Source organism: Lysobacter soli (assembly GCF_003382285.1).
GTDB lineage: Bacteria > Pseudomonadota > Gammaproteobacteria > Xanthomonadales > Xanthomonadaceae > Lysobacter_J > Lysobacter_J soli.
The window spans coordinates 113283-170173 of record NZ_QTJR01000006.1; the positions used below are offsets into that span (position 1 = coordinate 113283).

At 67.2% G+C, this 56891-nt stretch carries 54 protein-coding genes and 1 pseudogene (2 of these 55 cut by a window edge); 15 read left to right on the forward strand and 40 right to left on the reverse strand.

Translation table 11 applies throughout. The features are described from left to right. A protein-coding gene (gene nadC, locus DX912_RS10435; protein ID WP_115842453.1) for a carboxylating nicotinate-nucleotide diphosphorylase crosses the window boundary here: on the forward strand, positions 1-196 show its 3' portion. 671 nt of this gene lie to the left of the window's left edge; only the last 196 of its 867 coding nucleotides appear in the window; its start codon lies off the left edge, out of view; its stop codon occupies positions 194-196. Between the two features lie 20 nt (positions 197-216). On the opposite strand, the gene DX912_RS10440 is transcribed toward nadC, so the two are convergent. Beyond that, complete coding sequence (locus tag DX912_RS10440; RefSeq protein ID WP_181902794.1) at positions 217-1017, reverse strand: FHA domain-containing protein; 801 nt, start codon at positions 1015-1017, stop codon at positions 217-219. A 108-nt stretch (positions 1018-1125) separates the two neighbouring features. Here DX912_RS10440 and DX912_RS10445 point away from each other — a divergent pair, with 108 nt between their 5' ends. Beyond that, complete coding sequence (locus DX912_RS10445) at positions 1126-1446, forward strand: DUF3301 domain-containing protein (protein WP_115842455.1); 321 nt, start codon at positions 1126-1128, stop codon at positions 1444-1446. Between the two features lie 145 nt (positions 1447-1591). Here the strand turns inward: DX912_RS10445 and DX912_RS10450 are convergent, their stop codons facing one another. From DX912_RS10450 to DX912_RS10480, 7 genes are all read right to left on the reverse strand, one after another. After that, positions 1592-2062 carry a ClpXP protease specificity-enhancing factor gene (locus DX912_RS10450; RefSeq protein ID WP_115842456.1) on the reverse strand — a complete coding sequence of 157 codons (471 nt, stop codon included), beginning with the start codon at positions 2060-2062 and terminating at the stop codon, positions 1592-1594. A 148-nt stretch (positions 2063-2210) separates the two neighbouring features. Further along, complete coding sequence (locus tag DX912_RS10455; protein ID WP_115842457.1) at positions 2211-2846, reverse strand: glutathione S-transferase N-terminal domain-containing protein; 636 nt, start codon at positions 2844-2846, stop codon at positions 2211-2213. 149 nt (positions 2847-2995) lie between these two features. Further along, positions 2996-3757: a cytochrome c1 gene (locus tag DX912_RS10460; protein ID WP_115842458.1), complete on the reverse strand. Its 762-nt coding sequence runs from the start codon at positions 3755-3757 to the stop codon at positions 2996-2998. 37 nt (positions 3758-3794) lie between these two features. Continuing rightward, a complete protein-coding gene (locus tag DX912_RS10465; protein WP_115842459.1) occupies positions 3795-5054 on the reverse strand; it encodes a cytochrome b in 1260 nt (419 codons plus the stop codon). A 3-nt stretch (positions 5055-5057) separates the two neighbouring features. Continuing rightward, on the reverse strand, positions 5058-5681 hold the full coding sequence (gene petA / locus DX912_RS10470; RefSeq protein ID WP_115842460.1) for a ubiquinol-cytochrome c reductase iron-sulfur subunit: 624 nt from the start codon (positions 5679-5681) through the stop codon (positions 5058-5060). A gap of 193 nt (positions 5682-5874) precedes the next feature. Next, entirely contained in the window at positions 5875-6828 is a 954-nt protein-coding gene (locus DX912_RS10475; RefSeq protein ID WP_115842461.1) for a lytic transglycosylase domain-containing protein, read from the reverse strand. A 114-nt stretch (positions 6829-6942) separates the two neighbouring features. Next, a complete protein-coding gene (locus DX912_RS10480) occupies positions 6943-7731 on the reverse strand; it encodes a lytic transglycosylase domain-containing protein (protein WP_425477933.1) in 789 nt (262 codons plus the stop codon). A gap of 261 nt (positions 7732-7992) precedes the next feature. Here DX912_RS10480 and miaB point away from each other — a divergent pair, with 261 nt between their 5' ends. After that, on the forward strand, positions 7993-9300 hold the full coding sequence (gene miaB / locus DX912_RS10485) for a tRNA (N6-isopentenyl adenosine(37)-C2)-methylthiotransferase MiaB (RefSeq protein ID WP_233433566.1): 1308 nt from the start codon (positions 7993-7995) through the stop codon (positions 9298-9300). 45 nt (positions 9301-9345) lie between these two features. Here the strand turns inward: miaB and DX912_RS10490 are convergent, their stop codons facing one another. The 7 genes from DX912_RS10490 to DX912_RS10520 all read right to left on the reverse strand — a co-directional run bounded on the left by DX912_RS10490 (position 9346) and on the right by DX912_RS10520 (position 17851). Next, complete coding sequence (locus DX912_RS10490; protein WP_115842463.1) at positions 9346-10398, reverse strand: DUF5694 domain-containing protein; 1053 nt, start codon at positions 10396-10398, stop codon at positions 9346-9348. An 83-nt stretch (positions 10399-10481) separates the two neighbouring features. Beyond that, a complete protein-coding gene (locus tag DX912_RS10495; RefSeq protein WP_115842464.1) occupies positions 10482-12113 on the reverse strand; it encodes an ABC-F family ATP-binding cassette domain-containing protein in 1632 nt (543 codons plus the stop codon). Between the two features lie 234 nt (positions 12114-12347). Beyond that, positions 12348-14012, reverse strand: coding sequence for an amidohydrolase (locus DX912_RS10500; protein WP_115842465.1), 1665 nt, complete (start codon positions 14010-14012; stop codon positions 12348-12350). Positions 14013-14084: 72 nt separating this feature from the next. Continuing rightward, entirely contained in the window at positions 14085-15200 is a 1116-nt protein-coding gene (locus DX912_RS10505; RefSeq protein ID WP_115842466.1) for an ABC transporter permease, read from the reverse strand. Further along, the gene (locus DX912_RS10510; protein WP_115842600.1) at positions 15197-16141 is read right to left on the reverse strand and encodes an ABC transporter ATP-binding protein; all 945 of its coding nucleotides are present in this window, start codon (positions 16139-16141) and stop codon (positions 15197-15199) included. Before DX912_RS10510 ends, DX912_RS10505 begins: the two co-directional genes overlap by 4 nt. Positions 16142-16179: 38 nt before the next feature. Further along, positions 16180-17127: an HlyD family secretion protein gene (locus DX912_RS10515; protein WP_115842467.1), complete on the reverse strand. Its 948-nt coding sequence runs from the start codon at positions 17125-17127 to the stop codon at positions 16180-16182. 4 nt (positions 17128-17131) lie between these two features. Then, a complete protein-coding gene (locus tag DX912_RS10520) occupies positions 17132-17851 on the reverse strand; it encodes a TetR/AcrR family transcriptional regulator (RefSeq protein WP_115842468.1) in 720 nt (239 codons plus the stop codon). Between the two features lie 160 nt (positions 17852-18011). Here DX912_RS10520 and DX912_RS10525 point away from each other — a divergent pair, with 160 nt between their 5' ends. The 8 genes from DX912_RS10525 (at position 18012) to DX912_RS10560 (ending at position 25439) form a co-directional block, all read left to right on the forward strand. Next, a complete protein-coding gene (locus tag DX912_RS10525) occupies positions 18012-18242 on the forward strand; it encodes a hypothetical protein (RefSeq protein WP_115842469.1) in 231 nt (76 codons plus the stop codon). Between the two features lie 88 nt (positions 18243-18330). Next, positions 18331-19314 carry a PhoH family protein gene (locus tag DX912_RS10530; protein ID WP_115842601.1) on the forward strand — a complete coding sequence of 328 codons (984 nt, stop codon included), beginning with the start codon at positions 18331-18333 and terminating at the stop codon, positions 19312-19314. An 8-nt stretch (positions 19315-19322) separates the two neighbouring features. Beyond that, positions 19323-19802, forward strand: coding sequence for an rRNA maturation RNase YbeY (ybeY, locus tag DX912_RS10535; protein WP_115842470.1), 480 nt, complete (start codon positions 19323-19325; stop codon positions 19800-19802). 95 nt (positions 19803-19897) lie between these two features. Beyond that, entirely contained in the window at positions 19898-20794 is an 897-nt protein-coding gene (locus DX912_RS10540) for a CorC family transporter (protein WP_115842471.1), read from the forward strand. Positions 20795-20804: 10 nt separating this feature from the next. Next, complete coding sequence (locus DX912_RS10545) at positions 20805-21971, forward strand: lipoprotein N-acyltransferase Lnb domain-containing protein (protein ID WP_115842602.1); 1167 nt, start codon at positions 20805-20807, stop codon at positions 21969-21971. A gap of 39 nt (positions 21972-22010) precedes the next feature. Then, positions 22011-23030: a magnesium/cobalt transporter CorA gene (gene corA / locus DX912_RS10550; RefSeq protein WP_115842472.1), complete on the forward strand. Its 1020-nt coding sequence runs from the start codon at positions 22011-22013 to the stop codon at positions 23028-23030. Between the two features lie 113 nt (positions 23031-23143). Then, positions 23144-25204 (forward strand): carbon starvation CstA family protein, encoded by a 2061-nt coding sequence (locus tag DX912_RS10555; protein WP_115842473.1) that lies wholly within the window; start codon positions 23144-23146, stop codon positions 25202-25204. A 7-nt stretch (positions 25205-25211) separates the two neighbouring features. Then, positions 25212-25439 carry a YbdD/YjiX family protein gene (locus tag DX912_RS10560; protein WP_425477934.1) on the forward strand — a complete coding sequence of 76 codons (228 nt, stop codon included), beginning with the start codon at positions 25212-25214 and terminating at the stop codon, positions 25437-25439. 66 nt (positions 25440-25505) lie between these two features. On the opposite strand, the gene DX912_RS10565 is transcribed toward DX912_RS10560, so the two are convergent. The 10 genes from DX912_RS10565 to DX912_RS10610 all read right to left on the reverse strand — a co-directional run bounded on the left by DX912_RS10565 (position 25506) and on the right by DX912_RS10610 (position 38256). After that, the gene (locus tag DX912_RS10565) at positions 25506-25730 is read right to left on the reverse strand and encodes a hypothetical protein (protein ID WP_147298627.1); all 225 of its coding nucleotides are present in this window, start codon (positions 25728-25730) and stop codon (positions 25506-25508) included. A 28-nt stretch (positions 25731-25758) separates the two neighbouring features. After that, complete coding sequence (locus DX912_RS10570) at positions 25759-27000, reverse strand: DUF819 family protein (RefSeq protein ID WP_115842475.1); 1242 nt, start codon at positions 26998-27000, stop codon at positions 25759-25761. Positions 27001-27109: 109 nt separating this feature from the next. Next, on the reverse strand, positions 27110-29014 hold the full coding sequence (locus DX912_RS10575; RefSeq protein WP_115842476.1) for a T6SS phospholipase effector Tle1-like catalytic domain-containing protein: 1905 nt from the start codon (positions 29012-29014) through the stop codon (positions 27110-27112). After that, positions 29011-29709: a DUF3304 domain-containing protein gene (locus DX912_RS10580; protein ID WP_115842477.1), complete on the reverse strand. Its 699-nt coding sequence runs from the start codon at positions 29707-29709 to the stop codon at positions 29011-29013. The genes DX912_RS10575 and DX912_RS10580 overlap by 4 nt, the downstream gene beginning before the upstream one ends. Next, on the reverse strand, positions 29706-30134 hold the full coding sequence (locus DX912_RS10585) for a DUF3304 domain-containing protein (protein WP_115842478.1): 429 nt from the start codon (positions 30132-30134) through the stop codon (positions 29706-29708). The genes DX912_RS10580 and DX912_RS10585 overlap by 4 nt, the downstream gene beginning before the upstream one ends. 152 nt (positions 30135-30286) lie before the next feature. Next, a complete protein-coding gene (locus tag DX912_RS10590) occupies positions 30287-30748 on the reverse strand; it encodes a hypothetical protein (RefSeq protein ID WP_147298628.1) in 462 nt (153 codons plus the stop codon). Between the two features lie 295 nt (positions 30749-31043). Beyond that, entirely contained in the window at positions 31044-31868 is an 825-nt protein-coding gene (locus DX912_RS10595) for a DUF4123 domain-containing protein (RefSeq protein ID WP_181902796.1), read from the reverse strand. After that, entirely contained in the window at positions 31865-33955 is a 2091-nt protein-coding gene (locus tag DX912_RS10600; protein WP_181902797.1) for a type VI secretion system Vgr family protein, read from the reverse strand. Before DX912_RS10600 ends, DX912_RS10595 begins: the two co-directional genes overlap by 4 nt. A 145-nt stretch (positions 33956-34100) precedes the next feature. Further along, positions 34101-36167 carry a S9 family peptidase gene (locus DX912_RS10605; RefSeq protein WP_181902798.1) on the reverse strand — a complete coding sequence of 689 codons (2067 nt, stop codon included), beginning with the start codon at positions 36165-36167 and terminating at the stop codon, positions 34101-34103. A 139-nt stretch (positions 36168-36306) separates the two neighbouring features. Beyond that, positions 36307-38256 (reverse strand): OPT family oligopeptide transporter, encoded by a 1950-nt coding sequence (locus DX912_RS10610; RefSeq protein ID WP_115842483.1) that lies wholly within the window; start codon positions 38254-38256, stop codon positions 36307-36309. A gap of 636 nt (positions 38257-38892) precedes the next feature. Here DX912_RS10610 and DX912_RS10615 point away from each other — a divergent pair. After that, complete coding sequence (locus tag DX912_RS10615; protein WP_233433568.1) at positions 38893-40665, forward strand: peptide MFS transporter; 1773 nt, start codon at positions 38893-38895, stop codon at positions 40663-40665. Positions 40666-40716: 51 nt separating this feature from the next. Here DX912_RS10615 and DX912_RS10620 read toward each other — a convergent pair. From DX912_RS10620 to DX912_RS10660, 9 genes and pseudogenes are all read right to left on the reverse strand, one after another. Further along, a pseudogene (locus tag DX912_RS10620) lies at positions 40717-41601 on the reverse strand (alpha/beta hydrolase family protein); the annotation flags it as partial. A gap of 4 nt (positions 41602-41605) precedes the next feature. After that, positions 41606-42199 carry a hypothetical protein gene (locus DX912_RS10625; RefSeq protein WP_115842486.1) on the reverse strand — a complete coding sequence of 198 codons (594 nt, stop codon included), beginning with the start codon at positions 42197-42199 and terminating at the stop codon, positions 41606-41608. A gap of 93 nt (positions 42200-42292) precedes the next feature. Next, the gene (gene rfbD / locus DX912_RS10630) at positions 42293-43177 is read right to left on the reverse strand and encodes a dTDP-4-dehydrorhamnose reductase (RefSeq protein WP_115842487.1); all 885 of its coding nucleotides are present in this window, start codon (positions 43175-43177) and stop codon (positions 42293-42295) included. Positions 43178-43187: 10 nt separating this feature from the next. Then, positions 43188-43745, reverse strand: coding sequence for a dTDP-4-dehydrorhamnose 3,5-epimerase (gene rfbC, locus DX912_RS10635; RefSeq protein ID WP_115842488.1), 558 nt, complete (start codon positions 43743-43745; stop codon positions 43188-43190). Further along, positions 43742-44626: a glucose-1-phosphate thymidylyltransferase RfbA gene (gene rfbA, locus DX912_RS10640; protein WP_115842489.1), complete on the reverse strand. Its 885-nt coding sequence runs from the start codon at positions 44624-44626 to the stop codon at positions 43742-43744. The genes rfbC and rfbA overlap by 4 nt, the downstream gene beginning before the upstream one ends. Before the next feature lie 9 nt (positions 44627-44635). Continuing rightward, the gene (gene rfbB, locus DX912_RS10645; protein ID WP_115842490.1) at positions 44636-45688 is read right to left on the reverse strand and encodes a dTDP-glucose 4,6-dehydratase; all 1053 of its coding nucleotides are present in this window, start codon (positions 45686-45688) and stop codon (positions 44636-44638) included. A 44-nt stretch (positions 45689-45732) separates the two neighbouring features. Next, positions 45733-46236: a single-stranded DNA-binding protein gene (gene ssb, locus DX912_RS10650; protein WP_115842491.1), complete on the reverse strand. Its 504-nt coding sequence runs from the start codon at positions 46234-46236 to the stop codon at positions 45733-45735. Positions 46237-46376: 140 nt separating this feature from the next. Next, the gene (locus DX912_RS10655) at positions 46377-46691 is read right to left on the reverse strand and encodes a DUF5076 domain-containing protein (protein WP_115842492.1); all 315 of its coding nucleotides are present in this window, start codon (positions 46689-46691) and stop codon (positions 46377-46379) included. Next, positions 46691-46975, reverse strand: coding sequence for a hypothetical protein (locus DX912_RS10660; protein ID WP_147298629.1), 285 nt, complete (start codon positions 46973-46975; stop codon positions 46691-46693). Before DX912_RS10660 ends, DX912_RS10655 begins: the two co-directional genes overlap by 1 nt. Before the next feature lie 142 nt (positions 46976-47117). On the opposite strand from DX912_RS10660, the gene DX912_RS10665 reads away from it, so the two are divergent. Then, the gene (locus tag DX912_RS10665; protein WP_115842494.1) at positions 47118-48134 is read left to right on the forward strand and encodes a polyprenyl synthetase family protein; all 1017 of its coding nucleotides are present in this window, start codon (positions 47118-47120) and stop codon (positions 48132-48134) included. Between the two features lie 45 nt (positions 48135-48179). Here the strand turns inward: DX912_RS10665 and murD are convergent, their stop codons facing one another. From murD to DX912_RS10680, 3 genes are read right to left on the reverse strand one after another with little or no spacing between them, the layout of a single operon-like run. Continuing rightward, positions 48180-49583: a UDP-N-acetylmuramoyl-L-alanine--D-glutamate ligase gene (gene murD / locus DX912_RS10670; RefSeq protein ID WP_115842604.1), complete on the reverse strand. Its 1404-nt coding sequence runs from the start codon at positions 49581-49583 to the stop codon at positions 48180-48182. 1 nt (position 49584) lies between these two features. Then, on the reverse strand, positions 49585-50946 hold the full coding sequence (gene murL / locus DX912_RS10675; protein WP_115842495.1) for a UDP-N-acetyl-alpha-D-muramoyl-L-alanyl-L-glutamate epimerase: 1362 nt from the start codon (positions 50944-50946) through the stop codon (positions 49585-49587). Further along, complete coding sequence (locus DX912_RS10680; protein WP_233433562.1) at positions 50943-53516, reverse strand: bifunctional aspartate kinase/diaminopimelate decarboxylase; 2574 nt, start codon at positions 53514-53516, stop codon at positions 50943-50945. Before DX912_RS10680 ends, murL begins: the two co-directional genes overlap by 4 nt. A 184-nt stretch (positions 53517-53700) precedes the next feature. Between DX912_RS10680 and DX912_RS10685 the strand changes: the two genes are divergently transcribed. Beyond that, positions 53701-54582: a PhzF family phenazine biosynthesis protein gene (locus tag DX912_RS10685; RefSeq protein WP_115842497.1), complete on the forward strand. Its 882-nt coding sequence runs from the start codon at positions 53701-53703 to the stop codon at positions 54580-54582. 97 nt (positions 54583-54679) lie between these two features. Here the strand turns inward: DX912_RS10685 and DX912_RS10690 are convergent, their stop codons facing one another. The 3 genes from DX912_RS10690 to DX912_RS10700 form a co-directional block, all read right to left on the reverse strand. Beyond that, positions 54680-55315 carry a glycine zipper 2TM domain-containing protein gene (locus tag DX912_RS10690; protein ID WP_115842498.1) on the reverse strand — a complete coding sequence of 212 codons (636 nt, stop codon included), beginning with the start codon at positions 55313-55315 and terminating at the stop codon, positions 54680-54682. 102 nt (positions 55316-55417) lie between these two features. Then, positions 55418-56119, reverse strand: coding sequence for an alpha/beta fold hydrolase (locus DX912_RS10695; RefSeq protein ID WP_115842499.1), 702 nt, complete (start codon positions 56117-56119; stop codon positions 55418-55420). Between the two features lie 9 nt (positions 56120-56128). Then, positions 56129-56566 (reverse strand): OsmC family protein, encoded by a 438-nt coding sequence (locus DX912_RS10700; RefSeq protein ID WP_115842500.1) that lies wholly within the window; start codon positions 56564-56566, stop codon positions 56129-56131. A 277-nt stretch (positions 56567-56843) separates the two neighbouring features. On the opposite strand from DX912_RS10700, the gene fusA reads away from it, so the two are divergent. Continuing rightward, on the forward strand, positions 56844-56891 hold the start of the coding sequence (fusA, locus tag DX912_RS10705) for an elongation factor G (RefSeq protein ID WP_115842501.1). 1995 nt of this gene lie beyond the right edge of the window; 48 of the gene's 2043 nt are visible here — the first part of the coding sequence; its start codon is at positions 56844-56846; the stop codon falls past the right edge of the window.

Here is a 56891-nt window from a genome sequence, read left to right on the forward strand (position 1 = left end):
GCGCCGCGACGCGGTCCGCATCGCGCACGAACTGCCGGCCGATGAACGCATTCCGCTGGAAGTGTCCGGCGGCGTCGACATGCAGACGCTGCGCGGCATCGCCGAGGACGGCGTGGATTGCATCTCGATCGGCGGACTGACCAAGCACGTCCGCGCGATCGACCTGTCGCTCAAGCTCGGACCGCCGCCCGCCTGAGGCGGCGGCGGTCGGGTCCCTTACAGCGGCATCAACACGACCGCAGCGGCACCGGCGGCCACCAGCACGAGCGCCAGCGCGACCCACGGCCACGCCGAACGCTTCGGGGTTTCCTTCGCCTTGCGCATCGACGTCGGCACGACCTGCACCGGCTCCTGCACGGACGTCCCGGCGACCCGGAAACGCAGCACGTCGAACGCGAGTTCGTCGCCGACCTTCGCCTCGCCACGCAGGATGCGCTTGCCGTTGAGGAATGTGCCGTTGCTGGAGCCCAGGTCCTCGACCTGCACGCCGGTGTCGGTCGGGATCAGCCGCGCATGCGAGCGCGACAGGCCCGGCGTATCGAAGCGCAGGTTGCAGTCCGGTCCGCGGCCGATCGTCAGCACGCCGACCAGCGCATCGCTGCGGCTGCCCAGTTCGGCCGACACGCTGCGCAGGAAGAAGCGCGGCAACACCGGACGCACGGCGGTGACGCCGGGGTCGTCATTGGCCGACATGAGGTCGGGACCCGCGACCGGCTGGCGCGAGACCACCGGCGGCGGACCAAGCGCGGCGAGCTTCGCCTGCACCTGGTCGAAGCCGACGCTGTCGCCCGGGCGCAGGGCGATAAGCCCCTGCACCTGTCGGCCGTTGACGCTGACCGCGGTTCCGGCCGGGACGTCGAGCATCACGCCCTGCGCGGTGACATGCAGCTGGCAGTGCTGCGGCAGCACGCCGGGGTGGTCGATGACGATGGTGGATTGGGGGTCGGAACCGACCCGGTTGACGCCATGGCCCAGCAGGACCTGCGGGTGTTCTCCACCCGGAAAGACGAGTTTCAAGCGGGATCTGCCCCCTGCAGCGGTTCCCATCATTGTGTGGTGCGCGACGTGTGGGGCGCGTCGCGGTCGGACCTTGCGAGCAGCTCGGCACGTCGCCACAGTAACGGCATGACTCTACTGATCTTGATGATCGTCGCTGCGATGGCGTTCGCATTCTGGAGCGCCAGCCGGGCGGCCGCCGAACGCGCCGAGGCCGTCGGCCGCGATGCCTGCCGCGCCGCGGGCGTGCAGTGGCTGGACCAGAGCGTGCACGCGATCGGCCTGCGCTTCTATCGCCAGGACAGCGGATGGCTCGGTTTCGAACGGACGTTCCGCTTCGACTATTCGATCAACGGCGAGGACCGCCACATCGGCAAGCTGGTGCTGCGCGGCGAACGGCTGGTGGCGTTCACCGGACCGGTGACGCGGGAGCCGTCGGCATTGCATTGATCGGCGTGCGTGGTGGCGTCGCGACCGGACCTGGCACCCTGTCGCTTGCACATTGCCGCTGATGGCGTGCCGGCCTGGATCCCGGCCTTCACCGGGAAGGCGTAATGGCAAAGGCGCACGCGCATGGCGCGTGCGCGCCGATACGTCACTTCACGATGCGCAGGTGCGCGCCGCGCTTTGGCGTCGGCGTCTGAGGCCCGTCGTCGTCGCCCTCGGGCGCAGGTTCGCTCGGTACCGCGCTGAGCGGACTGATGGGCGTCTCGTCGGCAAGTTCGACTTCCACTTCGCCTTCGTCCGCCGCGGCGTGGATGTCTTCCGGCAGCGCCATGCCCTGCCCCGTTTCGCGCGCGTAGATCGCCAGCACGGCCTGCACGGGAACGGTTACCGGATAGCTCACGCCGCCGAAGCGCGCGCTGAAGCGGATCGCGTCGTTCGCCATTTCCAGGCGAGAGACGGCGCGCTCGGCGATGTTCAACACGATCTTGCCGTCCTTCACCGCGTGGGTGGGAACCTGCACGCCATGGCGCGTGGCATCGACCAGCAGATGCGGCGTCATGCCGTTGTCGGCGATCCACTCGTACAGCGCCCGCAACAGGTACGGGCGGTGGCTGGTCATCGACGAATTGCTTTCCTGACTCATGCCGGGAGTGTAGCGCCGCGCGGTCGCCGACGGTTATACGCGGCGCCCGCTCCAGGCGGCCATCGGCCGCAGATACGAAGACGGGCCCGAAGGCCCGTCCGTGCGTGCAACCGGGTGGCTGCCGTCAGGCCGGCATCTCGCGCAGCTTGCGCTCCTGGTCGGTCAGGCTCCGGGTGAAACCCGGGTTGCGGAAGATGCGGTTGCCGTAGTCCTCGATGGCCTTGCCGTCCTTGGGAAGCGGGACGCCAAGCGCGTCCAGGCGCCAGATGATCGGCGCCATCGCGCAGTCGGCGAGGCTCATTTCGGGGTTCAGGAAGAACTTGCTCGCCTTGAACAGCGGGACCGACGCGGTCAGCAGTTCCTTCAGGCGCTTCCGGCCGGCTTCGGCCTGGGCCTTGTTGCCGAGCTGGATCGCCTGCACCTGCGGCACCCAGTCGTGCTCCAGACGCAGCATCGCCAGGCGCAGACGCGCGCGGGAAAGCGGATCCACCGGCATCAGCGGCGGGTGCGGGTAACGTTCGTCGAGGTATTCGCTGACCACGCTGGCCGCGTACAGGACCAGATCGCGCTCGACCAGCGTCGGCACCGAGTGGTACGGGTTGAGGTCGACGAGGTCTTCCGGCGGGTTCTGCGGATCGACCGGCACCAGGTCGTAGGTCACGCCTTTCGCGGCCAGCACCAGGCGCACGCGATGGCACAGCACGCAGTCGGTGGAAGAAAACAGCGTCAGGGCATTGCGCATACGTGGACTCGCCGCCATTCGACCTCTCCGGCCACCGGAATCCGCCGGTGGTTAGACGCCGCCCACCCCGTGTGGACAGTCGTCACGGCCTCGATCAGCTACACCCTCACTGCAAACCAAGGAGCCCGCACATTCCTGTACGGGCTCCAAAGGGATACAGCATGCGATCAGTGCTTGTCCACGTCCCGCCAGTACTCGGTCTTGAGCAGGTAGGCCAGCAGGGTGAACATCGCCAGGAACAGGATCACCCAGACGCCCAGGCTCTGGCGCTTGAGGGCGGCCGGCTCGGCGGCGTACTCGAGGAAAGCGGTGATGTCGCGCACCGAACGGTTGAACTCCTCGGCGTTCTGGTGGCCCGGCTGGGTCACCTTCAGGCCGAGGACCGGACGCTCGCCGGTCGCCTTGTCCGCGTCGCCGAACTCCGCGTGCTGCAGACCCTGCAGCTCCCACAGCGGGTTGGGCATCGACGCGTTCGGGAACAGCTGGTTGTTCCAGCCCAGCGGACGCGATTCGTCCAGGTAGAACGACTTGAGGTAGGTGTAGATCCAGTCGCTGCCACGGACGCGGGCGATCAGGCTCAGGTCCGGCGGCATCTTGCCGAACCACTGGTTCGCGTGTTCGGGCGTCATGCTGACGTGGATCTGCTCGCCGAACTTGGCACCGGTGAAGTTGAGGTTGTTCATCACCTCGTCTTCGGTCAGGCCCAGGTCCTCGGCCATGCGCGAGTAGCGCAGGTACTTCAGCGAGTGACAGCCGGAGCAGTAGTTCATGAACAGCTTGGCGCCGTTCTGCAGCGAGGTCCGGTCGTCCAGGTCGGTGCCCGACTGCATCAGGTGGCCGCCCTCGGCCGCCGACACGTTGGTCGACAGCGCGACGAAGGACACCAGCAGGCCGGCGGCAAAGGTGGCGAACTTTTTCACGATGCGCATCTTTTGGACGGGGCGGTGGATGGCGCGAGCGGTCATCTCAGTCATGCATCGTCACCCGTTGCGGTACCGGCTTGGTTTTATCGAGCTTGGTCCAGAGCGGCATGGTGATGAAGAAGGCGAAGTACAGGAACGTCAGCACGCGGCCGATGATCGTCTCCACCGGGTCGGTACCCGGGCCGGCGCCGATCTTGCCCAGCCACAGGAAGCAGATGGCCAGCACGCCCAGCATCACCTTGGTGATCCAGCCGCGGTAGCGGTGCGACTTGACCGGCGACTTGTCCAGCCACGGCACGAAGAACAGCACCGCGATCGCCGAGAACATCACCAGCACGCCGCTGAGCTTGTGCGGGATGACGCGCAGCATCGCGTAGTACGGCGTGTAGTACCACACCGGCTTGATGTGCTCCGGCGTCACCAGGCGGTTGGCCTCGGTGAAGTTGTCGTGCTCCAGGAACCAGCCACCGAAGGCCGGCGCGAAGAAGATCACGAACGCGCAGATGATCAGGAAGAAGCCGACGCCGAACAGGTCCTTGACCGTGTAGTACGGATGGAACGGGATGCCGTCGGCCGGCTTGTTCGGATCCCAGCGGTTGCCCTTCGGACCCTTCTTGATCTCGACGCCGTCGGGGTTGTTCGAACCCACTTCGTGCAGCGCGCCCAGGTGCAGCACGACCAGCAGCAGCAGGACGAGCGGCAGCGCGATGACGTGCAGCGCGAAGAAGCGGTTCAGCGTGGCGTCGCCCGGCAGGAAGTCGCCCATGATCCATTCGGTCAGGCCGTTGCCGATGACGGGGATCGCGCCGAACAGCGAGATGATCACCTTGGCGCCCCAGAACGACATCTGGCCCCACGGCAGCACGTAGCCCATGAAGGCCTCGGCCATCAGGACCAGGTAGATCAGCATGCCCAGGATCCACACCAGCTCGCGCGGCTTCTGGTAGGAGCCGTACATCAGGCCGCGGAACATGTGCAGGTACACGACGATGAAGAACATCGACGCGCCGGTGGAGTGCATGTAGCGGATCAGCCAGCCCCACTCCACGTCGCGCATGATGTATTCGACCGACGAGAACGCTTCGGCCGCGGACGGCTTGAAGTGCATCGTCAGGAAGATGCCGGTGACGATCTGGTTGACCAGCACCAGCAGCGCGAGCGAACCGAAGTAGTACCAGAGGTTGAAGTTCTTCGGCGCGTAGTACTCGGTCATGTGCTTGCGGTACGCCGGCATCATCGCCGGGGCCCGCTCGTTGACCCAGTCCATCACGCCGCCAGCGGCCTTCGTGAGAATGTTCGCCATGGCTTACGCCGCTCCCTTGCTGCTGGACGAGGGATCGACACCGATGACGATCGTGGTGTCGTTCTCGTAATGATGCGGCGGCACGAGCAGGTTGATCGGCGCCGGGACACCCTGGAACACGCGACCGGCCATGTCGAAGCGCGATTTGTGGCAGGGGCAGAAGTAACCGCCCTTCCACTCCGGATCGAACGGCTCGGGGCGGATCTCGGCCTTCATTTCCGGCGAGCAGCCCAGGTGGGTGCACAGGCCGACGAGGACCGAAATCTCCGGCTTGATCGAACGCAGCTCACCGGTGATGTACGCCGGCTGCTGGTCCTTGTTCTCGGACTTGGGATCGCGCAGGTGCGCGTCCAGCGTCGGCAGCGCGTCGAGGATCGCCTTGGAGCGCTTGACGATCCAGATCGGCTGGCCGCGCCATTCCATGATCAGTCGCTGGCCTTCTTCCAGCGCCGAGATGTCGGCGGTCACCGGTGCACCAGCGAGCTTCGCCCGCGTGCTCGGATTCCACGACTTGATGAAGGGCACCGCCACGAAACCGGCACCGACCGCGCCGACCACTGCAGTGGTCGCGGTCAGGAACCGACGGCGGCCCTGGTTGACAGGATCGTTGACCCCTTGGTTGGCCATCCGGCACTCCGCAAAGCTGGAACGAAGTTACGCCGCACTGCCAACGCCACTGGCGACAGCTCGCGGCACAAAAGACGGGGAAGTGTAACGGAACGATGAATGAACCGACAATCCGCTACACGTTGCGCGAGTCGTCCGCTGGACGGACGCGCACGCACCCCACGCCCCGCCGGGCGCGGGATGGGAAAAAACGTCAGCGCATCATGGCGGTGGCGCCCCGATAACGATCGGCCAGCTGGCCCACGCGCTGGACATAACGCTGGGTTTCGCTGTAAGGCGGCACGCCGTTGTACTTGTCGACGGCGCCCTCGCCCGCGTTGTAGCCGGCGGCGGCGAGGGTCAGGTTGTTGTTGAAGCGCTTGAGCAACCACGCCAGGTACTGCACGCCGCCCTGGATGTTCTGGCGGGCGTCGAACGCATTGCTCACGCCGAATCGCCGCGCCGTGGCGGGCATCAACTGCATCAGCCCCTGCGCGCCGGCGCGCGAGAGCGCGTTCGGGTTGTAGGCCGATTCGGCATGGATGATCGCCCGCACGATCGACTCATCGACGCCGTGCTGGCGCGCCGCGGCGGCGATCTCGTCGCGGTAGGCATCGGTGTTGAGGCGCACCGTGCCGAAGTTCACGCCCGGCCGCATGGAGCAGGCGTAGCAGGTCTCGATGTAGCTGTAGCGGATCGTGCGCACCGCCGAGGCGCTGGCCACGTTCTGCGGCTTGCGGCTGGTGTAGTGACGCACGCCATCCTTGATGTAGGAGTACACCTGTCCCTGCACGACGCGCGGCGCGTTGTACGAAGGCGTGGGTACGGGCGTCGGTGCGATCGGCGCGGACGTAGCGACGGTCGCCATCATCGAAGGCGTCGTCGATGCGGGCGCGGATGCCGACACCGAAGCGGTGACGGAAGAAGCCGGAGACGTCACCGCGCCGACGGCGGCGACGGGCGTGGAAACCATCGGCTTCGATGCGGCGGACTTGCGCGCGGGGCCATCAGGCGTGTGGCTGACGACCGTGCACTTCGCACCGGCCGGGCGCTTGCTCACGTAACTGCGTGAACCATCGGGACCGTCGCAACGGTACAGCGTGCCGGCAACGGACGGCGCCGCGGCCAACAGGCAGACGATCCCCAGCAGCAGTGAGCCCCCCCTCATGGCCGCGAGTGTGTCCTGTCTGCTTCCCCTTCACAAGTCCTTGATTGCGCTGGCCTCGTGAAACGTGACCGCGCCCGCATCCCTGCCCCGCCCGCCGGTCGAACCCCTGGCGGCTCAGCGCCGCATCGCGGTCGCCGACCGGTATCGCTCGGCCAGTACCGCCACCCGCTGCACGTAGCGCTGGGTCTCGTCGAAGGGCGGCACGCCGCGATAGCGGTCGACCGCGCCCTCGCCGGCGTTGTAACCCGCGGCGGCCAGGACCAGGTTCCCGTCGAACCGCTGCAGCAACCACGCCAGGTACTGCACGCCGCCGCGGATGTTCTGGCGGATATCGAAGACGTTGACCACGCCGAAGCGCCGGGCGGTGGCGGGCATCAACTGCATCAGCCCCTGCGCGCCGACGCGCGAGATGGCATTCGGGTTGTAGGCCGACTCGGCGTGGATGATCGCCCGCACCACCGCCTCGTCGACGCCGAAATCGCGCGAGGCCGATGCGATTTCCGCGCTGAAGGCCCGGGTGTCCAGCCGGATCGTCGCGAAGTCCACGCCGGGCTGGAGCGCACAGGCGTAGCAGGACTCCATATAGGTGTAGGTGACCCGGCTCACCGGCCCGAGCCCGGCGCGCGGGGTCGGACGCTGGCTGGCGTAGTGGACGACGCCGGCCTCGGTGTAGGTGTAGACCTGGCCCCGGGCCACGCGCATCGGCGGCAGGGCGCCGGCCGCGTCCGCGGCTTCGACCGCCGCCGGCGCATCGTCCGCCGCACCGGACGGGAAGCCGAACGACTGCGCCGGCGCGGACGGCCGGCTTGGCTGCCCCAGCCCGGACTGTGCCCACGCCGCGGGCGCCGCCACGAGCAGCCCGGCCAACCCCAGCGATGCAAAGCCTGCCTTCAGGGACTTCACGAACGTCAGGGTCGTCGGCGCGGCCCGCGCGCCCTCCGTCTGCCCTCTGATTCTCAGAACGCGATTGCGGGCCGAACCCGGACCGCGGCCTGTAGAATGCGCCCCCTCCGGCGCGGAATAACCGCCGCCCCTCCCGGATCGAGCCAGATGAGCCAGACCAACACGACTTCCCTGCCCTTCGAGGCAGCCGCCGAGCGCGGCACCGATGCTGCCGTCGCCACCGCGCCGCGCAAGCTCTACATCCAGACCCACGGTTGCCAGATGAACGAGTACGACTCGGCCAAGATGGCCGACGTGCTCGCCGCCAGCGACGGCCTGGAGCTGACCGACAACGCCGAAGAGGCCGACGTTATCCTGATCAACACCTGCTCGATCCGCGAGAAGGCGCAGGAGAAGGTCTTCAGCCAGCTCGGCCGCTGGAAGTCGCTGAAGAACGGCGGCAAGCCGGTCGTGATCGGCGTCGGCGGCTGCGTGGCGTCGCAGGAAGGCGAGGCGATCGTGAAGCGCGCGCCCTTCGTGGACCTGGTGTTCGGCCCGCAGACGCTGCACCGGCTGCCCGAACTCATCCAGGCCCGTCGCGACACCGGCCTACCGCAGGTCGACATCTCCTTCCCCGAGATCGAGAAGTTCGACCGCCTGCCCGAGCCGCGCGCCGAAGGCCCGTCGGCGTTCGTGTCGATCATGGAAGGCTGCAGCAAGTACTGCTCGTTCTGCGTGGTGCCCTACACGCGCGGCGAGGAAATCAGCCGTCCGTTCGAGGACGTGCTGGTCGAAGTGGCCGACCTCGCCTCGCAGGGCGTGCGCGAGATCAACCTGCTCGGCCAGAACGTCAACGCGTATCGCGGCCCGTACGGAGAAGACGGCGAAGTCGCCGACCTCGGCCTGCTGATCCGCGCCATCGCCGAGATCGAAGGCGTCGGCCGCATCCGTTTCACTACCTCGCATCCGCTGGAGTTCTCCGACTCGCTGATCGAGGCCTACCGCGACGTGCCCAAGCTCGCCAACTACCTGCACCTTCCGGTGCAGGCCGGCAGCGACCGCATCCTGAGCGCGATGAAGCGCGGCTACACCGCCATCGAGTTCAAGCAGAAGATCCGCAAGCTGCGCGCGGTGCGCCCGGACATTTCGGTCAGCTCCGACTTCATCGTGGGTTTCCCCGGCGAGACCGACGCCGATTTCGAGAAGACGATGAAGCTGATCGAGGACGTCGGCTTCGACCAGTCGTTCTCCTTCATCTACTCGCGCCGCCCCGGTACGCCGGCGGCCGACCTGGAAGACAACGTTTCCAGCGAGGAAAAGCATGCGCGCCTGTCGCGCCTGCAGGCGCACATCAACGCGCATGCGCGGTCGATCTCCGACGCGATGGTCGGTACCACGCAGAGCGTGCTGGTCGAAGGCCCGTCGAAGAAGAACCCGAACGAGCTCACCGGCAAGACCGAGAACATGCGTTCGGTGAACTTCCCCGGCCACGCGCGCCTGATCGGCCAGTTCGTCGATGTCGTCATCACCGAGGCGATGAGCAACTCGCTGCGTGGCCGCGTGGCGGTGGCCGAAGCGAACGGCGCCTGATCCCGGCGCCGTTCGCGGCATCGTTCCGGCGCGCGCCGGGACGGCTTACTTCAGCACCGTCCCGACGTCGACGATCTCGACGCCCTGCAGCTGGCCCAGCCAGGTGTCGAACCAGGGCTTGTGCGCGGCCCCCACGATGGACAGCACGCGCGCGCCCGGCTTCTCGCGAAACGTCTCGCGGATGTTGGCGACCATACGCAGGTTGCGCGTTTCCCAGCCGGCGACCCACACCTGCGGATAACGCTCGGGCGAAGTCGACCGCATCGCCGGCACGATGTTGTTCTTCGCGCGTGCATCCAGCGACGCGGGCTGGTTGAGCACGCGATACAACGCCAGCATGTCGCCCGAATCGGTCGATACCTTCTCGCGCGTGAGCGCCGCGTCGAGCTCGGCGCGGTCCGAATCCCAGGCCGCCTGCAGTGCCTTGCCGAACGCCTGCACGTCGGCAATGCGTGCGTTGTCGCCGGTGTGGTTGTCCACCGCGTGCAGGCGCGGCAAGCCCAGCTGGACGGCAAGCCGCGCGCCGATCACGTAACTCTCGTCGTTGCGCGTTTCGAGTTTGCGCAGCATCGCGACGAGCGCCTCGTCCAAGCCATCGCCCGCGCGTCGTTCACCCGCGGGCAACTGCAGCCATTGCACATACGCCGACGCGCGATCGTTCGCGGCAAGAAAGCGCGAGGCCAGATGGCGGCGCTGCGCGGGCGTGGGTTGGGCAGGCCATTGCGCGAGGGTCTTCTCGACTTCGGCGATGGCCGCGGGAACGTCGAGCCCCGTCGCCTGCTTCGCCGCGTCCGTGCTGGCGCAGTAATCGGCGCCATAGATCGCCGCGTTGCGCGCGGCCATGTCGCATTCCTCGCCTGGCAATGCCTCGATCGTGATGATCTCCGGCTTGAATGCGGCGAGCCGGTCGATCACCGGCGCCAGGGACGCGGGCTTGAACGATGCCGGCAGCCCGCTCAGATGCACCGAACCGAGCACCAGCACCTGCGCGCGTGGACCGGCCATGTCGCGATCAAGCGTTGCCAGATCGACCTGCGCGCTCGCCACCGCCGGCGCCATCAGGATCGCACCTGCCCATCGAATCCATCGTCCGCTCATCCACTCCTCCCATGGTGCGTTCGCAAGGACGGCCATTCTCGCAGCCCGCGTGGCGTCCCACCCGTGACATCGGACACAGGGCGCTACGCATCGACGAACGCCCTTTCGAGCAGGCGGCCATTCTCGAGTACGAGTCGCCGCGTCGGCGAAAGGGCTTCGACGAACGCCGCGTCGTGGCTGATGATCACCAGCGCACCGCGATACGCGCGCAGGGCGCGTTCGAGTTCGCGCACCGCATGCAGATCGAGGTTGTTGGTCGGTTCGTCCAGCACGAGCAGTTGCGGCGCGGGCGTCGCATGCAGCGTGCACGCGAGGCTGATGCGCAGCCGCTCGCCGCCGGAAAGCGCCGCGATCGGCCGATGCATGGCGGCACCGCGGAAAAGCCAGCGTGCGAGCAGGTTCGCACGTTCGACGTCGTCGAGCGCGGGCGTGCTCGCGCTGAAACAGCCCATCACGGTGTCCTGCGCGTCGAACGCGTCGAGCCGTTGCGACAGTCGCGCGACGCGACCTTCGCCGCGCCTGGTGACGCCCGAACCCGGCGTGAGATCGCCGCAGAGCAATCGCGCGATCGTGGTCTTCCCCGAGCCGTTGCCGCCGGCGATGGCGATGCGTTCGGGGCCGCGGATGTCCAGGTCGATTCCGCCGGGCGCGAACAGGGCGACGCCATCATGGAGTACCTGCAGCGATCGACCGGAAAACAGCCATCTGCCCGGCGGCACGTGCGTGTCCGGCAATTCGATGCCGAGGTCGGGCTCCTCGCGGGTCGACCGTTGCGCGACCGCCAGGCGTCGGCCCGCGTCGGCCAGTCGCGCCGCATGCACGTCTTCCGAGCGGCCCGCTGCAACCTGCGCCGCGCGCTGGCGATTGCCCGCGACGATGCGTGGCAGTCCCGCATCCGATGCGCCACGACGTGCGTTGGACGCGCGACGTTCGGTGCGCTCGCGCGCCTGCTGGCGTTCACGTTCCTCCCGCTTCACGGCGCGTCGCAGGCTGCGCACGTCCTGCTCCGCGGCGTCGGCCTGCACGCGAACGGCCTCTTCGTAGAACGCGAAATCGCCCCCGTACAGACGCAGCGACGTGCGATCGAGTTCGGCTACCTGGTCCACGCAGCCCAGCAGCGCGCGGTCGTGGCTTGCCATGACCAGGCAGCCGTCCCATTCGTCGATGAAGCGGTAAAGGCGCTGCCGCGCAGCGGCATCCAAGTGGTTGGATGGCTCATCGAGCAGCAAGACGTCCGGCCGCTTCAACCACTGTGCCGCGAGCCCAAGCGCCATCACTTCGCCGCCGCTGAGCGTGTCGAGCGTGCGGTCGAGCGCGAGGCGATCCAGCCCGAACGTGGCGAGGCTTGCCCGCGTGCGCTCTTTGAGATCCCACGCGTCGCCGACCGCATCGAACAGCGCCTGCTCCGCGCGCCCGGCCGCGATCGCCGCGAGCGCGTCGAGCCCTTCGCGCACGCCGAGCACGTCGGCGACGCGCAAGGCACTGGGAAAGGCGAGATCCTGCGGCAGGTAAGCAAGTGAGCCGGCGATATCGACCTGCCCGGATGCAGGTGTCAGTTCGCCGGCGAGCAGGCGGAGCAACGTGCTCTTGCCCGCGCCGTTGGGCGCGACGATGCCCGTTCGACGGGCGTCGAGCGTGAAGGACAGTCCATCGAAGACCGGCGTGCCGTCCGGCCAGGCGAAACAAAGCTGGGAAACGCGTACGTGTGCGCGCATGCGGGATGACTCCATCGTGCCGGCGCCAGGGCGCGGCGATCAGAACGAACCTGCGTCAGGCGGCAGGTCGAAGGCTCTGCGGAAGGAGTCGTGGGATCACACTGCGGGAAGGTCTCCGTGGGCCCGTACGTGAATGCGTCGGGCGAAGCGCATTATCGGCCGTGCGGCGCGCGATGTCGCGCACGCACCGCCGGATCGTTCAGTTGCGTGAGGAACGCGACGGCGCGCGCTGCCTCATTTCGCGCGGTACACCGCCTTGCCGTCCACGTACGTCGCCTGCACGGTGAGGTTGCGCAGGCCGTTCGGCGCGATCGCCAGCGGATCCTCCGTCAGCACGACGAAATCCGCGCGTTTGCCGACGGCGAGGCTGCCGACCTGCGTTTCGGCGAAGCCCGCATAAGCGGCATCGAGCGTGAAGCCGCGCAGCGCTTCGAACGCCGTCAGCTTCTCCTGCGGATACCAGCCGCCGGCCGGCAGGCCCTGCGCATCGGCGCGCATCGTCGCCGCGTACAGGCCGAAGCGCGGATCGACCGATTCCACCGGGAAGTCCGACCCCAGCGCGAGGCGCGCGCCGCTGTCGCGCAGCTGGCGCCACGCGTACGCGCCGATGATGCGCTGCGGGCCGACGCGATCCTCCGCCCACGGCATGTCGCTGGTGGCGTGCGTGGGCTGCATCGATGCGATCACGTGCAGTTGCGCCAGGCGCGGAAGGTCGGTCGGCGACAGCACCTGCGCGTGTTCGATGCGCCAGCGGTGATCGGTGGTCGTCGCGTCCTTTCCGAGCGCCTTCGCATACGTTTCGAGCACGACGTGGTTGCCGCGGTCGCCGATGGCGTGCGTGGCGACCTGCACGCCGCAGCGCCTGGCCTTGTCGACCGCCACGGCGATCTGCTCCGGTGAGGTCACCATGATGCCGAGGTTGCCGTGGTCGTCGCTGTATTCCTTCAGCATCGCCGCACCGCGGCTGCCGAGCGCGCCGTCGGCGTAGAGCTTCAGCGTGCGCATCTGCAGGCGGCCCGACGGATGCGTGTACAGGCCGTTCGCGCAGAGCGATTCGAGCGCCTCGTTGTTGCCGTCGGCCATCGCGGTGATGCGCAGCGGCATCGCGCCGCGATCGGCCAGGCGCTGGTAACGCTTGAGTTCGGCCAGGCTCACGCCCGCGTCGTGCACACCGGTCAGGCCATGCTCCACCGCCGATTGCATGCCGAGCGACAGCGCGCGCTCGGCGGTTGCCTCGTCCAGCGGCGGTCGGGCTTCGTCGACCAGCGCCGAGGCCGCATCGACGAACACGCCGGTCGGCTGCCTGCGCGCGTCGCGCACGATGCGGCCGCCATCGGGCTGCCAGTCGCCGGACAGATCGCGCTTCACCGCACGCATCGCGGCGCTGTTCGCCCAGCCGGCGTGGCCGTCGATGCGTTCGAGCCAGACCGGGCGGTCGGGGAACGCGGCGTCGAGGTCGGCGGCGGTCGGGAAGGTCTTGTCCGGCCAGTCGTTCTGGTCCCAGCCGCGGCCGATCAGCCACGCGCCGGCAGGCAGCTGCTTTTCGAACGCCTGAAGCCGTTGCACCACTTCCTGCTTGCTCGCGGCATCCACCAGGTCGGCGCTGAGCATCGTCATGCCCAGCCCCGACACGTGCGCGTGCGCGTCGATCAGGCCTGGAATCACGGTCGTCTGCCCGGCGTCGATGCGCTCGGCCTTCGGATAACGCTTGAGCAGCTCGGCGGTGGAACCGAGCGCAAGAATGCGGCCCGTCTCGTCGTACGCCAGCGCCTGTACCTTCGGCTGCGCGGTTTCCATCGTGTGGATGCGCGCGGCGCTCAGCACCGTGACCTGTGCGGCCATCGCGTGGCCAGACATCGCGACCAGCGCGCCCGAAAGCGCCAGAACCAGCGTACGCATCCCCTACCCCGCATGTCCGAAAGTGTCCGGACTGTGCGCAATCGCGCCGGTCGTGGCAAGTACTGCGTGCGGTCAGTCGAGCCGCTTGCGGAAGCGCGAGATCGCCAACGTCATCATCACCATGATGAAGGCCAGCAGCGCCAGCACGTCGGGCCACAGTTCGAACAAGCCCGCTCCGCGCAGCATGATGCCGCGGATCAACCGCAGGAAATGCGTCAGCGGCAGGATTTCGGCCAGCCACTGCACCACCTTCGGCATGCCGGCGAACGGGAACATGAAGCCCGACAGCAGGATCGACGGCAGGAAGACGAAAAACGTCATCTGCATCGCCTGGAACTGCGACTGCGCCTTGGTCGAAATGAGCAGGCCGAGCGTCAGGTTGGCGAGGATCAGCAGCACCGCGGCGAGGTATACGTCGAGCAGGCTGCCGCGGATCGGCACGTCGAACAGCCACACGCCCAGCACGAGGATCACCGTCGTCTGGATCAGGCCGATGGCCGCGTACGGCAGCACCTTGCCGATCATCAGTTCCGAACTCGACAGCGGCGTGGCGATGAGCAGCTCCATGTTGCCGCGTTCGCGCTCGCGCACGATGGCCACGCCGGTAAACAGCACCATCGTCATCGTGAGGATCACGCCGATCAGCCCGGGAACGATGTTGATCGCGGAACGTCGTTGCGGGTTGTAGAAGCTCACCACGCTCACTTGACCCGGCCCGGTCTGCCCGACGGCGCCGGCGGTGCTCGCATTGGTGCTGGGCTGCGTGTTCAACGGCAACTGGGCGAGCTGCACGGCGGCGCTCTGCACGACGGTGTCGCTGCCGTCGACCAGCACCTGCACGGCCTCGCGGCCTTCGAACCGGCGGCGCTCGAAATCCGGCGGGATCACCACGCCGATGCTGATCTCGCCGCGGCGCAGGCCTTCCATCAATTGCTGTGGCGACGTCGCGCTGACGGCGGGATCGATCACGCCGGTGGCGACCATGTCCATCACCAGCGCGCGCGAGGCGGCGGTGTTGGACAGGTCGGCGATGCCGGTGTCCAGCCCGCGCAGGTTGAGGTTGATCGCGTAGCCGAACAGCACCAGCTGCATCACCGGGATGCCAACGATCATCGCGAGCGTGATGCGGTCGCGCCGCATCTGGCGCAGCTCCTTCATCACGATGGCGAAGAGCCGGCGCAGGTTCATGCGGCCTTCTCCGGGGTGCCTGCGTCCTGCGCGTCGTCGCGGCCACGCGTGGAGGAGACGAAGACGTCTTCGAGGTTCGGCGTCGATGCGGAGACGTCGGCTTCAAGGCCGGCATCGTCTAGCGCCTTCTTGACGCGCGCGGCCGCATCGCCGTTGGCATCGTTGAGCACCCGCAGCGCGTTGCCGATCTGCGCCACGCTGAGCACGCCCGGCACGTCCAGCAGCACCTTCTGCGCGCGGCGCGGCTGGTCGGCCATCACTTCCAGCGTGCGACCGGCGAGCGCGTGGGTGAGTTCGTCCGGCGTGCCGTCGGCGACGAGCACGCCGCGGTCGAGGATCGCGATGCGATGGCAACGTTCCGCCTCGTCCATGTAATGCGTCGAGACGAGGATCGTCGTGCCGGCGTCGGCGAGGTCGAACAGTTTTTCCCAGAAATCGCGGCGCGATTCCGGGTCCACCGCACTGGTGGGCTCGTCGAGGAACAGCAGCTCCGGCTTCTGGATCACCGCGCCGGCCAGGGCCAGGCGCTGTTTCTGGCCGCCGCTCATCGTGCCGGCGAGCTGCTTCTGGCGATCGGCGAAGTGGTACTGCTCGACGAGTTCGTCGATGCGCTTGGCGGCCTGCGCGCGCGGGATGTCCTGCACGGCGGCGAGGAATTCCAGGTTCTCGCGCACCGTGAGGTCTTCGAACAGCGAGAACTTCTGCGTCATGTAGCCGATGCGGCGACGCAGTTCCTCGGCCTGTTCGGGAATGCGCAGGCCCAGCACTTCGACGTCGCCTTCGGTCGGCGTGAGCAGGCCGCAGAGCATGCGGATGGTGGTCGTCTTGCCCGAGCCGTTCGGGCCGAGGAAGCCGTATACATTCGCGCGCGGGACGCTGAGGTTCACGTGGTTCACCGCGACCAGCTGGCCGAAGCGCTTGGTGAGCCCGCGTGCGCGGATCGCGAGATCGCCAGCCGTGTCGGGAGCGACCTGCGCGCTCATCGCGCGAATTCCACCCGCACGGGCACGCCGGCCGGAAGTTCGCCGCCGGTGTCCCCGGTGATCTCCACCTCGGCGAGGTAACTCAGGCGTGCGGCGTCCTCGCCGATCAGCGCGTAGTACGGCGTGAAGCTGGGTTCGCTGCGGATCATGCGCACGCGGCCCTGCAAGGCGGCGTCGCGTCCGTCGATGAACACACGTGCGGTGTCGCCGACCTTGACGTTTGCGCGGATCGGCTCGGGCACGTAGATGCGCGCGTACGGGCGATCGCCAACGAGCATCACCGCAAGCGGCGCGCCGAGCGGCGCTTCGTCGCCGAGCCGGTACGGCAGGCTGTCGACGACGCCGGCGCGGGGCGCGGTGACGTCGAGCCGTTGCAAGGTCGCCTGCTGGTTCGCGGCCTGCGCCTGCGCGGCCGCGACGGCCGAGCGACCCTGCGCGATCTGTTCGACGCGCGTGCCGCGTTCGAGTTCGAGCAGCGCGGCCTGCGCGGCACGGACCTGTCCTTCGGCAGTGCCGGCGGCGGCGCGCGCGCGATCGACATCGGACGCCGCGACCAGACGTTGCCGGCCGAGCGGTTGCAGGCGCGTGTAGTAGGCACGCGCGTCGGCGGCTTCTGCCTGCGCGGCGGCGAGGTTCGCGCGCGCCTGCTGGATCTGCTCGCTGCGCGGGCCGTGTTCGAGTTCCTCCAGCGCCTCGCCCGCCTGCTGCGCCTGGGCCTGCAATGCCTGCAGTTGCGCCTGCGTTCGCGTGAGCTCCAGCTGCAGCAACGGCGTGCCGGCTTTGACGCGCTGGCCCTCGCGCACGTCGATGCGGACGATTTTTTCCGATGCGGGCGCGGGCAGCGCGATGCGGTCCCATTCCAGCGTGCCCAGCGCCTGCGGCGCGTCGTCGCGACAACCGGCAACGACCAGCGTCAGGGCGAGAAGGCAGACACGTGCGTTCATGGCGTCACTCCAGTCCCAGGCCGCGGTCGAGCAGCGCGAGCGTGTGCCGGCGCAGCACGTCGAAATCGAGGTCGTCCGCCTGCAGCAGACGGCGCCAGATCGGCGCACCGGCCGCGGGAAACAGCGTCAATCCGACCAGCGACACCATCAGCAGGCGCGGATCGAGGTCTTCGTTGAGTTCGCCCCGCGACTGCGCCTGGGCGAAGCGCGCGGCCATCATCTGCGGCAGTTGCGGGCCGATGCGTTCGAACAGCACGTCGCGAAGCGCGCCGCCCTCGCACAGCACTTCGCGCACCCACAGCGGCGGCAGCCAGGGATGCGCGGCGACCAGACGCCCCACGCCGGTGACGAAGCCAGCGATCAGCCCGGCCACGTCGTCGCCGGCGGCGAGCACCGGCTCGCGCAACTGCTCGAAGGCCGGCAGCACGCGCTCGGCGATCACCGCTTCCTGCAATTGCGCCTTGTCGCCGAAGTAGTAATGCAGCAGCGCAGGCGTGACGCCGGCTTCGGTGGCGATGGTACGCAGCGAGGTCGCGGCGATGCCCTCGCGCACGAAACAGGCGATCGCCGCGTCGAGCAGGCGTTCGCGCAGGTCGGGGCTGTCGGCGTTCGGACGGCCGGGCGAACGGCCAGCGGGCCGTCCCGCACCTGTCCGTCGAGCGGTTGGCGGGCTCGGGGCCTTTCCGGCCCTCCGACGTGTTTTTGGGGGTAGCTCGGCGCTCATGGCGAATATTTAATTGTGCAATTAATTATATGGCAAGCCCGACCCGACGAACGGTCGGGTCCGCTGGCGCACATGCGAGCCCGCGAGCGTTGCGAAGATGACAAGCGTCGCGCGGCCCGGTCGGCCATGATGGGGACGGGTCCACCACGGAATCCTTCCCATGATTCCCACGCATCCCCTCCTCCAGCGCTGCGCCCTCGGCCTGTGGTTCCTGGGGCTCGGCGCGCTCGGCCTGCTGCGCTGGTGGATGCGCTATTCGCGCGACGCGCAGGTGTTCTCCGACGTGGTGATGCACGTCTGGCTGTGGGGATCGCTCGGGCTGGTGGCGGTCGGCGCCGTGTGGACCGCGTGCGCGTTCGCCACGCATCGACGCCATCGCGACACGCGCTGAGGCTTCTTTGAAAAATGACACCCGCGGGCGCAAGCTTGTGGGCTCCGGCGCGCGTCGCGCGCATTCCCCCACGGAAGATCCCGTCACGATGTCCCGAACCACGTCCGAATTCGTCCTGGAGCCGGCCGAAACCGAGCGCCTGGCCAACCTCAGCGGTCCCTTCGACGGCCACCTGCGCATGATCGAACTGCGCCTGGGCGTGGAGATCGCCAACCGCGGCAACATCTTCCGCATCGTCGGTCCGCAGGACGCGGTGGGCAAGGCCGAGCGCCTGCTGCGCGACCTCTGGCGCGACGCCGCCGAGGAAGCGCTCACCGAGCCCGCGATCCACCTGCGCCTGACCGAGATCGACGCCGACCACGTCGCCAACGACGACGTCGAACCGCAGGAAGTCGCCATCCGCGTCAAACGCGGCACGATCCGCGGTCGCGGCGCGAACCAGGCCAAGTACCTGCACGCGATCGCCACCAACGACATCAACTTCGGCATCGGCCCCGCGGGCACCGGCAAGACGTTCCTCGCCGTCGCCAGCGCCGTGGAAGCATTGAACGAAGCGCGCGTGCAGCGGCTGATCCTCGTACGCCCCGCGGTCGAAGCCGGCGAAAAGCTGGGCTTCCTCCCGGGCGATCTGACGCAGAAGGTCGATCCCTACCTGCGCCCGCTCTACGACGCGCTGTACGAGATGCTCGGCGTGGAGAAGGTCGTCAAGCTGCTGGAGAAGAACGTCATCGAGATCGCGCCGCTTGCGTACATGCGCGGACGCACGCTTAACGATGCGTATGTGATTCTCGACGAGGCGCAGAACACGACCATCGAGCAGATGAAGATGTTCCTGACCCGCATCGGCTACGGCAGCACGGCCGTGGTCACCGGCGATCTCACGCAGATCGATCTTCCGCGGCACCAGAAGTCCGGCCTGAAGGATGCGCTGGACGTACTGCGCGACGTCAACGGCATCAGCTTCACCTTCTTCGAATCGCGCGACGTCGTGCGCCATCCGCTCGTGGCGCGCATCGTCAACGCCTACGATGCCCGCGACGCGCAGAACGCGGCGACCGGCCCGTCCGCCTGAGCGATGCCATGACCAAGGGCCCGATCCGTCTCGACGTCGTCATCAACTATGCCGTGCCGCGTGCCGGCGTTCCGTCCGCGGTGAGCTTCCGCAAGTGGGTCGCGGCCGCGCTCGACAGCCGCATCCGCGAAGCCGACCTCGCCATCCGCATCGTCGGCACGAAGGAAGGCCGCGCGCTCAACCATCACTACCGCGGCAAGGACTACGCGACGAACGTACTCAGCTTCCCGGCAGAACTGCCCGACGGCCTGCCCGAAGGCGTGAAGATGCCGCTGCTGGGCGACCTGGTGATCTGCGCGCCGGTGGTGGCGCGGGAGGCGAAGGAACAGAAGAAGCCGCTGGCCGCGCACTACGCGCACCTGACGGTGCACGGCGTGCTGCATCTGCTCGGCTGGGACCACGAGGACGAGAAGGAAGCCGTCTGCATGGAGCAGCTGGAGCGGGAAATCCTCGCCGGGATGGGCATCGAGGACCCTTACGGCGAATGACGCTTGGCCGACCCGGGCCCGCCAAGCGCCCGTCGCCCATCCGCGCTAGACTCCCCCGACGCCCCCATCCCCCCGGGGCGCCTGACTAAATCGCAATGTCCGAGGACGACAGTAGTAGCTTCCATTCGCCCGAGCACCCGGAAAAACGCGCCGATCGGCGCGGGCACGAAAAGCCCCGTTCCTGGCTCGAACGCATCAGCTCGGCGCTTTCCGGCGAACCGACCACCCGCGAAGACCTCGTCGAACTGCTGCGCGATGCGCAGGCCGACGGGCTGATCGCCGCCGACACGCTCCGCATGATGGAAGGCGCCATCGCGGTGTCCGACCTCACCGTGGGCGACGTGATGATTCCGCGCTCGCAGATGGTCTCGCTCCCGGCGGACGCCAAGTTCCTGGACCTGATGAAGCAGGTGGTCGAATCGGGCCACTCGCGCTTCCCGGTGCACGGCGAGGACAAGGACGAGATCCTCGGCGTATTGCTCGCGAAGGACCTGCTGCGCGGCGTGGTCGCCGACAACGGCCCGGGCAGCATCCACGAACTGCTGCGCCCGGCGGTCCTGATCCCCGAATCCAAGCGCCTGAACGTGCTGCTGCGCGAGTTCCGCCAGTCGCGCAACCACATGGCGATCGTGATCGACGAGCACGGCGGCGTTGCCGGCCTGGTGACGATCGAGGACGTGCTCGAACAGATCGTCGGCGAGATCGACGACGAACACGACGACGCGGAAGACCCGAACGCGCTGATCGCCGCGCAGGCCGACGGCCAGTTCGTGGTGGACGCGCTGACGCCGATTTCCGACTTCAACGAACGCTTCGGTGCCGACTTCGATGACGACGAATACGACACCATCGGCGGGCTCGTCACGGCGGCCATCGGCCACCTGCCCGAAGCTGGCGAGGAGCTCACGCTGGGACGCTTCGTGTTCCGCGTCTCCGGCGCCGATGCGCGCCGCGTGCACGCCTTCCACGTCGGGGTGCTGGGTGACGCGTGAGTCGGGCGCGATGCGCCGCGTCTGTGCGCTGATCCTCCTGCTGCTGGCGTTCGTCGCCCTGCCCGCCTTCGCCGCCGCGCCGCGCATTGGCGTGGCGACGATGCAGCCGGGCGAGATTTTCTTCGAGCGCTTCGGCCACAACGCGATCGTCGTGGTCGATCCGGAAACGAACGAGGCGATTTCCTACAACTTCGGGTTCTTCGATCCGACCGAGAAGGATTTCGTCAGCCGCTTCGTGAAGGGCGACATGCGCTATCGCCTGGCGGCGCTGCCGTTCGAGCAGGACCTGATGCAATACCGCGAGGAAGGCCGCGGCGTGAGCATCCAGTGGCTCGACCTGACCGACGCACAGGCGAGCGAGGTGGCCGCCGCGCTGGCGGAGAACGCGAAGCCGGAGAACGCGTTCTACAAGTACGAATACTTCGACGACAACTGCTCCACGCGCGTGCGCGACGCGCTCGACCGCGTGCTCGACGGTGGCCTGCGCCGGCAGATCGAAGGCCGCTCGCACGGCTCCACCGCGCGCAGCGAAGCCGTGCGACTCGCGTCGCCTGCGTGGTGGATGTGGCTGGGTTTCGACGTCGGGCTCGGTCCGTCCGCCGACCAGCCGATGCCGGTCTGGCGCGAGTCGTACGTGCCGATGCGCCTGGCCGCCGCGCTGCGCGAGGTGAAGAACAGCGACGGACGTCCGCTTGTGCTGGAAGAACAGGAAATCCTTCCGCATCGACTTCCGCCCGAGCCGCAGGACGGCCCGGTGCGCTGGTGGCCCTGGGCGCTGGCCGGCATCGCGATCGGCATCGCCGCGGCGGTGGTGGGACGCTCGCGTCCGCGCGTGGTCGCCGCCGTCGCGCTGCCGTTCTGGATCCTCGCCGGCGTGCTCGGCGCGTTGATGCTGTTCCTCTGGTTCGGCACGCAGCACACCTATGCGTGGGCGAACGCGAATCTCCTGCTGCTCAGCCCGTTGTGCTGGCTGCTGCTGCCCGGCGCGGTGCGCGTGCTGCGCGGGCGCGATCCGGGACGGTTCTTCCGCGGCGTGCTCGTCGCGGTGGCCGTCGGTGCGGTCGCGTCGCTGTTCGTGTACTGGCTGCCAGTGACGCCGCAACGCAACGTGCACTGGATCGCGCTGCTGCTGCCGATCCACCTCGGGCTCCTGCAGGCCTTCCGCGCTCGACGCTGAGGGTTGCCGCGGCGGGCGTGCCGGGCGCAGGATTCGCGCATGAGCACGCCTGCCCCGACTCCGACGAAACACAACAGCCTCAACCCCCAGTGCGTGGTCAACTGCGCCGCCTACGGGCGTGGCGGCACGCGCCGTGAAATCAGCCTGGACGAGATCAGCGAAGTCCTCGCGAAGGACGACGACACCTTCGTCTGGGTCGGCGTGTACGAGCCCGAAGACGCCATCCTCGACAAGCTGCAGGAAGAGTTCGGCCTGCACGACCTCGCCATCGAGGACGCACGCAACGCGCACCAGCGTCCGAAGATCGAAACCTATGGCAACTCGCTCTTCATCGTCGTTCACACGGCGCAGAGCGTGGACAGCCACATCCGCTTCGGCGAGACGCACATCTTCGTCGGACCGCGCTACCTGGTGACGGTGCGGCATGGCGCATCCACCAGTTACGCACCGGCGCGCGCCCGCTACGAGCGCGACGCGGACGACCTCGCGCATGGGCCCGGTGCGGCGCTCTACACGGTGCTCGACCTCATCGTCGACAACTTCCAGCCGATCGTGCAGGAGTTCAGCCAGGACCTGAACGAGCTGGAGCAGGACATCTTCGCCGAGGAATTCCGCAGCGAAACGGTCAAGCACCTGTACGACCTCAAGCGCGAACTCACGCGCCTGCGCATGGCCGTGTCGCCGCTGCAGGACATCCTCGGGCAGCTCGCGCGTGCGCGAACCAGCCTCATCGACGAGGAAAGCCAGCTGTATTTCCGCGACGTGCTCGACCACGCCGTGCGCCTCAACGAAACCACCGACACGCTGCGGGAAATGCTCACCGCGGCGATGAGCGTGAACCTGTCGCTGGTGACGATCCACCAGGGCGAGATCGTCAAGCGGCTGGCCGGCTGGGCCGCGCTGCTCGCCGCGCCGACCCTGATCACCAGCTGGTACGGCATGAACTTCACGCACATGCCGGAACTGGAAGGCCGCTGGAGCTACCCGGCGATGATCGTCCTGGTCGGCGTGGTCTGCGTTGTGCTCTACGCGTTGTTGCGGCGCGCCAAATGGCTGTAACTGCGCCCGGCGTCGCCTTGCTTAGACCAAAGTCGCAGGCGAGTTGACGCATTGCGCATTGACCCGGCGCCCGGCGCGGCGCGACCCTTCGGTGATCCTTCCGGAGGGGTGTCATGAAATCTCTGTCTTGGCTTGGCTGGGCCGTCCTGGCGGTACTGGCGGCTTTCTGCATCGGCACCATCGCCCTGCATCGCGGCGAAACGATCAACGCGATCTGGCTGGTGGTCGCGGCGGTGGCGACCTTCACCGTCGCGTTCCGCTTCTACGGGCTGTACATCTCGCGCAACGCGCTGATGATCGACGGCTCGCGCGCGACGCCCGCATGGCGTCGCAACGACGGACTGGACTACGTCCCAACCGCCAAGAGCATCGTCTTCGGACACCACTTCGCCGCGATCGCCGGCGCCGGCCCGCTGGTCGGCCCCGTGCTCGCCGCGCAGATGGGTTATCTGCCCGGCACGCTGTGGATCCTGTTCGGCGTGGTCCTGGCCGGCGCGGTGCAGGACATGCTCGTGCTGTTCTTCTCCACGCGCCGCGATGGCCGCTCGCTGGGCGAGATGATCCGCGCCGAGATGGGCCCCGCCGCGGGCGTGATCTCGATGGTCGGCATCCTGATGATCATGGTCATCCTGCTGGCGGTGCTGGCGCTGGTCGTGGTGAAGGCGCTCGCGGAAAGTCCGTGGGGCACGTTCACCGTGGCGATGACGATCCCGATCGCCATTCTGATGGGCCTGTACCTGCGCTACTTCCGCCCGGGTCGCATCATGGAAGTGTCGATCATCGGCTTCGTGCTGCTGATGCTGGCGATCTGGGGCGGCGGACTCGTCGCCGCGGATCCGACCTGGGGCCCGGTGTTCCACCTCAAGGGCACGACGCTGGCGTGGCTGATGATCGCCTACGGCTTCGTCGCCTCGGTGCTGCCCGTGTGGTTCCTGCTGGCGCCGCGCGACTACCTGTCCACGTTCCTCAAGATCGGCACCGTGCTGATCCTCGCGCTGGCGATCGTGGTCGCGATGCCCGACCTGCAGATGCCGGCGGTGACCAAGTTCGTCGACGGCACCGGCCCGGTGTTCTCGGGCAAGCTGTTCCCGTTCCTCTTCATCACCATCGCCTGCGGCGCGGTGTCGGGCTTCCACTCGCTGATCAGCTCGGGCACGACGCCGAAGATGATCGCAAGCGAGCGCGACATCCCGATGGTCGGCTACGGCGGCATGCTGATGGAAGCCTTCGTCGCGATCATGGCGCTGATCGCCGCCTGCGTGCTGCAGCCGGGCATCTACTTCGCGATGAACTCGCCCGCCGCGCTGATCGGCACGACGGCCGAATCGGCCGCGGCCGCGATCTCCAGCTGGGGCTTCGTGCTCACGCCCGACATCCTGACCGCGACGGCGAAGGAAATTGGCGAGCAGACCATCCTCTCGCGCACCGGCGGCGCGCCGACGCTCGCGGTGGGCATGGCGCAGATTCTGCACGGGTTGATCCCGGGCGAAGGGATGATGGCCTTCTGGTACCACTACGCGATCCTGTTCGAAGCGCTGTTCATCCTGACGACGGTCGACGCCGGCACGCGCGTGGCGCGCTTCATGATCCAGGAACTCGTGGGCCTGGCGTACGAGCCGTTCAAGCAGACCGAGAGCTGGGTCAGCAACGTGGTGTGCACGCTGATCGCCGTGAGCCTGTGGGGCTATTTCCTCTACCAGGGCGTGGTCGATCCGCTCGGCGGCATCAACACGCTGTGGCCGCTGTTCGGCATAGCCAACCAGATGCTCGCGGGCATAGCGCTGGTGTTCTGCAGCGTGGTGATGGTGAAGATGAAGCGCGAGAAGTTCCTGTGGATCCCGCTGATCCCGACGGCGTGGCTGCTGATCTGCACGCTCAGCGCGGGCTGGCAGAAGCTGTTCCACCCCGATCCGAAGATCGGCTTCATCGCCAACGCCCGCAAGTTCGCCGACGCCGCCGCGCGCGGCGAGGTGCTCGCGCCGGCCAAGTCGATGGACGACATGTCGCGCGTGATCTTCAACAACTACCTCGACGCCGCGCTGTGCGGATTGTTCGTCGCGGTGGTGGTGGCGACGGTGCTGTTCGGCCTGCGTGCCGCACTGGCCGCGCGTCGCACCAACCTCCCGACGGCGAAGGAGTCGGACTATGTCGCGCTCGATGCCATCGCCCGCTGATCGTTCCGTGGACCGTCCCGCCGCGCGCGCCCTGCGCGTGGCGTCGGGCCTGCTCGTACGCTGGTGGCGTGCGAGCTGCCAGACCGCCCGCCTGGCCATCGGCATTCCCGACTACGACGTGTACGTCGCGCACGTGCGACGCACGCATCCCGATCGCGAACCGATGACGCGCGAGGAGTTCTTCCGCGAGCGCATGGAAGCGCGCTACGGCAAGGGCAGCAGTCGCTGTTGTTGAGGCTGAAGCATGAAAGAGAAAAGGCGCCCATTGGGCGCCTTTTCTTTTTGTGGACCGACTGGGCAATCAGGGATCCAGCGGCCGGTTACGGCTCCAATGAACGAGTTCCCACGCGCCGCCGGCGATCAATCCGACCAAGCCGATGAAGGCCGCCATCGCCGCCGCATCGGGCGTGCTGCCCGCGATCCGGTACACCGCCAGCGCGAGTACGACGCACACCGCAAGCGGCGCGAAGAAACGCCAGTGCTCAAGCAGACCGAGCCAACTGTCGGGGTCGAGAGGATTGAACATCGTCTTCCCCGAACGCACCATCGCTTCGTCAGTGCGCCAGCGACCGCAGCACCAGCCCCATCGCATACGCCAGCCCGGTGCCTGTTGCGTAACCCAGCGTGCCTAGAAGTGCGCCGACCGGCGCGAGGGCCGGATGGAAGGCGGAGGCGACGACCGGCGCCGACGCAGGACCGCCGATGTTGCTTTGCGAGCCGATCGCGAAATAGAAGAACGGCACCTTCAGCAGGCGCCCGACCAGCCACAGCATCAGGATGTGGAAACCGAGCCACACCAGGCCCAGTAGGTACAGCCACGGGCGGTCGAACAGCGCCAGGATGTCCATCTGCATGCCGATGGCGGCGATCAGGAAATACAGCAGCAGCGTGCCGATGTTCGACGCGCCGGCGCCTTCCAGCGTGCGCGCGCGCGTGAAGCTCAGGCCCAGGCCGACGAAGGTGGAGATCAGCACCACCCACACGAACGGCTCGTGCAGGCTCACCGAGCGCGCCCAAGAGACATTCGCGCCGAACCACGTTGAGAGCGGCGCGGCTAGAAAGTGCGCGAGGCCGACGGTGCCGAACGCGATGCCGACGATGACCATAAGGTCGGTGAGCGTCGGCACGCGGCTGTGCTCGGCCTTGAACGCGGCGAGCTTGTCCTTGAGTTCGTCAATGGCGCGCGTGTCGGCGCCGCTGCGCGCGTCGATTGCCGCCGAGCGTCCGGCGAGGAAGATCAGGATCGCCATCCACACGTACCCGACGCCGACGTCGACCACCGCGAACTGCCCGAACGTCGTCGCGTCGACCTGGAAGATTTCCTTCATCGCGAGCATGTTCGCGCCGCCGCCGGTCCAGCTGCCGGCCAGCGCCGTCATGCCGGCCCACGTGTCGCCCGCGACCGTTTCCGGATGCACCGCCTGGAACAGCAGGAACGCGAGGATGCCGCCGGCGACCACGCTGAGCGACGCGGTGACGTACATCGCCACCAGCTTCGGGCCCAACCGCATCACTGCCTTCAGGTCGATGGACAGCGTCAGCAGCACCAGCGCGGCGGGCAGCAGCACGCGGCTGGCAACGGGGTTGTAGAGCTTGCTGTGTTCGCCGTCGATGACGCCGAAGGTGTTGAACAGCCCCGGGATCAGGTAGCACAGCAGCAGCGCGGGAACGATCGAATAGAACTTGCGGAACGAGGCGAGCGACGAGGTCCAGAACACCGCGCCGAGCGTGGCGGCGATCAGCCCCAGTATCACGATGTCGTTGGTGATCAGCGCGGTACTGGGAGCTGGCGGCATGCGGACGGATCGCCTTGAGTGATGCACCGGAGGTTATCAGGCAGGGCGGTCGGCGGACAGGCATCTCGCCTTGCCGCCTTTGCCCATCGTGCCGGGCGGGCAGAGGGCATCAGAAGGGAAGTCTTGAGTACGCGAAATGCTGGCGTGGATGCAGGTAGCTCCAGGCCATCTCCCGGCGCCTGCTTATGGCTGCGACGACATCGCTGACGCTGACGTCGCCATCGTCGAAGGTGCCCGGCGCTTCGTCGCTGGCCAGCGGTACCTCCAGATACCGCTTCGTTTTCTCCGCATCGGGCGTCCGGTCGTAGATGCCCAGCTTCCTGCGCTCAAGCGGGGTCAGCGGATCGGTGGGCGGCATTCGCGGGCCGTGCTGGCTGGAGCCGCCGGGGTCCATCCATTGCGCCGGCGCCTGCGAGCGGTATTTCTCGTACTCAACCAGCGCTTGCCGGTACGCCGCGTCCCGCTCCTTCAAGCGATCGTGGATCTTTTTGTGGTCGTAGTAGCTCAACGGGTCGACGATGGTGAATCCGGCACGCGAGTCGTGCACGTAGCGGTCGAAAAAGTCCAGCACGGTCTGGCCGCCGCGCGATTGAATGCGGTCAAGCCCCTGCCAGTAGCGCCGGTAGAAGTTCAGGCCGGTGCTGTCCACGGGCTGCACGGGCATGGGGCGGTCGGTCGCCCGCAGCGCCTGATTCTGCATGTCGACGCGCTCGTCTTGCTGCAACTTCTGAATGTAGTGCCTGAACTGGTCGTTGGCCTGCACCAGGTTGATCCGGTCCTGCGCGGAGATGTGCTTCATGCAGTCCATCCGCGAAAACGCCTTCTCGTCCAGCACCGACCTCCGCCAATGCAGGTATTGATGCAGGTGGCGCTGGTACTGGCGGATGGCGGGAAGCGATTTGCCCTCCAGCGCGACGGAGCGCACGTAGTGATCGTAGTGAGCGCGCAGGTCGCTGCTTATGGCGAAGTCTTCCTCCAGACGCGCCTCGGCAAGCTTCTCACGACTGCGTAGCGCCACACCGGCCTTGAGCGCGCGCTCGTACATGTCGTTCAGGGCGATCTGCGACAGGACCTCGCCTCGTTCACGTCCGCCCTTGCCCTGATCGCCTGCGCCGTAGCCACCCCCCACGTCCGAATGCATGCCGGGGTACACCACTTCGATGCAGTTGGACGGATAGCGGCCGTCCTTGCCCAGCACCAGGTCGACTGGAAACGAATTGCGCCCTTCATGGCCCGCCACGAAGTGCACGCATTGCTCGACCTGCGGCGGAATCACCAGCAGATCCCGGTTTCCCCAGGCGAAGTGCCCGTCAAAGAATCCCGGGAACGAATCGGCTGGCCCCACCGAAGCGACGGTATCGAACAGGCCCAGAAAGCGGATTCGCAGCGGGACGCCACAGAAGGACCGGCCGTTTGGACTGAAATGCTTCAGAAGCTGGTTGAGGAACGAACGGGCCTCCGTGGCGCCGCGCGAGAAGCCAAACACGTCCAGCACGATTTCCTCGATGCGCGGCGCGTTTCGACGTTGGGCCGATTGCGCGACCAGCGAGGTGAGGCGACGGTTCCATGAGCGGTAGTTTGCTTCGTCTTTTAGGGCCTTCGGAATATCGGCATCAGCAACTATGAAGGTTTTTGTCAACGCGTAAGCCACACGATTGACGATGCTCAGCACCGCATACCGGATCCGCTCGGACCCCATGGCCCCCATCGACCCGCCGTACTCATGCGGAACTGCCTCGCCGATTTCCTTGAAGGGCGTACCCACGCCGGGAACATAGATGGCATTCAGGCCGTTGATTGGCTCCTTGAGAGCCGCCTTGTACAGCCGCGCCACATTGCTGTGCGAATACCCTCCGTCCGCGCGGTCGTCCAAATACAGGTTATTGCCCGTGCCGTCGAAGTAGATCCCGAACTTCAGGCTCAGCTTGCACTCACCGTTCCTGCAGATCAGTACACGCCCCGGCTTGGCCACCGTCGCCGGCGCCTCTTTCGGCGTGTAGGCGACATTGCTCATTGCGTTTGCTCCTTGCCCTTCGGCGGCATATGGAAGAAATCCTTGGTGGGAAGATCGGGTCCGGGATAGGCGGGATGTCCGGGGCCGACCATGCTTGGGATGATCAGTACCTCATCGTCCGAAAGTAGATGCAGCCAAGTTCCGCCAACCCTCTCGTACTTCTGGATCGGCACGACCTTCTCGGTCCAACGGCAGGCTTCTTCATCCGGGACGGGATGATTTCGATCGAACCGATCGCAACGCTCCCACCTCACCACGGCGGTCAATCCGGGACGCCAGCGATATGGCAGCGAAATACCGCCCGCCACGATGCCGCCTCCCATGCTCGCTTCACCCACCCACGTCCCATCGACGAACACATTGCGCACGAACGTGTCGCTGGGATCGTGATCCATCGCGGTGACGGAACTGCCGAACGTCGCATCGGGATCGGGCTGCTTCGGCGCGCACGCGACCAACGCCAGCGCGAATAACGCCACGCCCGCTGTTGCGAACCATCGCGAACGTCGCGCCATATCCGTGCGTGAGTAACCGTCTTCCGCTCGGTCGCCCAATTCTTGGTTGTTGCCCGTGCCGTCGAAATAGACCCCGAACTTCAGGCTCAGCTTGCACTCGCCGTTCCTGCAGATCAGCACCCGCCCCGGCTTGGCCACGGTCGCCGGCGCATCTTTCGGCGTGTAGGCGACATTGCTCATTGCGTTTGCTCCTTGCCCTTCTGCGGCATATGGAAGAAATCCTTGGTGGGATACCCGGGACCGGGGTAGGCCGGATGCCTTGGATCGAGCATCGTGGGGATGATCAGCACACGGTCTCCTTCCAAAAGATGCAGGTCTGTGTGTCCAACCTCGCCGTACTTCTGGATCGGCACGACCTTCTCGGTCCAACGGCAGGCTTCTTCATCCGGGACGGGATGATTTCGATCGAACCGGTCGCAACGCTCCCACCTCACCACGGCGGTCAACCCGGGCCGCCAGCGATAGGGCAGCGAGATACCGCCAAGCACGGTTTTGCCGCCACGCCCCCCCCTCACCCACCCACGTCCCATCGACGAACACATTGCGCACAAACGTGTCGCTGGGATCGTGGTCCATCGCGGTGACGGAACTGCCGAACGTCGCATCGGGATCGGGCTGCTTCGGCGCGCACGCGGCCAGTGACAGGACGAGCACGGCAATGCAGGCGAGCCCGGCACATCGCAATCCTTGCGCTTGTTCTCCCCATTCGTTCATCGAGAGGCATGGAAGCTCAGGCGACGCCATGCGCAGATCCCTTTCATTGTGCCAAGCGGCTGAGAAGCGCCGCGATGACCGTTCCCGTGGCCACAATGAGTGCGATCCATATCGCCTGAGCCCACGCGGGCGCGGCGAGCATCCGTGACGCAAGCGTCTTCCGTGAGGCGGATCTTTCCGCTTCGCTGCGCGGATCCGACAAACGAAGGAAGATCAATATGACGACAATCGCGATTGCTATGCCCGCAGAAATGGCGCGACCGGAGATGTAGGGGATGTCGGATGCATAGAGGAGTATTCCCGTCCATAACGGCACGATGAAGCCGAAGTACCCGCTGCCGATATTTACTGGGCTGATCAGTAGGGCGCGCACTGTTGCCTTCGCCCACCGGTGATAATTTTTCTCTGATTTCCTTGGCCATATGAAGTGAAAGAAGAGCTCGGCACCTGTGATCGGGATTAGGTAGAGCACGCAATACATTCCCAGTACGAATTCATCGCTCACTGATCATGCCTCCTGGCACGCAATCAAACTGGCGCTCCATCGGCATGGCACGCCACCGCGGCGCGCCGGCGTTGACATCAAGCTGCATGTGTAACCAACTGCGTGCCATCAAGCGTCGTCCTTGGGATGGAGGAACTCCAAGGTCGATCCGGTCGCCGCGCGCTGTCCATTAGAGTTTTTCGGAAACCTCCTCAGCGCAGTAGCAGGCATAGGAGGACGGAGCCCGCATTGCCCCCGACGAAACATGCGCGCCGCCCGCAACTCAGCCATCCGCAACGACCGATGAGATCGAACGTCACGTGGCATCGGTACCGTGAAACGCAGCCCACAAGGCCGCGCCCCTGAGCCGCTGGACGATCGCGGTGTGCACACCCAACTGGCGGCATTCCTCGGTGCCGACCTTCAATACCCACTGCAACAGGGTGAATTGATCATCGAGGTCGTCGTAGCCGATGGAGCGGGCGTACTCGACCAGCGTGTCGGCAGCCTCGTGGCGCCGCTCCCGCGACGACAGCGTGACGTGCGGCACGACCAGACCCTTGGCTTGGTGCAACAGCTGGTCGGGCACGCTGGCTTCGCACAGTTGTCCGAACTGTGCCGGGCTCAGTGCCGGATCACCCCACGCGACGGCGTCTTCGTTCTTCATCTGCGGCAAATTCAGCAGCACGGCGCGCCCGTCGCGGTCGCCGCAGCACCAGGCATGCCAAGGCTGGAAGAACGCCGTTCGCTGCTCCGCATGCCAGATCGAAACCAGCGCACGCAGCGTGCGGCCATCGGCGACGCGCACATAACCGCGCGGCGCGCCGTCCGGTAGCGGCGCGACGATCCACGGGACCAGGTGCGCATGCGCCGCCGTGAGGTCCACGCGACCGAGCAGCCAATTGACGCCGCGCGCCGCGCCGTCGATACCAACGCCGCGCGCGGTGTCCGAGCTCATCAACCACGGTCCGAGCGCCTGCGCCTCGGGCTCCAGGCCCACGAACAGCGACAGCGCGCCCGAGGCATCTTCGGCCAGTTTGCCGCCCAGTTCGTGTTGCACGGCGCCATCGATGAACACCAGTTCGTGCGCCTGCGGCGCTGCGGCGCGCAGTCGCGCCCACTCGTCGGGCAGCGGATTCACAGGGCCACCGTCGGAAGACCTGCCATCGCGGCGCGAGCTATGCACTCCAGGCAGATCGCGTCCTTCGGTACGCCCAGCATCGACAACAGGTTGCCCGTGCCCTCAGGTACGTGATTCATCGGGCCCTTGAAGTCGATCGCCAGGCCTTCGATGGTTACGCCGTCATCGTCGATCGTGATGGTCCCGCCGGGTCCGCGAAGCGTCAGCCGTTCACTTGCTTCGATGAGATACGTCTGCGTGCGCTCGTGTATGTGCTCGCCGGCCTCGATATCCATGCGGCCTTCAACGCGGTGCGAGAAATTTCCACCAGTCTCGGCGGACCGGTTAGATGCGGTCTTCTCGATGCGGACGTTGCCCACCGACTCGATCAGGTCCTTCACGATGGTGATCTGCCGTGAGCGGCCTATGTCGATGATGTGATCGCGTCCCAGCGATTCGCGGCGATCCTGACCGACGCTCAGGCTCTCGTCGTTGCCGACCGACTCCTTGCGGTCGTGGCCGACGGCGATGGTTTCGTCATTGGCCACGTCTTCGCTGCGGTCATGCCCGATCTTCGTCGTCTCGTCGTGCTCGACGATGATGTTCTGGTCCTTCTGCGCGTGGACGAAGATCTCCTCACGGCCCGCTTCGTCCTCGAACCGCAATTCGTTGTAGCCCTCGCCCTTGTGCGTCTGCGACTTGAACGTCGTGCGCGTCTTGTGACGCGGCAGTTCGTATGGCGGGCGATTTGCAGCGTGATAGGCGCGGCCGGTGACGATCGGCTGGTCCGGGTCGCCTTCGAGGAAACTGACGATCACCTCGTGCCCGATGCGCGGCAGCGCCATGAAGCCGTACATCGCGCCAGCCCAGCCCTGGCTCACGCGGATCCAGCAGGTGGCGTTTTCGCGCCGGCCTTCGCGATCCCATGGAAACCACACCTGCACGCGGCCGTGCTCGTCGCAGTGGATTTCCTCACCTTGCGGGCCGACCACATGCGCGATCTGCGGACCGTCGATGACCGGTCGCGCCGCGGGGACCGGTTTCCAGTCGTAGTGGGCGGGCACCACGACGGCTTCGTAGCGGTAGCGCGTCCCGTGTTGGGAATCGGAACCGTCGGCTTCCTGCGATACGTTCTGTTCGCCTGCGTGATGCATCGAGATCACGCGCCAATGCGTGTTGAGCGCCTCGACCGGATGGCCGGCCAGATCGAAGGCGAGCGCCGGGTACAGGCGCGCATCGTCGCCTTCGATCAACGCATGCTCGGCAAGGTTGCGAAGGCCCGAGAGTCGGGCGCGAGTGAAAGGCTTGCCTGCGGTATCGGCCTTGTAGCGGCCGGGGTAGTCGTAGTGCTCGTAGTCGCCTACGGCCTGTTCGGCGTTCCACGATCTGGCTTCGTGCTGGAGGTCGTAACGGGGATTGTGGAAGGTCGCGTCGCGTTGGGTGATCCGCGTCGGAGCCAGTTGCCGCCGATGTGCGAAACGCCACAGATGCGGTACGGGCGCATCCCCGGCCGGGGCTGGCTGATAGAGGACGTCACCAGCCAGACGCGGCGCGGTCTCGATGCGATCGTTCAACACGAGGCGATCGGCGCCCTCTTCGGTCTGGTGCCAGTAGACGATGCCTTCCTCGGTCGCGAGCCGATGCAGGAAGCGCCGGTCGTCCTCGCGGTATTGCACGGCGTATTCGCGCGATGCGTGGTGGCTCTGGTATGTCGTTCTTGGCACCGCCAGGCGGTGCTCGTCCAACAGCGTCGCGAGGATCGACGGCACGTCGACCTGCTGGAAGATGCGGGAGTTGTGGCGCAGCGCCAGTCGCGCGAGCGGCGACTCGACCACCGCCTTGTAGCGGGTCAGGCGGAATCCGGTTTCACCCTGCTCAAAAGCCGTCACCACGCCGATCACGGTGCGCTCTGCGCTGCCGTCGCGTTCGATGGCGAACACCGCCTTGCGCTCCAGTTGCGCGCTGGCGTCGACGGCGTCGTCGGGCGCGGACAGCTCCAGCTCAAGCCTGAACGACTGCGACACGCCCTCGGTGAGATCGAAACGAACGACGTCGAATGCACGACCCGCTATATCGAGCGTGAACCCGACTTCCGCCTGATGCGCCATGGACCGATCCTTGACATGGAAAGAGTCAAGTTCGCGAGCGAGCGGGCGCCTGTCCATGAGAGGTTTTCGTCGGCGCAATCGCTGCACCGTCGGAAATAAAAAAAGGCGGAGCACCTGGCTCCGCCTTTTCCGCAACACCGGGTTGTTACTGCCCGATGTACTGCTTCAGCCACGCGTTGACCGTGTCGTGCCACTGCACGGAATTGGCCGGCTTGAGCACCCAGTGGTTCTCGTCGGGGAAATACAGGAACTGCGACGGAATCCCCTGGCGCTGCAGCGCGGTGAACACGCCGATGCCCTGCTCGACCGGGATGCGGAAGTCCTGCTGTCCGTGCACGACGAGCATCGGCACGCGCCAGTTCTTCACGTGGTTCACCGGGTTGAACTTCTCGTAGTTCGCGGCCTTGTCGATGGCGTTGCCGCCCTGCTCCCAGTCGGTGAACCACTGCTCTTCGGTCGCGAAGCCCATCATGCGCTGGTCGAACACGCCGTCGTGGCTCACCAGGCACTTCCACGGTTGGTTCCAGTTGCCTGCGATCCAGTTGACCATGAAGCCGCCGTAGCTCGCGCCCAGTGCGCAGGCCTTGTCGCCGTCGAGGAAGCCGTACTGCTTCTGCGCCGCGGCCCAACCCTTCTGCAGGTCTTCCAGCGGACGGTCGCCCCAATGCTGGCTGATCGCGTCGGTGAACGCCTGGCCGTAACCGGTCGAACCGTGGAAGTCGATCATCACCACCGCGTAGCCCTGGCCCGCGTACGTCTGCGGATTCCAGCGGTAGCTCCAGCCGTTGCCGAAGCTGCCCTGCGGACCGCCGTGGATCAGGAATGCGACCGGATACTTCTTGCCTTCGACGTAGTTCCACGGCTTGACGATATAGCCGTGCACCGTGTCGCCGTTCCAGCCCTTGAAGTCGAACTGTTCGAAATCGCCGAACGCCACGTCGGGCAGGCGCTCGCCCGTGGTCTGCGTGATAGCGCGCAGCGGCGCGGACGCATCGGCGCTGGTGGTGTACAGCACGTCGCCGGTCTTGAGCGTGTTGTGCGTCAGCGCGAGCGTCGGGCCGGCCAGATCGATCGCCGAAATGCTGCCTTCGCCGACGAGCTTCTTCGCCTCGCCCGACGCGATGTCCACCGCGAACAGCGGGTGTTCGCCCATGTCGGTGGCGGTGGTGTAGATCGTCTTGCCGTTGTTCGCCAACGTGATGCCGTCGGCGGAGCGGTCCCACTTCGGCGCGATCTCGCGCGTGCTGCCGGTCGCGATGTCCATCGCCATCAGGCCGAAGCGGTCGGCCTCGAAGCCCGGGCGCTTCATCGCGCGGTAGAACAGCGTCTTGCCGTCGCTGCTGAAGGTCGCGCCCGTGTCCCACGCGGGATTCGACGCGGTGAGGTTCTTCGCCGCGCCCATGCCGTCGGCGTTGACCTGATACAGGTCGAAGTTGGTGGACGTCGGTTCCTTCGCATCGGCGATGCGTGCGCTGAAGACCAGCGATGCACCATCCGGCGACCAGGTGTATTCGGTGGCGTCGCCGAACGGACGCGACGGCACGTCGCCGTTGACGCCGCCGCTGACGAGCGTCGCCGTCGTGGCCGCCTTGTCGCCGAGGTTGGCGACGAACAGGCGGTTCAGGCGGCCGTCGTTCCACGCATCCCAGTGGCGGATGAACATGCGGTCGAAGACGACGCCGGTGTTCTTCTGCGCGCCGCGCTCGTCGAGCTTCTTCTTCGAGCAGGCCAGGTCGCCCTTGCACTCCGGGAAGGTCTCAAGGTTGATTGCCACGCGCTTGCCATCGGGCGAGAGCTTGTAGCCGCCGACGTCGGTGGACAGATCGGTCACCTGCTTCGGCGAGCCGCCGGCGGCGGGAATCGCGTACAGCTGCATCGAGCCGCCCTTCGCGCTGAGGAAGTAGACGGTCTTGCCGTCGGGCGAGAAGCCCGGCGAATTGACGTTCCAGCCTTCCGGCGTGAGGCGCTTCGGCGGCGCGGCATCGCGCGCCATCAGGTCTTCGATGTAGAGCGCGGTCGAGGACTTGTTCGCCGCCATGTCGACCACGCGCTTGGCGAACACCACGCGGCGGCCGTCCGGCGACAGCGTCGGCGAGGACACGCGTTCGAGCGAGGCAAGGTCGCGAACGTCGAAGCCGCGCGCGGCCAATGCGTTGGTGGAACCGCAGGCCAGCAGCAGGGCGAGCGGGAGGATGGCGTGGCGTGGCGTCATGGGTTTTCTCGAATGCATGTAGAGATGGAGCGATCAGCGCGTTGCGCTTGCCTCGTCATTCCCGCGAACGCGGGAATCCAGTGCCTCGATTGCGGGCAAGTCGCTGGATCCCGCTTTCGCGGAGATGACGCGGTTCGGATCAGGGAGCCGGCTTCGCCGAGTCGACGCCGCCGCCGCGCACGCTCGTGCGGAACAGCAGCCAGGCGACGAAGGCGAGCACGGCCAGGCCGACCCACGGACCCAGGTGCGTGCCAAGCGACAGCACGTCGGCGCGGCCCGACCAGACGATCGGAATCGCGATCGCGATGCCCGTGAGCGCTTCGCCGGTGATCAGGCCCGCGGCGAACAGCGTGCCCGGACGATGCGCGCGATCGCGGTCGGCTTCGTCGCTGTCGATCGACAGGCCGTGGCGACGCTCGACGATGTACGCGAGCAGGCCGCCGAGGAAGATCGGCACCATCAGTTCCAGCGGCAGGTAGATGCCGATCGCCGCGGCCAGCACCGGCACGCGGAAGTGCGCCTTGCGCGACTTCAGCCACTCGTCCAGCGCGATGACCAGCGCGCCGATGACGGCGCCGATGCCGATCATGTCCCACGGCAGCTTGCCGCCGAACAGGCCCTTCGCGACCGATGCCATCAGCGTGGCCTGCGGTGCGGACAGCGAGTTCGGGTGTTCGGCGGTCGGCGGGCCGATGCCGTATGCCTGCGCCAGCAGGTTCAGGACCGGCGCCATGATCAGCGCGCACGAGAACGCACCGATGCCGAGCATCAGCTGCTGCTTCCACGGCGTGGCGCCGACGATGTAACCGGCCTTGAGGTCCTGCAGGTTGTCGCCGCCGACCGCCGCCGCGCAGCACACCACCGCGCCGATCATGATCGCGGCGACCGGGCCGATCGACGAATCGCGGCCGAGCAGCAGCATCAGCACGAGCGAGGCGAACAGGATCGTCGCGATCGTGATGCCGGAGACGGGATTGTTCGACGAACCGACCAGGCCGGCGAGATACGCCGACACCGACACGAACAGGAAGCCGGCGACGATCATGATGATCGTCATCGTCAGGCTCACGCCCCAGGACTGCACGATGGCGTGGTAGAGCATCCACAGCGGGATCACGAACACCGCCAGTGCGACGAGCATCCACTTCATCGGCAGGTCGCGTTCGGTTTCGGCAACGGCCAGGCCGCCGCCCTTGCGCGCCGCGGCAAGGCCGCTCTTGATGCCCGAGGCGAGCGAATTGCGCAGCGAGAACAGCGTCCAGATGCCGCCGATCAGCATCGCGCCGACGCCGAGGTAGCGGATCTTCGCCGACCAGATCGCGCCGCCCGCGTCAGCGGCGGACGCGCCGGCGATCTGCGCGGCGAGCGCGGGATCGGAGTTGAGGAAGAACGCGTGGTAGATCGGAATCGCGAACTGCCACGACAGGATCGAACCGGACACCACCACGATGCCGATGTTCAGGCCGACGATGTAGCCCACGCCCAGCAGCGCCGGCGACAGGTTCGTGCCCATGTAGCCCAGGTACTTGCCGATGAAGCCCGAGGCGACGGCGTTGTCGGGGATCAGGCGCAGGCCGCTTTCGGCAGCGAGCTTCACCAGCGCGCCCAGGCCGCCGGCGACGCCGAGGATCTTCAGGCCCGGACCGGGGTTCTCGCCGGCCTTGAGCACTTCGGCCGCGGCCTTGCCTTCGGGGAACGGCAGCGGTTCCTCGACGATCATCGAGCGGCGCAGCGGCACCGAGAACAGCACGCCGAGCAGGCCGCCAAGGCCGGCGATGCCGACGACCCACCAGTATTTGAAGTCGGGCCAGACGCCCATGATGATCAGCGCGGGGATCGTGAAGATCACGCCCGCGGCGATCGACGAGCCGGCGGAGGCGCCGGTCTGGACGATGTTGTTTTCCAGGATGCTGCCGCCGCCGAGCAGGCGCAGCACGCCCATGGAGACGACGGCCGCCGGGATGGCGGTGGCGATGGTGAGGCCCGCGAACAGGCCCAGGTAAGCATTGGCGGCGGAGAGGATCACCGCCAGCACGACGGCCAGCAGGACAGCTCGGAAGGTCAATTGCGGCGTCGCGGGCGAGGCCATCGGCAGCTCCAGGAGGACTCGGTTGGATCGAGCGGTCCCGGATCATCGCATTGGCTGCCGTGGCCTGTAAAAACTCCGCGGCAAATGGACAGGACGCGGCAATTTGCGGCGGTGCAGCGATACGTGGGGGTATCGCGAGGGAGGTCGACGGAGCCACCTTCGTCATCGCGCGGGATGACGATGCGGCGGCGAAGGCCGGCGAGCGACGTAGAAGGGTGCCAGTGCAGCCTCGCGTGGACACGTCGCGGTCCTCGAACGACTTGGGGCGACCCTCGCGCGGGTCGGCGCGAGCCTCGGATGGCCAGAGGAGCACCCTCGCACAGCTGCGGCGAAGCGTCGGAAGGCCGCACGACACCCACGTCAGGCTCGCCGGCACCTTCGCGAGGGCATCGCGTAGCGCTCGCGAGGCTGCCGCGCTGCCACGGCCTGCGAGCAAGTCGCAGCGCGCGGCTGTGTGGCTGCCCCGCGAGGGCACGGTGGTCCCCTACGCAGGCTCGCGCGCATGCGATCGAACCTGCGCCGGTCTGCGCGCGAGAAGGCGATACAGTCCGCGGGATCCTTCCCGCGGGCGTGCTCCGCAGTCGCTCCTATACTCCCGACCGACTCACCGCGGAGCCCATCGTGGCCGCCACCGACCTGCCGCACCACAACGTCGACGAGGTCGCCCGCGATCCGCGCGACGAGCTCTTCGGCCACCCCAAGGGCGTCTACGTCTGCTTCTTCACCGAGATGTGGGAGCGTTTTTCGTTCTACGGGATGAAGGCGCTGCTGCTGCTCTACCTGCTCCAGCACCATCGCTTCGGCGACGGGCCGGGACTCGACGTGCTCGGCGCCTACGGCGGTCTCGTCTACTGCCTGCCGGTCGTCGGCGGGTTGCTCGCCGATCGTTATCTCGGCATGCGCAAGGCGGTGGTATTCGGCGGACTGCTGCTCGTCGCCGGCCACCTCGGCATGGCAGTGGAAGGCCATGCCGCCACCGTCAGCGGCGCCACCGTCGTGCGCGACGAAGGCGCGTTGCGCGTGTTCTACCTTTCGCTCGCGCTGATCATCGTCGGCGTCGGCTTCCTCAAGCCGAACATCTCCACGATCGTCGGGCGCCTGTATCCGGAAAACGATCCGCGCCGCGACTCCGGCTTCTCGCTGTTCTACGCCGGCATCAACCTGGGCGCGCTGTTCTCCGCGCTGGTGTGCGGTTATCTCGGGCAGACGCTCGGCTGGAAGTGGGGCTTCGGTGCGGCGGGCATCGGCATGCTGCTCGGGCTTGCGCAGTTCCTGTGGGGACAGAAGTACCTGCACGGCCATGCCGAACCGCCGGATCCCGCGCGCCTGCGCGAACGCGCGTTCGGCCTGCCGCGCGAATGGGCGATCTACCTCGGCGCGGTGCTCGCACTGGTGCCGCTGGCGGCGCTGATGTGGGCCGTCGCCAACGGTCGCTTCGCGCTCGGCGGCGAGATCTCGCTCGCATTGATCCTGATGTTGCTGGTGATGCTCGCCGTGCTGGCGTGGTTCGCGTGGTTCCTCAAGGCGCGCTGCACGCGCGAACAGCGCCATCGCATGCTCGCGTTGATGGCGCTGATCTTCATGGCACTGGTGTATTTCACGCTGTACGAGCAGACGTACGGCTCATGGGTGACTTTCACCGATCGCCTGCTGACCAAGGATGTATTCCCGTCGCTGGTGATCCGCGAAGGCACGCCGTGGCCGTGGTCGACGATCTCGCTGGTGCTGGCGCCCTTGGCGTTCGTCGCGGCGGCCACGCTGTCGGACCGTAGGCCCGCCTCGTCGATGCCGAAGCTGCTGTTCGCCGGCGCTATCGTGCTGATGCTCGTCTTCCTGCTGCGCGACTGCGTCGTGCTGCCGCAGACGGCGGGATCGCTGACGTACCTCGGCGCATTGTTCCTGGTGTTGCTCGCGCCGGTGTTCGCGCGGCTGTGGGATGGGCTGGATCGTCGCGGACTGGACCCGTCGAAGCCGGCGAAATCCGCGCTGGGACTGTTGTTCGCCGGATTGAGTTTCGTGCCGATGGCGTGGGCCGCGCAGCACGCCGGCGAAACGGGACAGCTCGCCAGCGTGTGGTGGCTGGTACTGGCCTATCTCGTCCTGGAAATCGGCGAGATGTGCCTGGCGCCAGTCGGCCTTGCCGCGGTGACGCAACTGTCGGTGAAGAGCGTCATGAGCCTGATGATGGGTACGTGGTTCCTCGCCACGGCGTTCTCCGAAACGCTCGCGGCGCTGTTCGGCAAACTCGCCGCGATCGACGTGCCTGAAGGCGCTGCGCTGGACTTCGCCGCAGCGGGCGACAAGTACGCCAACCTGTTCTGGCTGATGACGGGAATCGGTATCGGCTGGGCGGTGCTTGCCTTCATCGCCGCGCCACTGTTGCGGCGGCTGATGCATGGCATCAAGTGATCGCAGGAATGAAAACGGCGCCCGGAGGCGCCGCTTTCATGTGTTTGACGACTACTTCGCGGCCTTCGCATCGCCTGCGCTGCCCGTCGCCGCCAGCGAACCGCCGAGGCTGCGCGAGAGGAACGCGAGCAGGCGAGTGTAGAACTCCTGCTTGTGTTCCTCGGTGTAGAAGCCGTGCGCTTCGGTGTCGTAATAGAGCGTTTCGACCGGAACGCCCGCCTTGCGCAGCGCCGATTCCATCATGTGGCTGTGCTCGATCGGCGCAACGCGATCCTTGCCGCCCGCGGCGAGGAACACAGGTACCTTGATGCGATCGGCCAGACGGTTCGGCGAGACGTCGCCGAGCTTGGCCGGATCGCCTACCCATTCGCGCAGCCAGTTGCCCGAACGGCGGCTGTCGCGGGTGTCGTCGGCGATCATCTTCGGCAGGTCGTACACGCCGACGTAGCCGGCGGCGCACTTGTAGAGGTCGGGCTCCTTCGCCACGCCCATCAGCGAGGCGTATCCACCGTAGCTCGCGCCGTACAGGCAGATGCGGCCCTTGTCGGCAACGCCTTCGGCGATGGCCCAGCGCGTGGCATCGGTGAGATCGTCCTGCATCCTTCCGCCCCACTCTTTCGCCCCGGCGCTGACGTAGGACTTGCCGTAGCCGGACGAGCCGCGATAGTTGAGCTGCAGCACCGCATAGCCAGCCGCCGAGAGCAGCTGCGCGTCCGAATCGAAGCCCCAGTAATCCTGCACGTCGATCGGGCCGCCGTGCGGCATCACCACCAGCGGAAGGTTCCTGCCGTTGCTGCCGTTGGGCGTGGTGAGGAAGCCGTGCAGCGTCATCCCGTCGCGCGCCTTGAATTCGATCGGCTTCGCGGTGGCCTGCTTTTCGGGATCGAACCACTCGCGCTTGGCGAGCACGTGCGCGGCCTTCTTCGCTTTCGTATCGCGCCTACTTCGCCGACGGCCGTGCGATCGCCACGCGCTTCATCCGCCCGGTGAAGGCATCGATGCGCTCGGCGCTCGAATGCGGATCGTCCGAGTACGGTTGCGCCGAAATCAGTGCCGAACGGCCGTCGCCGACCGGCGTCGGGATCAGGTATGCCCAGATGCGGTCGTTGCCCTTCTTCGGCTTGATCGTGGTGCCGAGCCCGCCGTCCTGCGTGCGGTACCCGACCAGCATCTCGGCCTTGCCGCCATCGGCGTTCATCGCGAACAGTTCGCCGGTAAGCTGCGGCTCGTCGAGCGAGCCGAACTTCTCGGCAGCGCTCAGCACCACGCGCTCGGGGCCCACCCATTCGAAATCGGCGATGTAATTGTCACGCGGCATCTTGAACGTGCCGGTGAGTTTGTTCGTGCCGCGTTCGATCACGGCCAGGACGCTTCGATCCTCCATCGGAATCGTCGCGGCCAGGTACTGTCCCCCTGGCGAGATCTTCAGATCGGTGAACTGGTCCCTGCGGACGTAGGCCGACACGTCGACGCCGCCCGCGACGGCATTGGACGACAGCGCCGCGAAAGCGGCGGCAAGCAGAAGCTTCTTCATTGTCCCCTTCCCTAGTGTGGGACGCCGGGCTCCCCGCCAGGCGACGACACAAGACTACCGCGCGAGGCAGACGAGCGGGTGGGACACAGAGCGTCAGGCCAGCGTTCGTGCCAGCGCGTCGCGCCAGTCCGGCAACTCCGGGGCGTACTCGTCGCGCAGACGCGTGGTATCGAGCACCGAATACGCGGGGCGGACCGCGCGGGTCGGGTAATCGGAGGTGGCGATGGGGATTACGGTCGGACGACGGGCAATCAGGCCACGCTCCGACGCTTCATCGAAGATCGCCTCGGCGAAGCCGTGCCAAGTGGTCTCGCCGCTGGCGACGAGATGGCGGATGCCAGACTCGGCAATACCCTTGCGCATCACGGCCGCCGTCACATCGGCGATGAGCCATGCAGGCGTCGGACAGCCATGCTGGTCCGCAACCACGCGCAGCTCATCGCGCTCGGCGCCGACACGCAGCATCGTGCGCAGGAAATTGTGACCGTGCAGGCCGTACACCCAGGCGGTCCGAAGGATCAGATGTCGTGCACCGCTCGCGGTGATCGCGAGTTCGCCATCGAGCTTGCTGCGCCCGTAGACGCCCAGCGGGTCGGTTGTGTCGTCGTCGCGATAGGGACGCGAACCGCGGCCGTCGAACACGTAGTCGGTCGAGTAATGAACCAGCGACGCGCCACATGCGACGGCGGCTTCCGCGAGGCGGCCCGGCGCCAGGGCGTTGATGCGGAAAGCAGCTTCGACCTCATCCTCTGCCCGATCGACCGCTGTGTAGGCCGCGGCGTTGACGATTACGTCAGGATGCACGCGCGCGACCAACGACGCGATGGCGTCCAGATCGCCGAGGTCGAGCGCTTCGCAGCTCGTCTCATCGTCGAGGCGCCCGCTTCGTGTCGTCGCGATCACCTCGCCTAGCGGAGCGAGACTGCGCCGAAGCGCATCGCCAACCTGTCCGTTCGCGCCTACCAGCAGCAGCCTCACGACGCCTGCCTCATGGGACGTACACCGGCAGGCGGTCTTCCGGGATCTCGTCCAGGAACGGCGCGCGCGCATCCTTGTCGGACAGGGCGACATCGGACATGGGCCAGTCGATGCCGAGCGTCGCGTCGTTCCAGCGAACGGCGGCATCAGCAGACGCGTCGTAGGTTTCAGTGCACAGGTACGTGAACACCGCGCGCTCGCTGAGCGTCACGAAGCCGTGCGCGAAGCCTTCTGGAATCCAGAAGTGGCGCTTGTTTTCGGCATTGAGCAGCACCGCGGTCCAGCGGCCGAACGTCGGGGATCCGCGTCGGATATCCACCGCCACATCCCAGACCTCGCCCTCGACCACCGACACATATTTGCCCTGCGGCTTGGGCCACTGGTAGTGCAGGCCACGCAACACGCCGCGACGCGACGAGGACACGTTGCCCTGCACGAACGTCGGCTTGATCCCGGCATCGCCGAGCTTGTCGAGGTTGAAGGATTCGAAGAAGAAGCCGCGGTCGTCGCCGAACACGCGCGGCTCGATCACCACGCAGCCTGGCAGATCGGTCTCGATGATCTTCACGGCACCGGCCCTCGTTCGGCCAGGCTCATCAGGTACTCGCCATAACCATTCTTCGCGAGCGGGCGCGCGAGTTCGTTGAGCTGTTCGGCCGTGATCCAGCCGTTGTTCCAGGCAATTTCCTCAGGGCAGCAGACGCGCAGCCCCTGCCGCGCCTCAATGGTCTCGATATAGTTCGACGCCTCCAGCAGCGACTGGTGCGTGCCCGTGTCCAGCCACGCGTAACCGCGGCCGAGCTGCTCGAGGTGCAGCGAGCCTTCGTCAAGGTAACGGCGGTTGAGATCGGTGATTTCGAGTTCGCCGCGCGGCGAAGGCTTCAGTTCGGCGGCGAAGTCGCTCGCACGCCCGTCGTAGAAATACAGGCCCGTGACCGCGTAGTTGGAGCGCGGCACGGACGGCTTTTCTTCCAGGCCAACGACCTTTCCGGATGCGTCGAACTCGGCGACGCCGTAACGCTCCGGATCCCGCACCCAGTAGCCAAAGACGGTCGCGCCAGACGGCCGTTCGTCGGCACGCTTGAGCATCGCCGTCAGGCCAGGACCGTGGAAGATGTTGTCGCCGAGCACCAGGCAGCTCGGCCCGCCCGCGAGGAACTCGCGGCCGATCAGGTACGCCTGTGCAAGCCCGTCCGGGCTGGGCTGCACGGCATACTCGATGCGCATGCCCCATTGCGAACCATCGCCGAGCAGCGCCTTGAACAGGGCCTGCTCGTGCGGCGTGTTGATGACCAGGACTTCCCGGATGCCGGCGAGCATGAGCACGCTCAGCGGGTAGTAGATCATCGGCTTGTCATACACCGGCAGCAGCTGTTTGCTGATGCCCTTGGTGATGGGGTAGAGGCGCGTGCCGCTACCACCCGCCAGGATGATGCCTTTACGGTCCATGTGCCTTCCTCAGCCCTGTCCGATGCGCTCGAGGCGATAGCTGCCGTCCAACACGCGCTTCACCCACGGCTGGTTCTGGAGGTACCAGTCCACGGTGAGGGCGATTCCCTGTTCGAAGGTCACCGTCGGTGCCCATCCCAGTTCGCCCTTGAGCTTGGAGGCGTCGATGGCGTAACGGCGATCGTGTCCGGGGCGATCGGCGACGAAGGTGATCAGGGACTCGCGCGCGCGGCCATCGGCAAGCGGCTGCCGCTCGTCCAGCAGGCGGCAGATCGTCTGCACGACCTCGAGGTTCTGGCGCTCGGCATCACCACCGACGTTGTAGGTCTCGCCGATGCGACCGGCTTCCAGGACGCGGCGGATCGCCGCGCAGTGATCGCCAACGTAGAGCCAGTCACGCACGTTGCGGCCATCGCCGTACACCGGCAGCGGCTCGCCGGCCAACGCGCGGGCGATGATCAGCGGAATGAGCTTTTCGGGGAACTGGTACTGCCCGTAATTGTTCGAGCAGTTCGTCGTCAGCACCGGCAAGCCATAGGTGTGGTGGAACGCGCGCACCAGATGATCCGACGCCGCCTTGGACGCCGAGTACGGCGAATTCGGTGCGTACGGTGTTTCCTCGGTGAACTTGCCGGTCTCGCCGAGCGTGCCGTAAACCTCGTCCGTCGAAACGTGCAGGAAGCGGAAGGCATCGCGGCCGGCGGCATCGAGCGATTTCCAGTAGTCGCGCGTCTTCTCCAGCAGGCTGAGCGTTCCCACGACGTTCGTCTGGACGAACGCCGCCGGACCGTCGATCGACCGGTCGACGTGGCTCTCCGCCGCGAAGTTGATCACGGCGTCGGGGCGATGCTCCTTCAGCAATCGCTCGACGAGCGCAGCATCACCGATATCGCCGTGGACGAACACATGCCGCGGATCGTTCTCCAGCGACGCAAGCGTATCGACATTGCCCGCGTACGTGAGCGCGTCGAGGTTCACGACCTTGATGTTGCGCTGGACCGCATCCAGCACGAAGTTGCCGCCGATGAAGCCGGCGCCGCCTGTCACTATCCACGTAGCCACTGAAACTCCTTTCAAATCCCAAAAGCGCAAAAAAACGAGGTGGCTCAGAACGGAATGTCGTCGTCCGCGAAGTCGTCGTTGAAGCTGCTCGACTTGGCCGGGGGCGCCTCACGACGAGGGGCTGATTCCTGGCGCGCCGGCGGACGCGACGAACGCTCGCCACCGCCACCGCCGCGGTATTCACTGCGGCTACCGCCGCCACCCTCGCCGCCCGGACGACCGCCGAGCATCTGCATCTCGTCGGCGATGATGTCGGTGGAGTAGCGCTCCACGCCGTCCTGGCCGGTGTACTTGTCGTAGCGGATCGAGCCTTCGACGTAGACCTGGCTGCCCTTGCGCAGGTATTCGCCGGCGATCTCGCCGAGCTTTCCGAAGAAGGTCACCCGGTGCCACTCGGTGCGCTCCTGGGTGTTGCCGTCGCGGTCCTTGCGCACGCTGGTCGTCGCCAGGCGGGCCTTGGTCACGGCCATGCCGCCCTGGGTGTACTTGGTTTCGGGATCGTCGCCCAGGTTGCCGACCAGGATCACCTTGTTGATGCCGCGTGCCATGGGAGTGCCTTCCCCTCTTATGTGTGCTTCGTCTGGAGGCCGGGCACGAAAGCGCGATGCGGGCGTGCCGGCAGGGGAAGCATCATAACAGCCGCCCGTCGTCCGCCACCGAGGCGAAACCGGGACGCGGCCGTGGGGAATCACATGCGCGTCAGGTCGCCGAAGCGGCAGGCGAAGGCGAGGAACATGCTGGCCCGGATGTCGGATTCCGGCTCCCCCGTGCGTAGGGCATACCGCTCGCAGGCGTGGCTGAACAGGTCGGCCAGCAAGGCGCCGAAATCCGAGGGTTCGCCCTCGATGGCCGGGCACACGCTCATCGCCAGGCTGCGGTCGACCGCCCAGAGCCGCAGCAGTTCGAACGAGGCGGGGTCGTCGTTCGCGGCCGCGGGCATCGCCAGCGCCTCCCGTGCGAGGACCTTCTCCTGGCTTTTGCGCCGGATGGGGCGGCCGGCCATCAGGCGTTCGCTCCGCCGATGGCCGAGGAGCGTGGCGGACCGAGGCGCCGCAGCACTTCGTCAAGCTCCACATCGAGCTCCTGGCACGCGGATCCGACAAGACGCGTCGTCCCGGAGAGATAACGATCCAGCGTCCGCGCCACGGCATCGAGCAGCGTTTCGCGACTCGCGCCGCTGAGGCCGCGCAGGCTGCGCTCGATCACGTCCACGTGCCGCAAACCGGGCCACTGCGGAACAGCCACCGGGGTTATCGCGTCGGCGGCGGCATTGTGTCGTGTGCTCATGGGCGGTCCAGTGGCGGTGGCGATGCGGGAATCGAAACCACAGGTTGGAACCGGCCACCGGACGGGACCATCGGAACTGTCCGAAAAATCCTCGCCGCGAATGCGCCCGTATAATCCAGGGCCCCTCACACGCGGTTCGCCCATGCCACCCAGTCCGACGACGACCCCGGCCGTCCCCGACCTGGCCACCATCCAGGACCTGGCCCGTCGGGACATGGCGGCGGTGGACGCGCTGATCCGGCGCCGGCTGGCTTCGGACGTGGTGCTGATCAACCAGGTCGCCGAGTACATCGTCGGCGCGGGGGGCAAGCGCCTGCGACCGATGCTGCTGTTGCTGGCGAACGGAGCCCTGGGCGGCAGCGGCGGGCGCGGCATCGGCGAGCACGCGCACCAGCTCGCCGCGGTGGTGGAGTTCATCCACACCGCGACGCTGCTACACGACGACGTCGTGGACGAATCCGACCTGCGCCGCGGCCGCAAGACAGCCAACGCGGTATGGGGCAACGCGGCCAGTGTGCTGGTCGGCGATTTCCTGTACTCGCGCAGCTTCCAGCTGATGGTCGAACTGGAACGCATCGCCGTCATGCAGATCCTGGCCGACACGACCAACCGCATCGCCGAAGGCGAGGTATTGCAGCTGCTGCACGTGCGCAATCCCGACACCGACGAAGCCGCCTACCTGCGCGTGATCGAACGCAAGACCGCCGTGCTCTTCGCCGCCGCCACGCGCCTGGGTGCGCTGCTGGCCGACGCGGACGAAGTCACGTGCGAGGCGTTGCACGATTACGGCATGAACCTCGGCTACGCGTTCCAGATCGCCGACGACGTGCTCGACTACGCCTCAGACGCCGCGACGCTCGGCAAGAACCTCGGCGACGACCTCGCCGAAGGCAAGGCGACGCTGCCGCTCATCCACGCGATCGCGCACAGCAACGAGGCCACGCGTGCGCGCCTGCGCCACGCGGTCGAACACGGCGACACCGGGGCGATGCCCGACGTGCTGGCGGCGATCCACGCCACTGGCGGCCTCGATTACAGCCGTCGTCGCGCGCAGGAGTACGCGCAGGCCGCCGAGCACGCGCTCGATGGCCTGGACGAGAACGACTACACGCTCGCACTGCGCGGGCTGGCGCGTTATGCGGTGAGCCGCGACCACTGACCGCGCGGGTGACGCGCGTGGCACAACACCACGCGCGAGCAGAACTCAGGCGATTCCAAGCCCCGGAATCGTACTGATCATCTCCGGATCGAAACCCGCCAGTTCGGCGAAGTGGCGCCCGCGCGCCACGTAATCGCGATAGGCGCCGAAACTCGGCGCGCCGGGCGACAGCAGCACGACGCCCTCCCCGCCCAGCGCCGCGCGCGCCTGCGCCATCGCGTCGTCCAGATCGACCGCTTCACCAAGCACGAAGCCGCCCTGCGCCGCGACCGGCTCCAGCAGCGCGTGGATGCGCGGTCCGTTCTGGCCCATCGTGACGATCGCCACCGGCGCATGGGTGCGCATCGCGTCGGCGAAGTCTTCCCACGGCAGGCCGCGATCGTGTCCGCCGACGAGGATCGCGACACGGCGCGACGCGAAGCAGTCCAGCGCCGCGAGACTCGCATGCGGCGTCGTGCTGATGGAATCGTTGACGTAGGTAATGCCATCGCGCGTGCCGATCGTCTGCAGGCGATGCGGCAGCGGTCGGAAGCTCGCCGCATGCGGCGCAAGCGGCACCGCATCCAGACCCAGCGCCTCGATCGCTGTCAGCACCGCGCACAGGTTCCCGCGATTGTGGCGACCCGGCAGTGGCAGCGCGCGCGTGTCCATGACGAACGCCTCGCCGCGATACAGATCGTCCTCGCGCAGGTGCCAGCCATCGCGATGTCCGAACCAGCGGACGTCGCTTGCGCTCAACGTCGCGCCGAGCTGCGCGAGCCGCGGGTCGTTCGCGTTGAGCACGGCGATGCGCGGCTGCGCCTGCGTGACGAGCTTCAGCTTGTCCTCGACGTAACGCTCGTGCGATCCATGCCAGTCGAGATGCTCGGGGAAAATGTTGAGGACGACCGCGATCTCCGGTCGCACGCCAGCCTGCGCGACGTCGCCCGTCTGATAGCTCGACAGCTCGATCGCCCAGAATTCCGGCGCGATGTCCGGCTCCAGGGCTTCCAGCAGCGGCAGGCCGATGTTGCCGGCGAGCGCGGTGACATGGCCGCCGGCGCGCAGCAAGTGTGCGAGCAGCGCCGTCGTCGTGCTCTTGCCCTTCGTGCCGGTGACGCAGATGGTGTCCGCGGCGACGCCGTCGGCACCGGCGTGTTCCGCAAACCACAACGCCGTACCGCCGATAAAGCGCGTGCCCTGCTCCGCCGCGGCGACGGCTTCGGGCTTGTACGGACTGATGCCCGGCGACTTCACCACGACGTCGAACGCCGACAGCCGCGCTGCGGACGCATCGGATTCGGCGACAAGGTTCGCGTCGTTCAACGCAGCCGCTTCGGCGGCTTCGGCCGTCGAGCAGAACAGCGTCAGCGGCAGCGACGGCAGCCGTGCGCGGATCGCGCGATACGCCGCGCGCCCTTCGCGCCCCCAGCCCCAGAGCGCGACCTTGCGACCGTCGAGCGAGGCGATGTCAGGCGGCGAACTGCGCACGCAGGCGTTCCCACAGCTTGGCCGGGATGCGGTGTTCGTCGTCGATCACGAGCAGTGGCTCGATGCCGAGTTCCTGCGCGTCCAGCTGCGGGCGGATCTCGTGCGCGAAGCGGTCGACCAGCGCGTCCTCGCGCCATTCCGGACGGCCGGCCAGCGCGGCCATCGCCGCACGCGATTCGCGCCCTTCGCCCACGCATTCAAATGGCTTGTGGTTCTGGTATTCCAGCAGCGCGTCGAAGCCGGGGATCTGCGCCGGATCGTCGAGCAGGTTGCGGCCAAAGATGCCCATCAGGCGCGGCTTCGGCATGAACGGCGCGAGCGCGAGGAACACGAAGTGGCACTTCGGGCACACGCCGCACCAGCGACTCGCCGGACGCTCGCCAAGAATGTGGAAGTTGCGGTTGCAGCTGCTGAAGTGCGCGTCGTAGCGGTCGGTCTTCGCGAACTGGCGCGCGACGGCGAGCTCGCTGAGCGGGCGCAGCAGCGAGTAGTAGTGCAGGTCCGCGGCGACGTGGCGCTGCACGTATTCGCCGAATGCGCGTTCGCACTCCCAACCCTTCGACCACTGGTGGTTCACTTCGCCCGTGCCTTCGATGACGCTGCCGTAGCTGGCCGAGCGTTCGTTCGAGAACACCACCTGGTCCACGCCCAGCAGCACGGCGGCGAAGACCATGATCGCGGAGTTCAGCACCGTCACCGGAATGTGGCCGTTCCACGCACCTTCGCGGTTGTAGTCGAACAGCTGCGGCGCCAGTGCGCGGCCGAGGTTGAGCGTCGGCAGGCCCGTGCGTTCGGCGCACGCGCGGATCAGCTGCGAGCCGCCGATCCACGTCACCGTCTGTTCGACGCCCAGCGTGCGCAGCGCTTCGATGCTGACCAGCGAGTCCTTGCCGCCGCCGATGGCGACGAGAGCGTGTTCGCGCAGGCCGAGTTTCGGCGACGTCGCATTGCCCTGCTCCGCGACCGGGAACTGGATCTTCCCGTGCAGGTTCAGGCCATTGCGATACGCGAACTCGCCCAGGCCGTTGACGTAGATCAGCTCCAGCAGCGCGGCGGTGTCGGCATCTATCGCGTACGAGTCGATGCGGATCTCCGACGGCACCGCGGCCTTGTAGTAGCTCACGCCGGCGATCAGGTGCAGCAGGCGCAGCGCGCGCTCCGCGGCGGCCGAACGCTCGGGATCGAGCGCGAACGGCGCACCCGGCACGGTGATCGTCTCGATCATTTCCGGGCCGTCGTCGAAGGCGTACACCAGCTGCGCGACGCCCGTGTCCGCGTCGAATCCGCAGCGCACGAAACGGAACGCGCCGATGGCGTCGCGGTTGAATTTCCACTCACTCATTCGATTGCTTCCTCGGCCGGAAGGGCCCGCAGGTTGTAGGTGTTGGCCATCGCCATGCCGTATGCGCCGGCGTCGGCGACCAGGATCACGTCGCCCTCGGCGGTATCGGCCGGCAGCGTGCGGCCGCGGCCGATCACGTCGCTGCTCTCGCAGATCGGACCGACCACGTCGAACACGGCGGTGTCGCCGTCGCGCGACAGGTTGAAGATTCCGTGGTACGCCTCGTACATCGCCGGGCGCATCAGTGCGTTCATGCCGCCGTCGCAACCGACGCGGCGCACGCCGTCCTTCTCGACGACCTGCGTCGTGGTCAGAAGCAGCGCGCCGCTTTCGGCGACGAGGTAGCGACCGGGCTCGATGACCAGGCCGTAGCGCGGATACGCGGCCTTGATCTCCTCCAGCCCCGCGCGCCACAGCGGCAGGTCGAACTGCGGCGCTTCGGGCGTGTACGGAATCGGCAAACCGCCGCCGATGTCGATGGTCTCGATCGTGCCGATGCCATCGGCCAAGCCGGCCAGGTGCGCGTAGACGCCGCGCCAGTGCTGGGGATCCTCGATGCCGCTGCCCAGGTGCGCGTGCAGGCCGCTGATGCGGATGCCGAGCTTGCGCGCCTCCTCGACGAACGCATCGAAGCGCGTCATCGGCAGGCCGAATTTCGCCGCTACGCCGCCGGTCTTGACCTTCTCGTGGTGGCCTTCGCCATGGCCGAGGTCGATGCGCAGCCAGATCGTGCGATTACGGAACACGTCCGGCCAGCGCTGCAGCGCTTCGATGTTGTCGAGTGTGACGATGATGCCGCGCTCGAACGCCGCCTCGTACTCGCGACGCGGCGCGAAGCTCGGCGTGAACAGCACACGGCTGGGCGTGATGTGCGGCAACGTTGCGAACACATGGTCGAACTCGCCCTGCGACACGCACTCCAGCCCGAAGCCCTCGCCGACCAGCGTGCGCAGGATCTCCGGATGCGGATTGGCCTTGATCGCGTAGAAGCAGCGATCCACCGCACTGGTCGCGCTGAGCGAACGCGCGCGATCGCGCACCGTCGCCAGGTCGTAGACATAACGCGGCGTGCCCTGCGCGGCGAGCGAAAGCAACTGCTCGCGACGACCGCGCCACCACGCCGGCGCACGCTGCGGCGCGCCGAACGCGATCTCGCGCCAGCTCGGGCCGAACACCGTCGCATCGCGCACGGGCATGGCGCGCGAGCGGATGAGTTCGGCGTGCAGGTGCGGCAGCAGGCCTTCAGCGTCGGCTTCGTCGATGACGAAGGTGAGGTTGAGATCGTTCGACGACTGCGAGATCAGGTGCACGTGCTGGCGGCCGAACGTCGCCCAGATGTCGGACAGGCGATGCAGCAGCGAGCGCATGCCGCGACCGACCAGCGTGATCGCCGCGCACGGCGCGATGACCTTAACGCGGCAGATCTCGGCGAGGTCCGCACTCAGCGCTTCGAGCACGTTCGTCGTGACCAGGTTCTCGCTGGGATCCAGCGACACGGTGACGTTGGTCTCCGACGAACCGATCAGGTCGATCGACAGACCGTGGCGCTTGAAGCGTTCGAACACGTCGGCGAGGAAGCCGACCTGCTGCCACATGCCGATGCTTTCCATCGACACCAGCACGATGCCGTTGCGGCGGCTGATCGCCTTCACGCCCGGCACCGTCGCGGCGGTCGCGTCGATGCGCGTGCCGGGCAGTTCGGGGCGTTCGGTGTCGAGGATCGCCATCGGCACGCCGGCGTCGCGGCAGGGTGCGATCGATCGCGGATGCAGCACCTTCGCGCCGGTCGTCGCGATCTCCTGCGCTTCGGCGTAATGCAGACGCGTGAGCAGTCGTGCTTCGGGCACGTCGCGCGGGTTGGCGCTGAACATGCCAGGGACGTCGGTCCAGATCTCGACGCGCTGCGCTTTCAGCAACGCACCGAAGTACGCGGCCGACGTATCCGAGCCACCGCGGCCGAGGATCGCGGTGCTGCCGTCGCCATGGCGCGAGATGAAGCCCTGCGTGATCAGCGCGCGCGTCGGCTGCGTGGAGAAACGCTCGCCAAAACCGTCGCCGTCGAGTCGGCAATTCACCGACAACCGCTGCGACCACGCGCTGGCGTTGGGCAGCGACACCGCATCGAGCCAGTCGCGTGCATCGCACCAGCCGAAATCCAGGCCCTGCGACCGCAGGTACGCGGCGCCAAGCGTGGACGAGAGCAGCTCGCCCTGTGCGAGCACTTCCGCCTGCCAGTCGAGCGGACGCGTCACGACGCGCGCATCGGTGCCGAGCGCCTGCAACGCGGCGAGGCGCTCGCCGAGCACGGTGTCGGCGTCCAGGTCGAGTTCGCCACAGAACGCGCGATGGCGTTCGACCAGCGCGGCGATGCGTGCGTCGACGTCGTCACCATTGGCGATCGCCTGCAGCTCGTTGGTCACGCCCGACAGCGCGGAGACCACGACCAGCACGCGGACGCCCTCATCGGCCATGCGTTTTCCGGCGAGGCGTCCGATGGTGTCCCAACGGTTCCGACGGGACACCGAGGTGCCGCCGAACTTGAGTACTACCCAGCGATTCGCTTCCGCCACTGCAACGGTTCCTTTGATGAGGTTTTGGTGTCTGGTGATGATGGGATGGAATGTGGTTGCCGCCGAAACCATGCCGGCGCGGGGCCGTCACGGAAACTAGAATGGCGCGCCGCGCCTGCATGGGCGGATGTCGCACCGTAAACTCCGCGATTCTAGTCGAATATTCCACTCGGACCCCCGCCGAATGACGCTTCGCCGCTACCTGCAACTGGATGTGTTCGCCGACCGGCCCGGTGCCGGCAATCCGCTGGCCGTCGTGCTGGACGCTGAGGGCCTGGACGACGCCCGCATGCAGGCCATCGCCCGCTGGACGCGCTTGCCCGAAACCACCTTCGTTTTCCCGCCCACGCAGCCCGGCGCGGCCTATCGCGTGCGCATGTTCAGTCCGCGGCGCGAAGTGCCGTTCGCGGGGCATCCGAGCGTGGGCACGGCGCACGTCGTGCTCGACGCGGGGCTGGCGGAACTCGTCGACGGCCAGATCGTGCAGGAAGGCGCGGCCGGAACGCTTCCGCTGTCGGTCGAAGGCAGCGGAACGACGCGCACAATCGCGGTGCGCACGCCGCGCGCGCGGGTGGTGGAGGTTGCCGAAACGGGCGATGCGCGCCTGACGGCGGCGCTGGCCGCACTGGAGCCGGGCGCGTTGCCGCCGGCGCTGATGGACGGCGGGCGCCGCTGGTGGCTCGCCGAAGTCGCCAGCGAATCGGCGCTGCGCGACGCGACGCCGGACTGGGACGCCATCGCGCACCTGGCCGAAACCACCGAAACGATGGGACTGTGCGCCTTCGCCCGCGCCGATGCAGGCCGCGATTACGACCTGGTCGTGCGTGCATTCGTCGGCGCGCCGGCTCGGTTCGAGGACGCCGCTTCGGGCGCGGCCAACGCCACGCTCGCCGCGTGGCTCAAGCACAACGACGCCCTGCCCGGCACCGGCGGTCGATACACGGTGAGCCAAGGGCGCGAAGTCGGTTTCGATGCCCGCCTGCAGTTGCGCGTGGATGCGGACGGCGAGGTGTGGTCCGGCGGACAGGTGTGCAACGTCGTGCGCGGGACGATCGACTGGGCCTGAGAAAGGCTCCCTGCAGTTTGATAGCCCGGGTTACGACTCAGGCTTTACGCGTCCTGCCCGGGTGCCCTTCGCCCACCCGGGCTACGACGAAACCCGATTACTCCGGCGTGACGTTCACCCGCACGCGGATACGGTCGCCGGGGTCGTAACTCGTGCGCGTGGTATAGGTGCGACCGGCGTACTCGTAGGTGACGTCGTAGGCGCTCGCGTTACGGCTGCCGTTGCGCGAGGAGTAGTAGCCGTCGCCTTCATACACGGGATCGCAGACCCGCACGGTGCCGACGCGTTCGCGCTGCGCCTGGTTCTGGTCGTAGATCTGCCGGCCGGCCATGCCGCCGACGACGGAGCCAATCGCCGACGTCGCATACCGCGCGCTTCCGCCACCGATCTGGCTGCCGACGGCGGCGCCGACGATGGTGCCGACGATCGTCGAGACCGTGCGTCCGGTCTGCGTTCCCGACGGATACGAGCTTCCGCCGTACGGATCGCCGCCGCTGTAATAGCCGTCGTTGCGATAGCCGTCACCGCCGACGTAGGTCGGGCGCTCGTAGCAGCGCTGCTGCGGCGCACTGGTTTCGTAACGGTCGAACACGGGATCGACGCGGACAACGCGCGCGTAGTCGCTGCTGCTGGTCGAACCGTACTGGGGATACGACTGCGGGTAGGACTGCGCGTGCACCGAACCGCTCGCGGCGGCGGCCAGCGCGAGGGAAGCGACGATCAGGCGATTCATGGGGAGGCTCCGGCGCCGGAAGGGCGTGCGCGCATCGTCCGGCCGCCGCGGGCAATGGGTGCTGAATCCACGCCTTCACATGGGCGCGGCCGCGACGGGGATTTACCGCGCCGACAGCCGCGCCGTCAGCCAGGCCGCGGCCTGTGTCGCAACCGCGGCCGCCCCGCGCCCGAGCAGCGGAGCGACATGGCCCGGCGAAGCGACGCGCAACAGGTCCGCGTCCCAGGCGCGCGCGAGTTCGGCCGTCACCTCGGGCGGGACGTCCTCGTCCTGCGACGAGGCGATGCACAGCGTCGGGCAGGCCGGCGCGTCCAGCAGCAGGCCGGCATGCGCCTGGCGGAGCACAAGGCCGGACTCGTCGCGCCACCGCCGGAAGGCGAACAGCGCGGTGGCTTCATCCGAATCGGGCAGCGCGCGGCGGGTCGAGTCGAGGCGCGCATCGCGCTGCCATGGCACCACGTCGGGCCATTCGCGTGAAGGAAGATCTTCCACCCAAGGCGCGGGTGGCAGCGGATTGACCAGCACCAGCGCGTCGGCCGCGTCGGCGCACACCATCGCGAGCAGGCCGCCGAGGCTCGCGCCGACCACCGCGCACGGACGCGGCGACGCTTCCAGCGCGGTGCTCACCTGCGCGGCGTAATCGGCGAGTCCCGTGGCCTCAAGGCCATCTTCGGCCGGCTGGAGGTCCAGCGCCTGCGCCTCGATGCCGAGCGCGGCGAACACCCGCCGCCATACGTTCCACTCCCAGCCGCCCCCGCCTGCGCCGTGCACCAGCACGGCGCGGCGGATCGCATTGGTCGCCATCAAGCCCGATCAGCCCTGCAACGAGGCCTGGAGCGTCACCGGCACCGACAGCGCGCGCGAGATGACGCAGCCGGCCTTGGCCGCTTCGGCGTACTGCTGGAAGGTCGCCTCGTCCACGCCCGGCGCCTTGCCCGTGACGACCAGGTTCACGCCCGTGACCGTCGGCCCCGGGTCCATCCCCGGCTCCATCGTCACTTCGGCGCGGGTCTGGATGGTGTCGGGTGGCGAGCCGGCCTTGGTCATCACCGCCGACAGCGCCATCGAGAAGCAGCCCGCGTGCGCGGCGGCCAGCAGCTCCTCGGGATTGGTGCCCTTCTCGTCGCCGAAGCGCGTCTTGAAGGAGTAGTTCTGGTCGGTGAACAAGCCGCTCTGGGGCGTGGAAAGTGCGCCTTTTCCGCCCTGCAGGTCGCCGCGCCACACCGCCTCGGCCGTACGCTTGAATGCCATTTCGCTACTCCTTCGTGGGGTGAAAGAGCGTGCAGCCTAGCGTGGCGGACGTTAGCCGCGCATGCGCATGCGGGCCGCTGCCCCGATGCGGCGTGAAATCCGTCGTCGTTGCCCACTTCTCCCCTCGCCGGCTTGACCACCCCTCCCCCTTGCGCGAGGCTTTCGCTCCCGGCCCCCGCCGGCACCCGCCATGACCGCCCGCCGAGCGCCCCCTTCGCGCAGGCGCAGCGCCGGACAGCCATGACGGCCTTCCCACCCTCACGGGAGAAGTCCGCTCATGTCCTACAGCACACAATCCATCCGCAACGTGGCCCTGGCAGGCCAC

Excerpts from the sequence above, each read along its gene's own strand:
- DX912_RS10495 (WP_115842464.1), bottom strand. The coding sequence starts at position 12,113 with ATGCGCGCACACGTACGCGTTTCCCAGCTTTGTTTCGCCTGGCCGGAC.
- DX912_RS10505 (WP_115842466.1), bottom strand. The coding sequence starts at position 15,200 with ATGAACCTGCGCCGGCTCTTCGCCATCGTGATGAAGGAGCTGCGCCAG.
- DX912_RS10575 (WP_115842476.1), bottom strand. The coding sequence starts at position 29,014 with ATGAGCAATGTCGCCTACACGCCGAAAGAGGCGCCGGCGACGGTGGCC.
- DX912_RS10625 (WP_115842486.1), bottom strand. The coding sequence starts at position 42,199 with ATGAAGAAGCTTCTGCTTGCCGCCGCTTTCGCGGCGCTGTCGTCCAAT.
- DX912_RS10445 (WP_115842455.1), top strand. The coding sequence starts at position 1,126 with ATGACTCTACTGATCTTGATGATCGTCGCTGCGATGGCGTTCGCATTC.
- ybeY (WP_115842470.1), top strand. The coding sequence starts at position 19,323 with ATGACCAAGGGCCCGATCCGTCTCGACGTCGTCATCAACTATGCCGTG.
- DX912_RS10545 (WP_115842602.1), top strand. The coding sequence starts at position 20,805 with ATGCGCCGCGTCTGTGCGCTGATCCTCCTGCTGCTGGCGTTCGTCGCC.
- DX912_RS10530 (WP_115842601.1), top strand. The coding sequence starts at position 18,331 with ATGTCCCGAACCACGTCCGAATTCGTCCTGGAGCCGGCCGAAACCGAG.
- rfbA (WP_115842489.1), bottom strand. The coding sequence starts at position 44,626 with ATGGACCGTAAAGGCATCATCCTGGCGGGTGGTAGCGGCACGCGCCTC.
- DX912_RS10570 (WP_115842475.1), bottom strand. The coding sequence starts at position 27,000 with ATGCCGCCAGCTCCCAGTACCGCGCTGATCACCAACGACATCGTGATA.
- corA (WP_115842472.1), top strand. The coding sequence starts at position 22,011 with ATGAGCACGCCTGCCCCGACTCCGACGAAACACAACAGCCTCAACCCC.
- DX912_RS10555 (WP_115842473.1), top strand. The coding sequence starts at position 23,144 with ATGAAATCTCTGTCTTGGCTTGGCTGGGCCGTCCTGGCGGTACTGGCG.
- miaB (WP_233433566.1), top strand. The coding sequence starts at position 7,993 with ATGAACGAGTACGACTCGGCCAAGATGGCCGACGTGCTCGCCGCCAGC.
- DX912_RS10655 (WP_115842492.1), bottom strand. The coding sequence starts at position 46,691 with ATGGCCGGCCGCCCCATCCGGCGCAAAAGCCAGGAGAAGGTCCTCGCA.
- DX912_RS10490 (WP_115842463.1), bottom strand. The coding sequence starts at position 10,398 with ATGAGCGGACGATGGATTCGATGGGCAGGTGCGATCCTGATGGCGCCG.
- DX912_RS10580 (WP_115842477.1), bottom strand. The coding sequence starts at position 29,709 with ATGAGCAATGTCGCCTACACGCCGAAAGATGCGCCGGCGACCGTGGCC.
- DX912_RS10665 (WP_115842494.1), top strand. The coding sequence starts at position 47,118 with ATGCCACCCAGTCCGACGACGACCCCGGCCGTCCCCGACCTGGCCACC.
- DX912_RS10660 (WP_147298629.1), bottom strand. The coding sequence starts at position 46,975 with ATGAGCACACGACACAATGCCGCCGCCGACGCGATAACCCCGGTGGCT.
- DX912_RS10700 (WP_115842500.1), bottom strand. The coding sequence starts at position 56,566 with ATGGCATTCAAGCGTACGGCCGAGGCGGTGTGGCGCGGCGACCTGCAG.
- DX912_RS10455 (WP_115842457.1), bottom strand. The coding sequence starts at position 2,846 with ATGGCGGCGAGTCCACGTATGCGCAATGCCCTGACGCTGTTTTCTTCC.
- DX912_RS10690 (WP_115842498.1), bottom strand. The coding sequence starts at position 55,315 with ATGAATCGCCTGATCGTCGCTTCCCTCGCGCTGGCCGCCGCCGCGAGC.
- DX912_RS10525 (WP_115842469.1), top strand. The coding sequence starts at position 18,012 with ATGATTCCCACGCATCCCCTCCTCCAGCGCTGCGCCCTCGGCCTGTGG.
- DX912_RS10515 (WP_115842467.1), bottom strand. The coding sequence starts at position 17,127 with ATGAACGCACGTGTCTGCCTTCTCGCCCTGACGCTGGTCGTTGCCGGT.
- murL (WP_115842495.1), bottom strand. The coding sequence starts at position 50,946 with ATGAGTGAGTGGAAATTCAACCGCGACGCCATCGGCGCGTTCCGTTTC.
- DX912_RS10500 (WP_115842465.1), bottom strand. The coding sequence starts at position 14,012 with ATGCGTACGCTGGTTCTGGCGCTTTCGGGCGCGCTGGTCGCGATGTCT.
- DX912_RS10600 (WP_181902797.1), bottom strand. The coding sequence starts at position 33,955 with ATGGCGCATCAGGCGGAAGTCGGGTTCACGCTCGATATAGCGGGTCGT.
- ssb (WP_115842491.1), bottom strand. The coding sequence starts at position 46,236 with ATGGCACGCGGCATCAACAAGGTGATCCTGGTCGGCAACCTGGGCGAC.
- DX912_RS10520 (WP_115842468.1), bottom strand. The coding sequence starts at position 17,851 with ATGAGCGCCGAGCTACCCCCAAAAACACGTCGGAGGGCCGGAAAGGCC.
- DX912_RS10565 (WP_147298627.1), bottom strand. The coding sequence starts at position 25,730 with ATGTTCAATCCTCTCGACCCCGACAGTTGGCTCGGTCTGCTTGAGCAC.
- DX912_RS10605 (WP_181902798.1), bottom strand. The coding sequence starts at position 36,167 with ATGACGCCACGCCACGCCATCCTCCCGCTCGCCCTGCTGCTGGCCTGC.
- DX912_RS10540 (WP_115842471.1), top strand. The coding sequence starts at position 19,898 with ATGTCCGAGGACGACAGTAGTAGCTTCCATTCGCCCGAGCACCCGGAA.
- DX912_RS10475 (WP_115842461.1), bottom strand. The coding sequence starts at position 6,828 with ATGAGGGGGGGCTCACTGCTGCTGGGGATCGTCTGCCTGTTGGCCGCG.
- DX912_RS10685 (WP_115842497.1), top strand. The coding sequence starts at position 53,701 with ATGACGCTTCGCCGCTACCTGCAACTGGATGTGTTCGCCGACCGGCCC.
- DX912_RS10465 (WP_115842459.1), bottom strand. The coding sequence starts at position 5,054 with ATGGCGAACATTCTCACGAAGGCCGCTGGCGGCGTGATGGACTGGGTC.
- DX912_RS10610 (WP_115842483.1), bottom strand. The coding sequence starts at position 38,256 with ATGGCCTCGCCCGCGACGCCGCAATTGACCTTCCGAGCTGTCCTGCTG.
- DX912_RS10450 (WP_115842456.1), bottom strand. The coding sequence starts at position 2,062 with ATGACCAGCCACCGCCCGTACCTGTTGCGGGCGCTGTACGAGTGGATC.
- DX912_RS10585 (WP_115842478.1), bottom strand. The coding sequence starts at position 30,134 with ATGCGACGTTCGGCAGTTCCGTCACCGCGATGGACCACGATCCCAGCG.
- DX912_RS10460 (WP_115842458.1), bottom strand. The coding sequence starts at position 3,757 with ATGCGCATCGTGAAAAAGTTCGCCACCTTTGCCGCCGGCCTGCTGGTG.
- DX912_RS10695 (WP_115842499.1), bottom strand. The coding sequence starts at position 56,119 with ATGGCGACCAATGCGATCCGCCGCGCCGTGCTGGTGCACGGCGCAGGC.
- petA (WP_115842460.1), bottom strand. The coding sequence starts at position 5,681 with ATGGCCAACCAAGGGGTCAACGATCCTGTCAACCAGGGCCGCCGTCGG.